Origin of the sequence: Brevundimonas sp. P7753, from assembly GCF_013386595.1 — a bacterium.
In the GTDB taxonomy this organism is placed as follows: domain Bacteria; phylum Pseudomonadota; class Alphaproteobacteria; order Caulobacterales; family Caulobacteraceae; genus Brevundimonas; species Brevundimonas bullata.
The window spans coordinates 1-49,041 of record NZ_JACARP010000002.1; the positions used below are offsets into that span (position 1 = coordinate 1).

The 49,041-nt window shown below is 67.8% G+C and carries 51 protein-coding genes and 1 pseudogene; 20 read left to right on the forward strand and 32 right to left on the reverse strand.

The genetic code is table 11. The annotated features are described in order from the left end of the window. The coding region (locus HX774_RS00255) for a DUF1176 domain-containing protein (RefSeq protein WP_178823203.1) at positions 1–492 on the forward strand (492 nt) is incomplete at its 5' end. A gap of 157 nt (positions 493–649) precedes the next feature. Here HX774_RS00255 and HX774_RS00260 read toward each other — a convergent pair. The 8 genes and pseudogenes from HX774_RS00260 to HX774_RS00295 form a co-directional block, all read right to left on the reverse strand. Beyond that, complete coding sequence (locus tag HX774_RS00260) at positions 650–2,440, reverse strand: DUF885 family protein (RefSeq protein WP_178823205.1); 1,791 nt, start codon at positions 2,438–2,440, stop codon at positions 650–652. Positions 2,441–2,526: 86 nt separating this feature from the next. Further along, a pseudogene (locus HX774_RS00265) lies at positions 2,527–4,127 on the reverse strand (DUF885 family protein). Between the two features lie 344 nt (positions 4,128–4,471). Beyond that, entirely contained in the window at positions 4,472–4,717 is a 246-nt protein-coding gene (locus HX774_RS00270; protein ID WP_178823207.1) for a hypothetical protein, read from the reverse strand. 6 nt (positions 4,718–4,723) lie between these two features. Further along, positions 4,724–5,557 (reverse strand): S-formylglutathione hydrolase, encoded by an 834-nt coding sequence (gene fghA, locus HX774_RS00275; RefSeq protein WP_178823209.1) that lies wholly within the window; start codon positions 5,555–5,557, stop codon positions 4,724–4,726. Between the two features lie 19 nt (positions 5,558–5,576). Next, a complete protein-coding gene (locus tag HX774_RS00280) occupies positions 5,577–6,125 on the reverse strand; it encodes a hypothetical protein (protein ID WP_178823211.1) in 549 nt (182 codons plus the stop codon). An 11-nt stretch (positions 6,126–6,136) separates the two neighbouring features. Continuing rightward, positions 6,137–6,523, reverse strand: a complete 387-nt coding sequence (locus tag HX774_RS00285) for a VOC family protein (RefSeq protein WP_178823213.1) — start codon at positions 6,521–6,523, stop codon at positions 6,137–6,139. Positions 6,524–6,613: 90 nt separating this feature from the next. Beyond that, complete coding sequence (locus HX774_RS00290; protein WP_178823215.1) at positions 6,614–7,078, reverse strand: GFA family protein; 465 nt, start codon at positions 7,076–7,078, stop codon at positions 6,614–6,616. A 17-nt stretch (positions 7,079–7,095) separates the two neighbouring features. Continuing rightward, positions 7,096–8,202: an S-(hydroxymethyl)glutathione dehydrogenase/class III alcohol dehydrogenase gene (locus tag HX774_RS00295; RefSeq protein WP_178823217.1), complete on the reverse strand. Its 1,107-nt coding sequence runs from the start codon at positions 8,200–8,202 to the stop codon at positions 7,096–7,098. Positions 8,203–8,402: 200 nt separating this feature from the next. Here HX774_RS00295 and HX774_RS00300 point away from each other — a divergent pair, with 200 nt between their 5' ends. Continuing rightward, the gene (locus HX774_RS00300) at positions 8,403–9,113 is read left to right on the forward strand and encodes an NAD-dependent deacylase (RefSeq protein WP_178823219.1); all 711 of its coding nucleotides are present in this window, start codon (positions 8,403–8,405) and stop codon (positions 9,111–9,113) included. Here HX774_RS00300 and HX774_RS00305 read toward each other — a convergent pair. From HX774_RS00305 to HX774_RS00315, 3 genes are all read right to left on the reverse strand, one after another. After that, positions 9,110–9,433, reverse strand: coding sequence for a YnfA family protein (locus HX774_RS00305; protein ID WP_178823221.1), 324 nt, complete (start codon positions 9,431–9,433; stop codon positions 9,110–9,112). The genes HX774_RS00300 and HX774_RS00305 overlap by 4 nt on opposite strands. A gap of 135 nt (positions 9,434–9,568) precedes the next feature. Next, the gene (locus HX774_RS00310) at positions 9,569–10,354 is read right to left on the reverse strand and encodes an RNA methyltransferase (protein ID WP_178823223.1); all 786 of its coding nucleotides are present in this window, start codon (positions 10,352–10,354) and stop codon (positions 9,569–9,571) included. A gap of 36 nt (positions 10,355–10,390) precedes the next feature. Continuing rightward, positions 10,391–11,422 carry a S1/P1 Nuclease gene (locus tag HX774_RS00315; RefSeq protein WP_178823225.1) on the reverse strand — a complete coding sequence of 344 codons (1,032 nt, stop codon included), beginning with the start codon at positions 11,420–11,422 and terminating at the stop codon, positions 10,391–10,393. A gap of 402 nt (positions 11,423–11,824) precedes the next feature. Between HX774_RS00315 and HX774_RS00320 the strand changes: the two genes are divergently transcribed. Continuing rightward, a complete protein-coding gene (locus HX774_RS00320; RefSeq protein WP_178823227.1) occupies positions 11,825–12,379 on the forward strand; it encodes a 3D domain-containing protein in 555 nt (184 codons plus the stop codon). Between the two features lie 236 nt (positions 12,380–12,615). Here the strand turns inward: HX774_RS00320 and HX774_RS00325 are convergent, their stop codons facing one another. Further along, positions 12,616–12,954 (reverse strand): Mpo1-like protein, encoded by a 339-nt coding sequence (locus HX774_RS00325; RefSeq protein ID WP_178823229.1) that lies wholly within the window; start codon positions 12,952–12,954, stop codon positions 12,616–12,618. Positions 12,955–13,004: 50 nt separating this feature from the next. Continuing rightward, a complete protein-coding gene (locus tag HX774_RS00330; RefSeq protein WP_178823231.1) occupies positions 13,005–14,957 on the reverse strand; it encodes a DEAD/DEAH box helicase in 1,953 nt (650 codons plus the stop codon). A 221-nt stretch (positions 14,958–15,178) separates the two neighbouring features. Here HX774_RS00330 and HX774_RS00335 point away from each other — a divergent pair, with 221 nt between their 5' ends. After that, positions 15,179–15,394, forward strand: a complete 216-nt coding sequence (locus HX774_RS00335; protein WP_178823233.1) for a flagellar hook protein FlgE — start codon at positions 15,179–15,181, stop codon at positions 15,392–15,394. A 132-nt stretch (positions 15,395–15,526) separates the two neighbouring features. Here HX774_RS00335 and HX774_RS00340 read toward each other — a convergent pair whose 3' ends face one another. Beyond that, positions 15,527–16,216: a helix-turn-helix domain-containing protein gene (locus HX774_RS00340; RefSeq protein WP_178823235.1), complete on the reverse strand. Its 690-nt coding sequence runs from the start codon at positions 16,214–16,216 to the stop codon at positions 15,527–15,529. Between the two features lie 59 nt (positions 16,217–16,275). Between HX774_RS00340 and HX774_RS00345 the strand changes: the two genes are divergently transcribed. The 3 genes from HX774_RS00345 to HX774_RS00355 all read left to right on the forward strand — a co-directional run bounded on the left by HX774_RS00345 (position 16,276) and on the right by HX774_RS00355 (position 17,696). Further along, the gene (locus HX774_RS00345) at positions 16,276–16,719 is read left to right on the forward strand and encodes a VOC family protein (RefSeq protein ID WP_178823237.1); all 444 of its coding nucleotides are present in this window, start codon (positions 16,276–16,278) and stop codon (positions 16,717–16,719) included. 3 nt (positions 16,720–16,722) lie between these two features. After that, the gene (locus HX774_RS00350) at positions 16,723–17,214 is read left to right on the forward strand and encodes a VOC family protein (protein ID WP_178823239.1); all 492 of its coding nucleotides are present in this window, start codon (positions 16,723–16,725) and stop codon (positions 17,212–17,214) included. 134 nt (positions 17,215–17,348) lie between these two features. After that, positions 17,349–17,696, forward strand: coding sequence for a DUF1428 domain-containing protein (locus HX774_RS00355; protein ID WP_178823241.1), 348 nt, complete (start codon positions 17,349–17,351; stop codon positions 17,694–17,696). Between the two features lie 219 nt (positions 17,697–17,915). On the opposite strand, the gene rpoD is transcribed toward HX774_RS00355, so the two are convergent. From rpoD to HX774_RS00370, 3 genes are all read right to left on the reverse strand, one after another. Then, positions 17,916–19,853, reverse strand: a complete 1,938-nt coding sequence (rpoD, locus tag HX774_RS00360) for an RNA polymerase sigma factor RpoD (RefSeq protein WP_178823243.1) — start codon at positions 19,851–19,853, stop codon at positions 17,916–17,918. 75 nt (positions 19,854–19,928) lie between these two features. Further along, positions 19,929–21,830 (reverse strand): DNA primase, encoded by a 1,902-nt coding sequence (gene dnaG, locus HX774_RS00365; protein WP_178823245.1) that lies wholly within the window; start codon positions 21,828–21,830, stop codon positions 19,929–19,931. Between the two features lie 126 nt (positions 21,831–21,956). After that, positions 21,957–23,093: a patatin-like phospholipase family protein gene (locus tag HX774_RS00370; protein ID WP_255499802.1), complete on the reverse strand. Its 1,137-nt coding sequence runs from the start codon at positions 23,091–23,093 to the stop codon at positions 21,957–21,959. Between the two features lie 195 nt (positions 23,094–23,288). On the opposite strand from HX774_RS00370, the gene HX774_RS00375 reads away from it, so the two are divergent. Beyond that, positions 23,289–23,552, forward strand: a complete 264-nt coding sequence (locus tag HX774_RS00375; protein WP_178823247.1) for a hypothetical protein — start codon at positions 23,289–23,291, stop codon at positions 23,550–23,552. A gap of 120 nt (positions 23,553–23,672) precedes the next feature. Then, the gene (locus HX774_RS00380; RefSeq protein ID WP_178823249.1) at positions 23,673–24,137 is read left to right on the forward strand and encodes a PAS domain-containing protein; all 465 of its coding nucleotides are present in this window, start codon (positions 23,673–23,675) and stop codon (positions 24,135–24,137) included. A 3-nt stretch (positions 24,138–24,140) separates the two neighbouring features. Here HX774_RS00380 and HX774_RS00385 read toward each other — a convergent pair whose 3' ends face one another. The 4 genes from HX774_RS00385 to HX774_RS00400 all read right to left on the reverse strand — a co-directional run bounded on the left by HX774_RS00385 (position 24,141) and on the right by HX774_RS00400 (position 28,366). Continuing rightward, positions 24,141–25,097 (reverse strand): hypothetical protein, encoded by a 957-nt coding sequence (locus HX774_RS00385; protein ID WP_178823251.1) that lies wholly within the window; start codon positions 25,095–25,097, stop codon positions 24,141–24,143. A 2-nt stretch (positions 25,098–25,099) separates the two neighbouring features. After that, complete coding sequence (gene carA, locus HX774_RS00390) at positions 25,100–26,260, reverse strand: glutamine-hydrolyzing carbamoyl-phosphate synthase small subunit (RefSeq protein ID WP_178823253.1); 1,161 nt, start codon at positions 26,258–26,260, stop codon at positions 25,100–25,102. 87 nt (positions 26,261–26,347) lie between these two features. After that, positions 26,348–27,643 (reverse strand): amino acid permease, encoded by a 1,296-nt coding sequence (locus HX774_RS00395; RefSeq protein ID WP_178823255.1) that lies wholly within the window; start codon positions 27,641–27,643, stop codon positions 26,348–26,350. 9 nt (positions 27,644–27,652) lie between these two features. Further along, positions 27,653–28,366 carry an SDR family NAD(P)-dependent oxidoreductase gene (locus HX774_RS00400; RefSeq protein WP_178823257.1) on the reverse strand — a complete coding sequence of 238 codons (714 nt, stop codon included), beginning with the start codon at positions 28,364–28,366 and terminating at the stop codon, positions 27,653–27,655. A gap of 125 nt (positions 28,367–28,491) precedes the next feature. Here HX774_RS00400 and HX774_RS00405 point away from each other — a divergent pair, with 125 nt between their 5' ends. The 8 genes from HX774_RS00405 to HX774_RS00440 all read left to right on the forward strand — a co-directional run bounded on the left by HX774_RS00405 (position 28,492) and on the right by HX774_RS00440 (position 36,182). Continuing rightward, positions 28,492–29,196, forward strand: coding sequence for an HAD family hydrolase (locus tag HX774_RS00405; protein ID WP_178823259.1), 705 nt, complete (start codon positions 28,492–28,494; stop codon positions 29,194–29,196). Positions 29,197–29,360: 164 nt separating this feature from the next. Beyond that, positions 29,361–29,636, forward strand: coding sequence for a hypothetical protein (locus tag HX774_RS00410; protein ID WP_178823261.1), 276 nt, complete (start codon positions 29,361–29,363; stop codon positions 29,634–29,636). Between the two features lie 10 nt (positions 29,637–29,646). Continuing rightward, on the forward strand, positions 29,647–32,946 hold the full coding sequence (carB, locus tag HX774_RS00415; RefSeq protein WP_178823263.1) for a carbamoyl-phosphate synthase large subunit: 3,300 nt from the start codon (positions 29,647–29,649) through the stop codon (positions 32,944–32,946). A gap of 201 nt (positions 32,947–33,147) precedes the next feature. Beyond that, the gene (locus HX774_RS00420) at positions 33,148–33,420 is read left to right on the forward strand and encodes a DUF1294 domain-containing protein (RefSeq protein ID WP_218650186.1); all 273 of its coding nucleotides are present in this window, start codon (positions 33,148–33,150) and stop codon (positions 33,418–33,420) included. Between the two features lie 92 nt (positions 33,421–33,512). Then, entirely contained in the window at positions 33,513–34,181 is a 669-nt protein-coding gene (locus HX774_RS00425) for a glutathione S-transferase (protein ID WP_178823267.1), read from the forward strand. 68 nt (positions 34,182–34,249) lie between these two features. After that, entirely contained in the window at positions 34,250–34,429 is a 180-nt protein-coding gene (locus HX774_RS00430; protein WP_178823269.1) for a hypothetical protein, read from the forward strand. 141 nt (positions 34,430–34,570) lie between these two features. Further along, positions 34,571–35,044 carry a transcription elongation factor GreA gene (gene greA, locus HX774_RS00435; RefSeq protein ID WP_114815802.1) on the forward strand — a complete coding sequence of 158 codons (474 nt, stop codon included), beginning with the start codon at positions 34,571–34,573 and terminating at the stop codon, positions 35,042–35,044. A 157-nt stretch (positions 35,045–35,201) separates the two neighbouring features. After that, positions 35,202–36,182: a mitochondrial fission ELM1 family protein gene (locus HX774_RS00440; protein WP_178823271.1), complete on the forward strand. Its 981-nt coding sequence runs from the start codon at positions 35,202–35,204 to the stop codon at positions 36,180–36,182. A 3-nt stretch (positions 36,183–36,185) separates the two neighbouring features. Here the strand turns inward: HX774_RS00440 and HX774_RS00445 are convergent, their stop codons facing one another. Together HX774_RS00445 and HX774_RS00450 are read right to left on the reverse strand one after the other, a co-directional pair. Then, positions 36,186–37,691, reverse strand: a complete 1,506-nt coding sequence (locus HX774_RS00445; RefSeq protein WP_178823273.1) for a TIGR00341 family protein — start codon at positions 37,689–37,691, stop codon at positions 36,186–36,188. A 49-nt stretch (positions 37,692–37,740) separates the two neighbouring features. Further along, entirely contained in the window at positions 37,741–38,037 is a 297-nt protein-coding gene (locus HX774_RS00450; protein ID WP_178823201.1) for a hypothetical protein, read from the reverse strand. Positions 38,038–38,107: 70 nt separating this feature from the next. Here HX774_RS00450 and trxB point away from each other — a divergent pair, with 70 nt between their 5' ends. Further along, entirely contained in the window at positions 38,108–39,115 is a 1,008-nt protein-coding gene (gene trxB / locus HX774_RS00455; RefSeq protein ID WP_178823275.1) for a thioredoxin-disulfide reductase, read from the forward strand. A gap of 37 nt (positions 39,116–39,152) precedes the next feature. Here the strand turns inward: trxB and HX774_RS00460 are convergent, their stop codons facing one another. The 6 genes from HX774_RS00460 to HX774_RS00485 form a co-directional block, all read right to left on the reverse strand. Beyond that, positions 39,153–39,560, reverse strand: a complete 408-nt coding sequence (locus HX774_RS00460; protein WP_178823277.1) for a response regulator — start codon at positions 39,558–39,560, stop codon at positions 39,153–39,155. A gap of 52 nt (positions 39,561–39,612) precedes the next feature. Then, positions 39,613–41,130: a sensor histidine kinase gene (locus HX774_RS00465; protein WP_218650187.1), complete on the reverse strand. Its 1,518-nt coding sequence runs from the start codon at positions 41,128–41,130 to the stop codon at positions 39,613–39,615. Positions 41,131–41,205: 75 nt separating this feature from the next. Continuing rightward, complete coding sequence (locus HX774_RS00470) at positions 41,206–42,387, reverse strand: cell wall hydrolase (RefSeq protein ID WP_178823279.1); 1,182 nt, start codon at positions 42,385–42,387, stop codon at positions 41,206–41,208. A 179-nt stretch (positions 42,388–42,566) separates the two neighbouring features. Continuing rightward, positions 42,567–43,046 (reverse strand): Dps family protein, encoded by a 480-nt coding sequence (locus tag HX774_RS00475; RefSeq protein ID WP_178823281.1) that lies wholly within the window; start codon positions 43,044–43,046, stop codon positions 42,567–42,569. Positions 43,047–43,342: 296 nt separating this feature from the next. After that, the gene (locus tag HX774_RS00480) at positions 43,343–43,705 is read right to left on the reverse strand and encodes a DUF6481 family protein (RefSeq protein ID WP_114815809.1); all 363 of its coding nucleotides are present in this window, start codon (positions 43,703–43,705) and stop codon (positions 43,343–43,345) included. Between the two features lie 235 nt (positions 43,706–43,940). Continuing rightward, positions 43,941–44,138, reverse strand: coding sequence for a hypothetical protein (locus HX774_RS00485; RefSeq protein WP_178823282.1), 198 nt, complete (start codon positions 44,136–44,138; stop codon positions 43,941–43,943). 428 nt (positions 44,139–44,566) lie between these two features. On the opposite strand from HX774_RS00485, the gene HX774_RS00490 reads away from it, so the two are divergent. Then, a complete protein-coding gene (locus HX774_RS00490; RefSeq protein ID WP_255499810.1) occupies positions 44,567–45,526 on the forward strand; it encodes a cell wall hydrolase in 960 nt (319 codons plus the stop codon). 21 nt (positions 45,527–45,547) lie between these two features. Here HX774_RS00490 and HX774_RS00495 read toward each other — a convergent pair whose 3' ends face one another. Continuing rightward, the gene (locus HX774_RS00495; RefSeq protein WP_178823284.1) at positions 45,548–45,757 is read right to left on the reverse strand and encodes a hypothetical protein; all 210 of its coding nucleotides are present in this window, start codon (positions 45,755–45,757) and stop codon (positions 45,548–45,550) included. Positions 45,758–45,865: 108 nt separating this feature from the next. On the opposite strand from HX774_RS00495, the gene HX774_RS00500 reads away from it, so the two are divergent. After that, on the forward strand, positions 45,866–47,014 hold the full coding sequence (locus HX774_RS00500) for an acyltransferase (protein WP_178823286.1): 1,149 nt from the start codon (positions 45,866–45,868) through the stop codon (positions 47,012–47,014). On the opposite strand, the gene nadC is transcribed toward HX774_RS00500, so the two are convergent. Further along, positions 46,968–47,825: a carboxylating nicotinate-nucleotide diphosphorylase gene (gene nadC / locus HX774_RS00505; protein WP_178823288.1), complete on the reverse strand. Its 858-nt coding sequence runs from the start codon at positions 47,823–47,825 to the stop codon at positions 46,968–46,970. The genes HX774_RS00500 and nadC overlap by 47 nt on opposite strands. Before the next feature lie 65 nt (positions 47,826–47,890). Continuing rightward, positions 47,891–49,041: FAD-binding protein (locus HX774_RS00510; RefSeq protein WP_178823290.1), on the reverse strand; the 1,151-nt coding region annotated here is incomplete at its 5' end.

Consider the following 49,041-nt stretch of genomic DNA (forward strand, 5'->3'; position numbering starts at 1 on the left):
GCCCTGCCGGTGGTGCGCCCCGCCCCCGCCGTGGCCCAGACCAACCTGCCCAAGCCCGTCCTGTCCGCCGCCTTCGAGGCGCGGTCCGACGTGAAACAGTGCCGCGCCGACACCGTCCAAAGTCCGACCTTCCAGACCGCCGTCACCGTGGACCGCCTGTCGGCGGATCAGGAGCTGTGGGGCGTGCCCTGCTCCTCAGGGGCCTATAACTACAGCATGCGCTATTTCGTGACCGGCCCGAACGGCGCCGATCCGCAGGCCCTCAGCTTCCCCACATCGCGCACGCCCGACGACGAGGTGGTGGACAGCGAATATGATCCCGGCAGCCGCACCCTGCGCGGCTTCAACAAGGGGCGCGGCATCGGCGACTGCGGCATCGATTCCCTCTGGGTCTGGACCGGCCGCGCCTTCGTCCTCGCGGCGGAGAGCGAGATGCGAGAATGCTGGGGCGTGCCGTCCGACCAGTGGCCGACGACCTGGCGCAGCCGCTAGGTTCTCCCTCCGTCATCCCGGACGAAGTCTCGCTGGCGAGACGAAGATCCGGGACCCAGTCGGCCGATCTTGACAGCGTCTTTGTCTTGCAGCGAACGACTGGGTCCCGGATCGGCCTGACGGCCGTCCGGGATGACGGCAGAATAAACAGACGGAATCAGCCCCGCATCTGGGCTTCCAGCACCGCCAGCGGCAGCGAGCCGTTCATCAGCACCCTGTCATGGAAGGCGCGCAGGTCGAAGCCGGGCCTGGTCTCGGCGTCAGCCCTCAGCCGGGCGATGACGGTGTGGCCGACCTTGTAGGAACAGGCCTGACCCGGCCAGACGGTGTAGCGGTTGATCTCGCTGTTCGACGCGTCCAGCGGCTTGGCGCCCGAGGCCGCCATGTAGTCGACCGCCTGTTCGCGGCTCCAGCGCTCGGAATGCAGGCCGGTATCGACCACCAGCCGCACGGCCCGGAACAGGTAGGACATCAGGAAGCCGACCCGGCCCAGCGGGTTGTCGGCATAGGCGTTCAGGTCGTTGGCCGCGACCGCCTCGGCATACAGAGCCCAGCCCTCGTTGTAGGCCGAGAAGCCGCCCGCGCGGCGCCATTGCGGCAGTTCGCCCGACTCGCGTTGCAGGGCGACCTGCAGATGGTGGCCCGGCGAGGCCTCGTGATAGGTCAGGGTCGGCAGGGCGAACTTCGGCCAGTTCCCGCTGTCGCGCAGGTTGATGTAGTAGGCGCCCGGCCGCGAGCCATCCAGCGGCGGCCCCTGGTAGTATCCGCCCGGCGCGCCCGACTGGATCGACACCGGCACGCGACGAATCTCGACGTGGGATTTCGGCAGGCGGCCGAAGACGGTCGGCAGCTTGGGCTCCAGCGCCGCCACCTGTTCGTTCAGCCAGGCCAGCAGCTCTTCCTTGCCCGCGTCCGTGTTGGGGAAGAGCTGGGCCGGGTCCTTGTTCAGGGCCTGAATCCGCTCGCCGACCGTGCCTTGCTTATAGCCCTGGGATTTCAGGATGGCGTCGATCTCGGCGCTGATCTCGGCGACCTGTTCGCGGCCCATCCTGTGGATCTCGGCGGCGCTCAGGGTCGTGGTCGTGTTGGACTTCAGACCGTTGGCGTAGAAGGCCTCGCCGTCAGGCAGGCGCCAGACCCCGGCGTCGTGCGTCGCCTGAGGGCGGATGGCCTCCAGCGCGGCGACCTGACGAGCCAGGGCGGGCTTGATCTGCTGGTCGACGATGGCGGCGGCGCGGGCGTCATAGCCGGTCAGGTTGAGGGCGGCGGTCTTGCGCACCAGCGACTGGATCATGGCCAGGTCGGCGGCGGGCGTGTCGCGCAGGGTGCGGACCTGCGGCAGCATCCGGTCGATGATGAAGTCGGGCGGGATGACGCCCTGCCCAGCGTCCTCGCGCACCTTGTCCGTCTCGCCGTCCAGCACCCCGGCGAAGGCCGACAGGCGCGACAGGAAGGCGTCGGCGCCCGCCGCATCCTCGATGCGGTGCTGGTTGTCCATGAAGTCCGGCGTTTCGAAATAGGCGCCTGACAGCTGGGTCACGACATAGGGCGACGGACGGCCCGGCCCGGCGCCATAGGCGAAGCGCGCGGTCTCGGCCGAGGTCTCCCGCCCGAAGGCGGCGATGGCGTAGTTCAGGGCGCCCGCCGCTGACAGCCCGGTCTGGTCGAAGGCGCGCAAGGTCGCCCAGCGGCTGATGGCCTTGTCGCGGTCCTTGCTGATGGCGTCGGGACCGGCCTCGCTCAGCTGCGACGACAGACCGGCGCGCGCGCCGCGATCCAGACCCAGGTTGGTGGCGCGCTCGGGCGCGTCGTCGATGTCGGCCTCGAACCAGCCGTCCAGCAGGGCGTTCAGCCGCGCATCCGCGTCGCTGGCGGCGGCATGGGCCAGAGACGGCGCCACCGCCGCCGTGGCGGCGGCGGTCAGCAATAGGCGGCGGCGGTCGATCATGGTCTTACTCCCCGACGAGAAGGGCGCGACGCCGCGCGCCCCCTCACACTCAAACTGTCGTCGGGCCGGCGCGCCCGTGTCGGAGTTCAGGCCGGCGTCCAGGCGTTCATCGTCCGCTCCAGCACCGTCAGCGGCACGCCGCCCAGGTTCAGGCCGGCATCATGGAAGCCCTTGATGTCGAAGCGGTCGCCCAGACGGCGCTTGGCGTCTTCGCGCAGCTTGACCCAGGTGGTGTGGCCGACCTTGTAGCTGGAGGCCTGACCTGGCCAGACGCAGTAGCGCTCGACCTCGGTGGCGACGCTGGATTCCTGATCGCCCAGGGTGTCGACCATGTAGCGGATGCCCTGTTCACGGCTCCAGCGCTTGTGGTGCAGACCGGAATCGACCACCAGACGGGCGGCGCGGAACATCAGCGACTGCAGATAGCCGATCTGGCCGAAGGGATCGTTTTCATAGGCGCCGATCTCGTCCGCCAACTGCTCGGCGTACAGGCCCCAGCCCTCGGAATAGGCCGAGAAGCCCATGACCTTCATCAGCAGCGGCGTATCCGGCTGCTCCTGCTGCAGCGCGATCTGGAAGTGATGCCCCGGCACCGCCTCGTGATAGGTCAGGGTCGGCAGGGTCCACTTGGGCCATTCCGCCGTGTCGCGCAGGTTGATGTAGTAGGCGCCCGGTCGCGAACCATCCAGGGCCGGCGACTGGTAATAGCCGCCCGGCGCCCCGGCCTCGATGGCCTTGGGCACGCGCTTGATGTCGCACGGCGACTTGGGCAGGCGGCCGAAGTAGTCGGGCATCCGCGCCTGCATGGCGACCATCTGGACGTTCAGTTCCTGGATCAGCTCTTCCTTGGCCTCGTCCGTGTTCGGATAGACGAAGCGCGGGTCCTTGCCCAAGGCGGCGATGCGCTCGCCGACGGAGCCCTGCGTCATGCCTTGCGCCTTCAGCAGGGCGTCGGCGCGGGCCGAGATTTCGGCCACCTGCTCCAGCCCCATCTGATGCACCTCGTCCGGGTCATCGACGAGGTGGTGAAGTATTTCAGGCCGAAGCGGTAGTAGTCCTCGCCCTGCGGCAAGCGCCAGACGCCGCCGTCGTGGGTGGCGCCCGGACGCACCGCTTTCAGGGCCTCGGCCTGACGCTGGATGGCCGGATAGACTTCCGCGGTCAGGATGGCCTGGGCGCGCGCGGCCCAGTCGCCGGGGATGGCCTTCTCGGCGGTGCGGCGGGCCAGGGACTGGCTCATCACCGAGTCCGCCGGGGCTGTGCCGGTGATGGCGGCCATCTGGGTCAGGGTGCGGTCAATGACGAAGTCGGGCGGCACCGCCCCCGCGGCGAAGTCGGCCTGCATCCGCGCCCGCTCATCGTCGAGCGCTGTGGCGAAGGCCGACAGGCGCGACAGATAGGCGTCAGCGTCGTCCTTCGCCTCGATGCGGTGCTGGCTGTCGAGGAAATCCGGCACGCCCTGATAGGCGCCGCTCAGTTGGCTGACCGTATAGGGCGACGGGAACATGCCGCCGCCATAGGGGAACCTGTACCCCTCCATCGCCGTGTCGCCGAAGAACTCCAGCGAGTCGTAGTAGGTTTGCTCCTCGGCAGTCAGTCGGGCGCGATCCGTGGCCTTCAACGCCCTCATGTTTTCAATGAACTTGATCTTGTCCGCGTCGATCTTGGCCTGGGAGCGGTCGCCCAACTTGAAGCGCGCATCGGCCTTCGCACCTCGGTCCATACCCAGCATGGTCAAGGATTCGGGGTCGGACAGAAACATGTCCTGCGCGATCTTGTCCAGCAGGGCCAGGAACTGGGCCGAGACGGGGCCGGCGGCGGGCGCCCCTGCGGCCTGGGCCAGGGCGCGTGCGGCGCCGGAGGTCGCGAATGCGCCTCCAAGCGCAGCAGTCATCAACAGGCGGCGACGGTCCATCATCGGGGCTTCCTCCCAAAAGCAATGGGAGGGGATGCTAGCGAAGCGACGCCGCCCGGCAAGGCGTCACCGTCGTGGGCGGATGAAGTTTCGTCCATCCGCCGCCTTGGCCGTAATCAGCCCGGCTGGATGTGGGCCTTGAGGCAGTCGCGCACGGCCTTCTTCAGATCGCCCGGCGCATTGGGTTCGTCCACGCCGTCGGCGGCCAGCACGGCCTTGACCGCCGCGTCCAGACCCTTGGGCAGGGCCTCGACCACCTTCTTCTGACCCTTGTCATGCAGGCAGAAGCCAACCTCGCTGCACAGGGCGGCGAACATCTCGTCGAAGTCCACGTGGTCGAAGTTGGGGGCGGCGTCAGTCATGAAGTCTCAGGCTTTCAGGCGGGTCGCATGGAAGGCCACGTGGTCATCCACGAAGCTGGCCATGAAGAAGTAGGAGTGATCATAGCCCGGCTGCATCCGCAGGGTAAGCCGCTGTCCCGCCGCCTTGGCCGCCGCGACCAGCAACTCCGGCTTCAACTGCTCGACCAGGAAGGGGTCGGCGGCGCCCTGATCCACCAGGATGTCGTCGAACACGCCCGCCGCCGCGCCGTTCTCGATCAGCAAGGCCGCGTCATGTCTGGCCCATTCGGCGCGATCCTCGCCCAGATAGGCCGAAAACGCCTTCTCGCCCCAGGCGCAGCGGGTCGGCGAGGAAATCGGCGCAAAGGCCGAGACCGATTGGAACAGCTCGGGATGGCGCAGAGCCAGGGTCAGCGCCCCGTGCCCGCCCATGGAGTGACCGAAGATCGAGCGGGTCTTCGTCGTGGGGAATTCGGCGTCGATCAGGGCGATCAGTTCGTCCGTGACGTAGCTCTCCATGCGGAAGTGCGGCGCCCAGGGAGCCTGGGTCGCATCGACGTAGAAGCCCGCGCCCTGCCCCAGGTCATAGGCCGCGTCGTCCGCCACCCCTTCGCCGCGCGGCGATGTGTCGGGCGCGACGATGATGACGCCGTGCTGTGCGGCGGCCTTGTAGGCCCCGGCCTTGGTGGTGAAGTTGTCCTCGGTGCAGGTAAGGCCCGACAGCCAGATCAGGACCGGGAACGGCCCCTCGCCCGCCGGGACGAAGACCGACAGGGTCATCGGCGTGCCGGTGGTCGCGCTGTCGTGCTTCAGATAGCGCAGGGTCCCGCCGTGAACGACGTGGGTCTTGGTGGTTTCCATCAACTCGGACTCCTGAAGATCAGTCGGGCCAGACGCGGGCCATGAAGGCGTCGTCCAGTTGGCCGCCGTCCTTCGAGAAATAGCTGTACCAGTCGCGCGGAATCGGCGGGCTGGCCCCGGCGGGCGGCGCGCCGCCGCCCCAGGCCTCAAAGCCGACGCCGACCAGGATCGGCCCCTCGCGCACGGCGGGCGCGGGCACGGCCTCGACCGCCTTGATCATCGCTGAGATCGTCTCCGCACTGGGGGCCGGGTCGCCGGTCACGACCCAGGCCTTGGCCTGCCCGCCCGGCTTGACCATCAGCAGCAGCATGCCCGAGGCGCCCGGTTGGACCGGCGCGGCCCGCACAGCCCCCTCCGCCGCAATCGCCGCCGCGTTGACATAGGGCGACAGGGCCGAGACCTCGACCCGCGCCTTCATGACCGGGTCGGGCAGATAGAGGACCACGTCCTTGCCCACCCAGGCCTCGGCGGGGGCCTCCGCCGCCACGGGCGAAGGCTCGCGATTGCAGGCGGCGAGGCCCATGACGGCCAGACCGGCCATGATCGACGCTATCGCCGCCGTCTTCATCGTCTCAGTCCTCAGCCGGGCCGGTGAACGGCGCAGATCTTGTTGCCCGACGGATCGCGCAGATAGGCCAGGTGCATCTTGCCGAAGGGGGTTTCGCGGGGACCCGCCGGGTCCTCGATGGCCATGCCGCCCGCCGCTACGCCGGCCTCGGCGAAGGCGACGACCGCCTCGGGGCTGGCCGCCGCGAAACCGATGGTGCCGCCGTTGGCGTGACAGGCCGCCTGACCGTCGCGCGGCGTGACCACGCCCAGCATGCCGCGCGGCGTCCTGTACCAGACGCCGGGCCGGGGCTGATCGCTGAAGGCGCCCGGCTGATGGCCCAGGGCCCCGAGCACAGCGTCATAGAATTTCTGCGACGCCTCGATGTCGTTGGCGCCCAGGGTGACGTGCGTGAACATGATCTTCCTCCGATGGTGCGCCCGGCCGGTTCGCCGGGCGCCGCAAGCTAAGCGAATATAGTTTCTTTTGACAACTGACTACGTGACCGCTCAGGCCGGCCTGGCCCCGTCGCGCGCATAGCCTTCCATCAATCCGGCATAGTCTTCGACCGGCGGGAACGCGGGATAGCCCACGCGAGCGCCGGACTGGACGCCCGGAAGACGGTCGGCGACGCCCGTGTCGGCATAGGGAACGACCCAGGACGCATCCTCCAACAGACTGGGTCGCAGGTTGACGAACGCCCCGCCCGCAATGCCGCGCGTGAACAGCCAGGTCTTGCACGACGGACAGAAGTGATGCTCGGGCACAGGATTGTGCAGGCCGCCGATCTCGGTCTCGCCCTCCACTTCCAGCCCCGAGGCCGGTAGCATAAGGCTGAGCGAATAGGCTCCGCCCGTCAGCTTCTGGCAGGCTCGGCAATGACAGGCCGAGGCGAAGACCGGCGCCTCGGTGACTCGCACGCGCACCTGGCCGCACAGGCAGGCGCCCGTCCACGGCAGGTTCCAGTCACTCATAGGCCAGCCCTTCCTTGTTAAAACACGATCACCGAGCGGATGCTCTTGCCTTCATGCATCAGGTCAAACGCCTCGTTGATGCGTTCCAGCGGCAGGGTGTGGGTGATCATGGGGTCGATCTCGATCTTGCCGTCCATGTACCAGTCGACGATCTTGGGCGTGTCGGTGCGGCCGCGCGCGCCGCCGAAGGCCGAGCCCTTCCAGACGCGGCCCGTGACCAGCTGGAACGGACGGGTCGAGATCTCCTTGCCCGCCTCGGCCACGCCGATGACGATGCTTTCGCCCCAGCCCCGGTGGCAGGCTTCCAGCGCCTGACGCATGACCACGGTGTTGCCGGTGCAGTCGAAGGTGTAGTCGGCGCCGCCGTCGGTCAGCTCGACCAGATGGGCCACCACGTCGGACACTTCCTTCGGGTTGACGAAGTGGGTCATGCCGAAGCGACGGCCCCACTCTTCCTTGTCCGGGTTAATGTCCACGCCGACGATCATGTCGGCCCCGACCAGCTTCAGCCCCTGGATGACGTTCAGGCCGATGCCGCCCAGGCCGAAGACTACGGCCTTGGCGCCCGGCTCGACCTTGGCCGTGTTGACCACGGCGCCCACGCCCGTCGTCACGCCGCAGCCGATGTAGCAGGCCTTGTCGAAGGGGGCGTCCTTGCGGATCTTGGCCAGGGCGATCTCGGGCAGGACCGTGTAGTTCGAGAAGGTCGAGCAGCCCATGTAGTGGGCGATGGCCTGACCCTTATAGCTGAAACGGCTGGTGCCGTCGGGCATCAGGCCCTTGCCCTGGGTCCCGCGGATCGAGGTGCACAGGTTGGTCTTGCGGCTCAGGCACGACTTACACTGGCGGCATTCCGGCGTGTAGAGCGGGATGACGTGGTCGCCGACGGCCAAAGAAGTCACGCCCGGTCCCACCTCGACCACCACGCCCGCGCCTTCATGGCCCAGAATGCTGGGGAAGATGCCCTCCGAATCCAGACCGTCCAGCGTATAGGCGTCGGTGTGGCAGACGCCCGTCGCCTTGATCTCGATCAGCACCTCGCCCGCGCGCGGGCCTTCCAGATCGACCTCGATGATTTCGAGCGGACGTTTGGCTTCGAAGGCGACGGCGGCGCGGGTTTTCATGGGAATAGTCCTTGGTCTCTTCAGTCTCTTCCCTTCTCCCCTTGCGGGAGAAGGTGGCGGCCGCAGGCCGACGGATGAGGGGTCGCACCAGCGGCGACCAGTTTCAACCCCGCAAACAGCCACGGTCAACGAGACCCCTCATCCGACCCGCTGCGCGAGCCACCTTCTCCCGCAAGGGGAGAAGGACGTAGGGTGACGCCATGACCCACAAGAACCTCGTCATCCTGACCGGCGCCGGCGTCTCGGCGGAATCCGGCGTGCCGACCTTTCGCGCCTCCGACGGGCTGTGGGAGGGGCATTGCATCGAAGCGGTGGCCACGCCCGAGGGGTTTGCGGCGAACCCCGCCCTGGTGCAGGACTTCTACAATCAGCGGCGACGACACCTGGCGACGGTCCAGCCTAACGCCGCGCACCGCGCGCTGGCTGATCTGGCGGCGCGCTGGGACGGCGATTTCCTGCTGGTGACGCAGAACGTCGATGATCTGCACGACCGGGCGCACGCCGAGACGCCGCCCGCCTCGGGCTTTGAGCTGATCCACATGCACGGCGAACTGCTGAAGGCGCGCTGCACCGCGTCCGGCGCTGTCTGCGACTGGACCGGCGATCTGGAGGCCGAGCACGCCTCGCCGCATCATCCGCGGGGACGAATGCGCCCGCACATCGTCTGGTTCGGGGAGATGCCGCTGGCGATGGAACGGATCGAGGCGGCGTTGGAACGCTGCGACCTGTTCGTTTCCATCGGCACCTCGGGCGCTGTCTATCCGGCGGCGGGCTTTGTGCAACTGGCGCGGATGGCCGGGGCACGGACGGTGGAGATCAATCTGGAACCGACGCAGGGCGCCCGCCTGTTCGACGAGGGCGTCTATGGCCCCGCCACCGAGGCCGTGCCCGCCTTCTTCGAGGCGCTTTAGCCTCGCGGCCCGAACAGGATGACCCCGGCCCCGATCAGGCAAACCGTTCCGCCGATCAGGTCCCAGCGGTCCGGCGCCGTCTTCTCGACCAGCGCCATCCAGACCAGCGAAGCGACGATATAGACCCCGCCGTAGGCCGCGAACGCCCGCCCCGCCGCCTCGGCCGGCGCCAGGGTCAGCAGCCAGGCGAAGGCGATCAGGCTGAACACGCCCGGAACCAGCCAGACCGGCGACCGATCCAGCTTCAGCCAGGCCCAGAAGGCGAAGCAGCCGCCGATCTCCGCCAGGGCGGCGAGGGGGTAGATGAGGGCGAGTTTCATGCGATCCCCAATAGCGCCGTCATCCTCGGGCTTGACCCGAGGATCGAGCGGAGCGGCGCGCGCATCCTTGCCGACCTTGAGCGGGCGGACAACCTGATCCTCGGGTCAAGCCCGAGGATGACGGAGGTGGTTGCCCTACTCGCTTTTCTTCGCTTCCGCCGCGCGCTTTTCGGCCAGCTTGGCCAGGACGCGGCCGCGGCCCTTGGCGAGGGCGTGGATGGCGCCGCGCATGGTGGCGACTTCCTGTTCGGTGAAGGCGGCGCGGCCCAGCATGACGCGCAGGTTCTGGCTCATGGACGGCTTCTTCTCGGGCGGGTGGAAGAAGCCGCCGGCGTCCAGCTCGGCCTCGAAGTGTTCGTACATGCCGACCAGCAGCTCGTTCGAGGCGGGCGGGTCGCCTTCCCTGAATCTCGGCGGGGGAGCGTCGAGGATCAGGGTGCGCCACTCATAGGCGTTGATGGCCACGGCCTGGGCCAGGTTCAGCGAATGGTGCCTGGGGTCGATCGGGATGGTGGTGATCCCGGCGCACAGGGCGATGTCGGTGGTCTCCAGACCCGCGCGCTCGCCGCCGAACAGCAGGCCGGTCTTCAGCCCCGAAGCCGTGTCGTCATAGAGGATGCGGGCGCTTTCGCGCGGGGTGCGCACCGGCTGGCGCGTCTCGCGCGGGCGGGCGGTGGTGGCGAAGACGGTGTTCAGGTCATGAACGGCCTCGGCCACGCTGTCGAAGACGCGCACGCCCTCCAGCACCCAGTCGGCGCCGGAGGCGGTGGCCCAGGCCCGCTCCTGGGGCCAGCCGTCGCGCGGCGTAACCAGCCGCAGTTCCGACAGGCCGAAATTGGCCATGACGCGAGCGACCGCGCCGATGTTCTCGGCCATCTGGGACTTGTCGAGGATGACGACGGGGGGCGTGAGTTCAGTCATGACCGTCCCCTACCCCTCCGTGCCATCCAGCGAAAGTCAGTCCTCGCCGATCATCGAGGTCCAGGGGTCGACCGTGCCGGCTTCGACCTCGGCCACCTTGACGGCGGGCCAGCCGATGGAGGCCGTGCCGCTCTCGCGCCAGCTGAGGATGATCAGGTCGCGCAGTTCCGAGGCGCCCGCCGCCAGACGCTCGGTGACGAAGGCCGCGCCGCGCGGGTCGGCGTCGCGGAAGCCGCCCGCCTTCTCCAGACGGTAGAAGGGAATGACCGTGCCCAGCGTCGTCTTCAGATAGCCGGCGGTGCGAGCGCGCAGGTCCAGACCCGAGACCTGAGGCTGGCTCATCGCCGCCTCGACAGTGTCCAGACGGGCGACGCGGGAGGTGAACTCGCCCTCGAAAATCGCATGGGTGCGGCGCGAGTTGGTGAAACCTTCGGGGTTGGGGTGGTCGCCCCAGCCGTTGAAGTGGATCGACATATGGTGCGGCTGCGAGCCGTCCCCGACATAGTGGGCCAGGACGCCGATGTCGCGCAGGATGAGGGCCTCGCGGCGCTCACGGTCGGCGCGGTACCAGGCCTTCTTGCCGGGGTCCGTCTCGCGCCCCTCGGCGGCGGTCAGCACGCGCCAGTAGGCGAAGTCGCGGCCCAGGTTCTGATAGGCGTCCATCATGGCGTAGGGCAGATAGCCGGCGTCGTCGACGCTGAGGCCCGCCTTGGTCAGGGCCGCGTCATAGTCGGACTTCAGCCGCGGCAGGGCGTCGATGGACGGGCCGTTGGCGTTCATGGCGAAGCCGTTGTCGTCGAAGTCGATGAAGTGGGCCGTGTCGCGCTCGCGATCATGCGGCTGGCCGGCGCCCTTCCAGCGATCCGGCTCGCGCGCCAGTTCGCCGACGTCAGCGATCGAGGCCGGGGTCCGCAGGAAGGCCGGCAGATCGTCGCTCAAGGCCCGCATGGCCGCGACGCCGATCAGGCGGTGGCCGGTATTGCCCCAGGCGTCGACCTGAACGGCGGGGGCCGCGACCAGCATCAGGGCGGCGGCGGAGATCATCAGGCGTTTGACTTGACGCTTCATCGGAGGACACCGGCGGAAAATTTCGAAGGGAAACGACCGCTTATCCCATTCCCGGCCCCGCCTCCACCCATGCGGCCCACGACGTGGCCGCGCGATCACGCCGCCGTTATCTTAGACCCGTGCGCAGTCTTTCTTCGCAATAAAGTGTTACATGGCCAGACATAGGTGTTAACCGGACAGCTGATCCACACAGTATAGAAGCCATAAGCATCGAATACTGATTTCGTTACTGCCACATATGCTGTGACATTTGAGAGATATGCTCTCTGACCTGTGGACTAATCGAACGATGATCGTGACGCAGGACCACGCCTGATCTCATTCGCCGTGTTTTAGCCACAATTGACGGTCAAAAACCCGGCGCCGGATCGTGTCGGGGCCGGTGCTTCCTGAGTTTGTTCGATGCTGAACACAGCCGCTGCGCTTGCCATGTTCTGGACGATGGCCTTCTCCGGTTCCGGAGAGCCTCAACCCTATGACGCCGTTGTCGCTATCGAGACGGCTGCCATGGAAACCGCCGCGGCGGCTGAAAGTTCCCTCGATGCGTCCGCCCTCTCCGCCGAACAGGCCGAGCTGATGGCGGGCGATCCCGACTGGCGCGCCTCGGCCCGCCTCTATCATGCAGGCGGCGGCGGGGCGACGGGCAATGATTCGCTCGGTTGCCGTCCGATCGCCATGCGCACGGTCGCCGTCGACCCCCGCGTCATCCCGCGCCGCACCAAGCTGTTCATCCGCGAAACCGTGGGTCTGCGCCTGAGCGACGGCACCGTCCACGACGGCTACTGGTACGCCTCGGACACCGGCGGCGCGATCAAGGGCGCCAAGATCGACCTCTATACCGGCCACGGCCGCGGCTCGATGCGCCAGGCCATGACCCTGAACATGAAGACCCTGACCATCGCTGACGCCGGCGACTTCGACGGCTGCCCCCCGGCCTGGGAAACGGCCTCGAACTAACAGGCGCACAGCCCTACCGACAAAAAAGGCGACCGGAGCGATCCGGTCGCCTTTTTGCTTGGGCGAAACCTTTCCTCCCTGTTCGCAGAGCGAATGGGGAGGTGGCGCGTCGACGAAGGCGACGTGACGGAGGGGGCGGCGCGACGGCAGAAATTGCGAGGCATCGGCCAACGGCGCCGCCGCCCCCTCCACCACTTCGTGGTCCCCCTCCCCATGAAATGGGGAGGAAAGAGGCGTTAGAACTTGCGCTTGCCGCTTACCGTCTCGAAGAAGAGACGGAAGTCGCCCATCAGGCTCCACAGCGGATATTGAAAGGTCGCCGGCCGGTTCTTCTCGAAGAAGAAATGCCCGACCCAGGCGAAGCCGTAGCCGACCAGCGGCATGGCCAGCAGCCACCAGACGTTCAGCGTGACGCAGAAGGCCGCAAAGGCGGCGATCACCAGCCCTGTGCCGACCACATGGATGCGACGGCAGGTCCGGTTGGAATGTTCGTGGATGTAATAGGGATAGAAGGCCGCAAAGGAGGCGTATCGCTCTCCAGGGTCGCGGCCAGTCTGGGGATCGCCTGCGGTCATGGCCGCAGCCTGCCCCCGGATCGAACCGGGGGCAAGTCAGCGATCATGGATCAGTCGAAGCGCTTGCCGGGCTTGCCGGCCTTGTTGAACGGCTTGGCGCCCGCCGGTTTGCCGCCCGGCTTGAATCCGCCCGGCTTCGCGCCGAAGGGCTTCTTGGCGTAAGGCTTGTCGCCGTCGGCGCGCGGGGCGCTGCGCTCGGCGTCGGTGCGCGGGGCGTAGGGCTTCTTCTTGAAGTCCGGGCGCGGGCCGTCGCCGGTGCGCTCGTCGCGGTTGAACGGCTTCTTGGCGAAGGGCGGACGGTCGCCGCCGCGGTCGTCATCGCGCTTCTTGAAGGGCTTCTTGAAGCCGCCGCCGCCGCCCGGCGTCGGGGCTTCCGACGGGGTGATGGTGACGTCGTCGCGCGGGCTGTTCTTCAGGGCGTCGCGGAACAGGCCTTCGTGGGTCTTGGCGATCTCGAAGCGGGTCTCATCCGGGAAGGTCCGGATCGCGCCGATTTCCTTCTTGGTGATGTGACCGACGCGGCAGATCAGCGGGATCAGCCATTTCGGGTCGGCGTTCTTGTTGCGGCCCACATCCATGCGGAACCAGACGACTTCGTCGGCCTGCAGGCGGTCGCCCGGCCACGGGGTCGGCGAGAAGTCCTCACCGCCGCCGGCGGCGGCGTTGCGGTCGCGTCCGCGCGGCTGATGGATCGCGCCGGGATCGAGCAGGTCTTCCGGCGCCGGCAGGTCCTTCTTGATCACGCGGATCAGGGCGGCGGCGATTTCGTCGGCGGTGCGTTCGCTCATCAGGCGACGCGCCAGGACCATGTCCTCTTCGGTCACGGCCTGTTCAAAGATGTCGCCGCCCAGCAGGCGGGTTTCGTCCTTGGCCAGGATTTCTTCAGCCGTAGGGGCGCCCGCCCAGGTGGCGTCGACGCCGGCCGAGTTCAGCAGCATCTCGGCCTTGCGGCGGCGCGTGTGCGGCACCAGCAGGATTGAGACGCCCTTCTTGCCCGCGCGGCCGGTACGGCCCGAACGGTGCAGCATGGTCGCCTTGTTGATCGGCAGTTCGGCGTGGATCACCAGGCCCAGGTCGGGCAGGTCCAGACCGCGCGCAGCCACGTCGGTGGCGACGCAGACGCGGGCGCGGCCGTCGCGCAGGGCTTGCAGGGCGTCGGTGCGCTCGCGCTGGCCCATCTCGCCGGACAGGGAGACGGTCGAGAAGCCGCGCTCCAGCAGCGACGACTGCAGGTGACGCACGCTGTCGCGGGTCGAGCAGAAGACCAGGGCGCCGGGCGCTTCATAGAAGCGCAGCACGTTGACGACAGCGTGCTCGATCTCGTTGGGAGCGATGCGCAGGGCGCGGTATTCGATGTCGCTGTGCGGGGCGCTGCGGTCGACGGTGTCGATGCGCACGGCGTCGCGCTGATAGCGCTTGGCCAGCAAGGCGATGTCCCGGGCGATGGTGGCCGAGAACAGCAGGGTGCGGCGCTCAGGCGGCGACTGCTCGAGGATGTATTCCAGGTCCTCGCGGAAGCCCATGTCGAGCATCTCGTCGGCCTCGTCGAGCACCAGCACTCTCAGCGCCGACAGGTCGAGGTTGCCGCGGTCGATGTGGTCCTTCAGGCGGCCGGGGGTGCCGACCACGATGTGGATGCCGAAGTTCAGCGCGCGGGCTTCCTTGCGGGCGTCCATGCCGCCGACGCAGGTGGTGATCTTGGCGCCCGACTGGCCGTACAGCCATTCCAGCTCGGCCGAGACTTGCAAGGCCAGTTCGCGCGTCGGGGCGATCGCCAGCATCAGCGGCGCGTCGGCAGGTCCGAAGCTTTCATTGTCGCCCAGCAGGGTCGAGGCCGCCGCCAAGCCAAAGGCCACCGTCTTGCCCGATCCGGTCTGGGCCGAGACCAGCATGTCGGCCTCGCCGTGGCCGTCCAGAACCGCCGCCTGGACCGGCGTGGGCTCAGCATAGCCCTTGTTGACGAGAGCGCGGTCTAGCGCGGGGTGGATCGCGGGAAAGGGCATATACGACCTGAAAAAGAGCAATGCGGCCGCCGAAACGACCGCGCCCGGCCAAGGCAAACAGCCGGCCGGGCGAGGAGAAGACCGCCTCTATACACCAATATTGGCCCCGATGCGGCGCGTTTCCGGAAAAAGACCGCCGTTCACCACGCTTGTTCAGGCGACATTGACCGCAAAGCCACGATCCTGACCGCTCGCAGACCTTCCTCGCGCCGGAGACCGCCATGACGATTCCGCCCCTGAGCATCGCCGCCGCCGGAATGCAGAGCGGCGCCAACCGCTTCGAGGCCAGCGCGCGTCGCACGGCCTCGGGCTCGCTGGATGATCTGGCGGTCGAGTCCGTCGAGCAGATCCGCGCCAAGACAGACTTCGCGGCCAACGCTGCCGTGGCGCGGACGGCTGACGACATGATGGGCACGTTGTTGGACGTACTGGCCTAACCCTATTCCGCTCATCCCCGCGGAGGCGGGGACCCAGGCTTTGGCTTCGAGCGCGGGGTTAAACATTTGAGCGTGGCGCGCGTGGCTCTCACTGGGTCCCCGCCTCCGCGGGGATGAGCGGGTGGTTGCGGCTCACCCCGCCTTTTCGGGCAGATGGAAGAAGTCGATGAAGCGGGCGAAGACCTCGCGGTCGCCCTCGATGGTCATCGCCCCCTCGCCTTCCAGCGCCGCCAGAGGAACCTTGCCGTAGACGGCGGCGGCTACGACCGGCGGGGCGGCGCGCACCACCACGTCGCCATCCTCGACCGCGCCGCGTCGGGTGGCGATGACGCCGTCCGCCACGGTCACGACCATCCGATCCTCGTCCATCGCAAAGCCCAGGCGCATGGCCGCCTCGCCCGCCCTCGACGGATCGAACATGGTCTCGAACGACTGCATGACCGAGACCGCACTGATCGGCAGGGTCGGGTCGTGGTGCGGCGAGCGCGCGGCCCAGCGGCCCAGCACCATGAAGACCGGCTTGATCTCATAGCCCCAGTCGGTCAGCTCATAGACCTGAACCGAGGCGGGCGGCGGCAGCTTGCGGCGCTGGACAATGCCCGAAGCCTCCAGCCCCTCCAGCCGCTGGGTCAGGACGTTGGCCGACAGGCCGCACAGGTCTTTGCGCAGGTCGCTGAAACGACGCGGCCCCATCATGAGTTCTCGTATCACCAGCAGCGCCCAGCGCTCGCCGATCAGGTCGAGCCCGTGCGCCGCGCCGCAGGCGTCGTGATAGCGGCGCGACCGACCGACAGGCTCTTTAGTTACTTTTTCTAACTTCATGGTTGACTAACATAACATCGAGACGCAAGACTTGCATCATCAGAGAGAGGGAGAACGCCATGTCAAAGATGATTTTCGTCAACCTGCCGGTCGCCGACCTGCCCCGCTCGGTCGCCTTCTACGAGGCCGTGGGCGCGACCAAGAACCCGATGTTCTCGGACGACACCGCCGCCTGCCTGGTGTTTTCGGACACCATCCACGCCATGCTGCTGACCCACGAGAAGTTCTCCAGCTTCACCGACCGCGCCATTCCTGATGCGCACAAGACGGCCCAGGTGCTGATCTGCGTCTCGGAAGACAGCCGCGACGCCGTGGACGCCGTGCACGACCGCGCCGTCCAGGCAGGCGGGCGGGCCGACGCCATCGCGGTCCAGGACTACGGCTTCATGTACAGCCGCGCCTACGCCGACCCGGACGGCCATATCTGGGAAGTCATGTGGATGGACCCCGAAGCCGCCGCCCAGGGCCCTGAAGCCTTCGCCGCCCAGATGGGCGGAGGCTGAGCCATGGCCGACAAGATCATTCCCTGCCTCTGGTATGATCTGGGCCAGGCGAAGAAGGCGGCGGAATTCTATGTCTCGCTGGGTCTGCCCGACAGCCACGTCGATCGGGTCGTGACCAGCCCGGCCGACAATCCGTCCAACCCCGAAGGCGCCGAACTGGTGGTCGAGTTCACCCTGGCCGGGCGGCGCTACATGGGCCTGAACGGCGGGCCGATCTTCCCCCAGACCGAGGCCGTCTCCTTCATGATCATGACGGACGACCAGGCCGAAACCGACCGCCTGTGGGACGCCATCGTCAGCAACGGCGGTCAGGAAAGCCAGTGCGGCTGGTGCAAGGACCGTTGGGGCGTGAACTGGCAGATCACCCCGCGCCGCCTGATGGCCTTCTACGACGACCCTGATCCCGCCCGCGCCAAGGCCGCCTTCGAGGCCATGATGACCATGAAGAAGATCGACATCGCAGCCCTGGAGGCCGCTGCTGACAAGGCTGGGTGAACAGCCAAGCTAAGTCGCCCGACCAACACCAAACTGTCGCTTTCCACCAAGCCTACGCCTGCACCTTCAACGACCATCCGCCCCCGCCCCTCAATCAGCGAGCGAGAGGGGCCAACCACACAGAGGAGACGACCATGAGCTATGTCACTGGCTTCCTGACCCCGGTGAAGGCCGAGAACAAGGAGCGCTATATCGAGTCCGCCCGCGTCGCCTGGCCGCTGTTCAAGGGCTATGGCGCCCTGGCCCATGTCGAGAACTGGGGCGTGGACGTGCCGGACGGCAAGGTCACCAGCTTCCCCATGGCCGTGAAGCTGGAAGACGGCGAGGTCGTGGTCTTCTCCTGGCTGATCTGGCCCGACAAGAAGACCGCCGACGACGCCTGGGCCAAGATGGAGAAGGACCCCGCCATGGCCGACATGGACATGCCCTTCGACGGGAAGCGCATGATGTGGGGCGGCTTCGAGACGGTGTTCCAGAACTGAGCGAAACGCTTTCCTCCCCACCCTGTGGGGAGGGGGACCGCGTAGCGGTGGAGGGGGCGGCGCGACGTTAGACGGCTCAAACGCCCGAGACGGACAGGTCTGCGCCGCCCCCTCCGTCACGGCGCCATGCGCCGCGCCACCTCCCCATGAATGGGGAGGAAAGTCAGGCCCGAACAAAAAAAGGGCGGCTCTTGCGAGCCGCCCTTTGTTTTTCGTGGATCAGCTGTCCAGGAAGGACCGCAGTTTCCGCGACCGGCTGGGGTGCTTCAGCTTGCGCAGGGCCTTGGCCTCGATCTGACGGATACGTTCGCGGGTCACGCTGAACTGCTGGCCGACTTCTTCCAGGGTGTGGTCGGTGTTCATGCCGATGCCGAAGCGCATCCGCAGAACCCGCTCTTCACGCGGGGTCAGCGAAGCCAGGACGCGGGTCGTGGTTTCGCGCAGGTTCGACTGGATGGCGGCGTCGATCGGCAGGACGGCGTTCTTGTCCTCGATGAAGTCGCCCAGGTGGCTGTCTTCCTCGTCGCCGATCGGCGTTTCGAGGCTGATCGGCTCCTTGGCGATCTTCAGGACCTTGCGGACCTTCTCCAGCGGCATGGCCAGCTTCTCGGCCAGTTCTTCCGGGGTCGGCTCGCGGCCGATCTCGTGCAGCATCTGGCGGCTGGTGCGGACGATCTTGTTGATCGTCTCGATCATGTGGACCGGGATACGGATGGTCCGCGCCTGGTCGGCGATGGAGCGGGTGATCGCCTGACGAATCCACCAGGTGGCGTAGGTCGAGAACTTGTAGCCGCGACGGTACTCGAACTTGTCGACCGCCTTCATCAGACCGATGTTGCCTTCCTGGATCAGGTCCAGGAACTGCAGGCCGCGGTTAGTGTATTTCTTGGCGATAGAGATGACGAGGCGCAGGTTGGCCTCGACCATTTCCTTCTTGGCCTGGCGGGCTTCGCGTTCGCCCTTCTGGACCGTCTGGACGATGCGGCGATAGTCGTCGATCGGCAGACCGGCCTCGGTCGCCACGGCGGCGATGTCGGTGCGGATCTTGGCGATCTGGGCGGCTTCATTGTCGCTGAACTTGGTCCAGCGCACGCCCATTTCCTTGACGCGCTCGGCCCAGTTGGGGTCCAGCTCCGAACCGAAATAGGCCTTGAGGAACTCCGGCCGCGAGATGCCGTAGCTGTCGGCCAGACGCAGCAGACGCCCTTCCAGACCGATCAGACGCTTGTTGATGGCGTAAAGCTGCTCAACCAGGGCCTCGATGCGGTTGTTGTTCAGCTTCATCGTCTTCAGACGATCCGAGATCGTCTTGGTCAGCGTCTCATAGGCCTTGTGGTCCTTGGCGCTGAGCACCTCGCCCTTCAGGCGGGCCTCGACCAGCTTGTCCTGCAGCTTGCGGAAGGCGCCGAAGTCGGCGGCGATGGCGTCCAGCACCTCCATGACGCCGTCGCGCAGCTCGGCTTCCAGGGCCGAGATCGACATGCCGCCGCCGTCGTCGAAGTCGTCTTCGTCGTCGTCTTCGCCCTCAGGCTTGTCCTCGCTCGGAGCGGGGGCGGCGCCCGGCAAGGCGGCGGGCGGCTGATTGTGCGGCAGCGACGACGGGTTCAGGATGCCGTAGGTGGCGTCCAGGTCGATCACTTCGCGCAGCAGGATGCGGTTGTTGGCCAGCTCTTCGCGCCAGACCATGATGGCCTCGAAGGTCAGGGCGCTTTCGCACAGACCCGAGATCATGGCGTCGCGGCCGGCTTCGATCCGCTTGGCGATGGCGATTTCGCCCTCGCGGCTCAGCAGTTCGACCGAACCCATTTCGCGCAGATACATGCGCACGGGGTCGTCGGTGCGGTCATAGGCGGCCTTGGCCGGGGCTTCGGCCACCGAGGTCTCGGCGGCGGCGGCGACGTCGGTGCCGGTCGATTCCGCGGCGTCTTCCTCGGCTTCAACGACGTTGACGCCCATCTCCGACAGCATGGCCAGCGTGTCTTCGATGGCGTCGGGGGTGACTTCTTCGCTGGGGAGGACCTTGTTCAGTTCCTCCATCGTGACATAGCCGCGCGCCTTGGCCTGCTTGATGAATTTCTTGACGCCGGCGTCCGTCAGATCGAGCAGCGGCCCGTCGGTGTTGGCTTCTGCATCCTGCGTCTCGGTCTGCGCGCTCATTCAGTCAGTCTCCACGACCGCTCGGGGGTGATCAGTCCCCTGCGGCGAAAATACAACGCCCGACGACTTCGTTGGTTACGAAGAAGCCGCGTCTTCCCAAATCGTTCCGGTCTTGATGGCCCGCCGCAAAGCATCGCGCTCGGCTTTCACCAGGGTGAAGGCCGAGTTATCGAACGCCTGATGGGCGCCCGACTTTGCTGACGCCAGCGCCTGCTCCAACGCCGCTACGCGGGTCAGAGCGTCAAACGCCTGCGACCACCGGGTCCTCGCCTCGCCGAGGGGCTTGTCTGCAGCCAGGAATGGCGCGCCGGACTTTGCCGCCGCCTTCTCGACCTCGTGCATCAAGGCATCATGACCCGAGTGGGCCAGATGGCGTCGGATCGCGGCAGAGTCAAGGCTCTGACCGCCAAACCGCAACCGAACCAGTTCCTGCGCCAGCCCATCCAGCGCCGGATCGCCGAAACCATGGCGGGCGATGGCCTCCAGATGGTCGTCCATTCGCTCAGGGTCATCGACCGCGCCGTGGGCCAGGGCCGCCGCCACCGGCTCGATGGAGCGCGACAGGGCGTGCATGGCCTGGGCGCCCTCGGCCGTCTGGCCCAGCTTGGGCGGCGGGCCGCGCCAGCGTCCGCCCATCCCGCCACCTGGGCCCGGTCGCCCCCCGCCCTGCTGATAGGGCTGACCCTGCTGTTGCTGCTGGCGCGGGAACAGGGCGTCGAAACGCTCGAACAGGTCGCGGCGGTATTGCTCGGCCAGGTCCTTGTCCTGAATGGCCGAGGCCGCCTGACGCAGCCGCCCCTTCAGCCCCGCCTTGCGCTCGGGCGTGTCCAGAGGCTCGGCCTCGGCCTCGCGGCGGAACAGGACCTCGACGAAGGGCCGTGTCTCGCTGACGGCGTGGCGCAGGGCGGGCGCCCCCTTGTCGCGCAGGATGTCGTCCGGGTCCTGCCCCGCCTCCAGCAGGGCGAAGCGGAAGGACCGCCCCGACTTCAGCAGGGGCAGCGACCGCTCGATCGAACGATAGGCGGCCCGCAGCCCCGCCGCGTCGCCGTCAAAGCAGAGCACCGGCTCGGCCGAGACCCGCCAAAGGCGCTCCATCTGCTCTTCGGTCAGGGCCGTGCCCATAGGCGCCACAGCCGGCAGGCCAGCGCGCTGGCAGGCGATGACGTCCATATAGCCTTCGACGACGATGATCCCCTGCTCGCCCCGGCTCTCGGCCCCCAGGATGCGGCGCGCCTCGGGCAGGCCGTAGAGGGTGGCGCCCTTGTGAAACAGCAGACTTTCCGGCCCGTTCAGATACTTGGCCCGGTCGTCGGGGTTCATGGCCCGCCCGCCGAAGCTGACGATCCGCCCGCGCGCGTCCAGAATGGGGAACATCAGCCGGTCGCGGAACCGATCATAGGGCTGACCGCCGCTTTCCGGCGAGATCAGCATCCCGGCCTCGACCAGATCGCCGGGCCGCGCCCCGCGCTGGATCAGGGCGTTCTTCAGGCCCTCGCGGTCGTTAGGCGCATAGCCCAGGCCAAAACGCTCCCACTGGTCCTCGGGCAGGCCGCGCTTTTCCAGATATTCGCGCGCCGCCTTGCCGACCGAGCGGCGCAGATTGGCGGCGAACCACTTCTGGGCCAGGTCCATCCAGTCGGTCAGGCCCTGCTTCTTGGCCTCGCGCTCGGCCGACTGCGGGTCCTCCGCGGGCAGTTGCATCCCCGCCTCGCCCGCCAACCGCTGCACCGCCTCGACAAAGCTGAGACGCTCGGTTTCCTGCAGGAAGCTGATGATGTCGCCGTGCTTGCCGGAGCTGAAATCGTGGAAGAAGCCCTTGTCGTCATTGACGAAGAAGCTGGGCGACCGCTCCTTGGAGAAGGGGCTGAGCCCCACATACTCGCGCCCCTGACGCTTGAGTTTCACCGTCCGTCCGATGACATCGGACGGGCGAAGGCGGGCCTTCAGTTCTTCAAGAAAACGATCGTCGAAACGCACGATCCCAGACACTCCGGCGCGACGGCGAGGGGAAGGGCCGCCGCACCCTCAGACATGGGCATCCCCGGTTCTGTTTTCCACAGCCTGTGAAGATCGAGGAGAAGTCCGTCGCTTGCGGGCGCAGATCTATTTCCACACCTCGCCCGTCCGCCCCAGGGCCTCGCCCAGGTCATAGACGGCCTGCATCGACTCTTGGCTGAAATCGAGGCTGTCGGCGCCGTCGAAATCCTCGGGGATGGCGGCGACGTGGAATTCCAGTCCGTTGCGGCTGGCGAAGGCGCGGTTAGCGGCGAGGGTGGCGCGCAGCTGGCCGCCCAGCACCGCGTCCAGGCTGCGGGTCAGCACCGGAATGGCGGCGTCGCGGGTGACGGCGAAGCGCGGCGCGTCCTTGCCGTTGACCACGACGTGCAGACGCGCGCCCTGAAACACCCCGGCCACGTCGTCCCAGTTCCACATGATCTGCGGCAGGGCCACGAAGGGGTTCATCACCCCGCCGTCGACGTGCATCTCCTCGAACACCGCGCCGCGCCCCTGGGAGCGGATCATGACCGGCGGAAAGGCGCCGGGAATGCTGGCCGAGGCGATCAGGACGTCGCGGAACAGGGCCAGGGCCTCCGGCCCGCCGCGCTCGGCGATGGCGCCCATGTTCCAGATGACGCCGCGCTGGGCGTCCAGATCGGTGGTGGCGACCAGCAGCAGCCGCCCCTTGGCGTGTTCGGCGGCGACCTCGGTCAACATCGCCTGGTCCACATTGCTCTCGACCAGTTCACGCAGGGGTTCGCCGCTGAACACGCCCGATCCGATCAGGGCGCGCACGCCCCGGCTTTTCAGCAACCCGGTCGCCTGCCCGCCGGTATAGGCCTCCTTCAGCCGCCCATCCCAGCGTGGGCCGAGGAAGACGAAGGGCGCGGCCAGGGCGCCGGTCGAGACCCCGGTCACGACCTCGAAATCCGGGCGCTTGCCGCTGGCGGTCCAGCCGTTGATCAGACCGGCGGTGAAGGCCCCGTTGGCGCCGCCGCCGGACAGGGCGATCAGGTCGAAATGACCGTCCGGTCCCTTGGGCACGCCCTCGCCCAGCTGCTGTTCGATCTTCTGCGCCGCCGCCTCGTCCTCGACGGAGAAGCGGACGTTGGGAAAGCCCACGGGCGAGGCCGCGTCGCGTTCGGTCAGGCCGAAGTCGCTGCGCGCCCCGCTGGCGCAGGCCGACAACAGCAGACCGGCGCTCAGGACGGCGGCGACCGTCCGCATCAGGCTGAAACTCATAAGCGTTCTCCAGGGCGCGCCACCTTAGCCGCTTTCCGTGACAACAGGAAAAGCCCCGCCTCGACAAAACCCCGTTAGGCTTTGGTTAACCAAGAAGGCCGCTTCGGACGCGCCATCGTCCGAATGCGGACCCAATCCCGCGCGACAACACCATTATCCACAGCCTGTGGATGAATATACTTTCAAGGACCGTCCATGTTCATCGCCATCGCCCGCCCGGCGGTGGAGCCCCAAGGCCCCGACGCCGTCGCCGTCCCCGGCTCCCCCGCTGTTCCGTTCCTGACGCCCCGCGCCCTGCATGCGCGCCTGCTGGACAACGCCGCCGCGCGCCGTCGCCGCGGACTGGAGCGAAAGCAGGCCCGCCGCGCCGACGACGCCGCCTACTGGATCTCGGCGGCGCCCATGGCGGTGCAAAAGGCCTGCGCCCTGCGCCAGGCTGATTTCGTCGCCCTGCCCTGAGGTCTGACGTCTGGGTGTTCGACCTTGGTCTAAGGCCCCGGACCATCCGCAACTGGCGGCTTTACAGAAATATTCAGAGATCGGGCGCAGACCCAAAGAACGTCCTTCTCCGAGTTTTCCATGCCTGACGCCGCCGCCCCGCACACCGCCTTCCTTCGCCCCATGCTGGAACTGATGGCCGAGCATCTGGGCGGCGCCGTCATCCTGCACAGCGCGCCCACGGGAGAGATCCTGATGGCGGCCGGCGGCGTGCCGGGCCTGGCCTTTGACAACGCCGTCGGCGCTACGGCCGAGGACTATGTCGGACGGTTCGAGGTTTACGCCCAGGACGGGTCCGTCGCGAAACTGGAGGCCCTGCCCGTCGTTCGAGCCATGGCCACGGGACAGGCCGTCGTGGACGAAGTGTGGCTGTTGGGGGCAGGTGCGGACCCTGTGCCGGTCTTCGTCGATTCCTATCCGCTGAAGGACGACAACGGCGCCGTGATCGGCGTGATCGCCACCGCCACCGACCCCAAACGGTGGGCCATGCGCGCAGAGCGGCTGAAGCAGTCGATCTCGCTGCGCGATCGGTTCGTCAGAGACTGAGCCTCAGCGCAGTTCCGGCAGACGACGCATGACGGAGTCGCGCAGCTTGCGCCGCCGCTCAGCCGAGGATTTCGGGCGAATCCGTTCGCGATGCTCCATGCCGCCGCCCCAGCGCTCGTGCACGGCGGCGGCCAGCACCGGATGCCGGTCGTGCTGGTGGACGATGGGGCTGATGCTGTTGTCCGGGTTGACGATGCGGCCGTCGATGACCCGCAGGTCCTGGCTCGGCGTCAGACCCAAGGTCGCCACGCGGCCATAGTTGGGAACGATCTCGCCTTCGATCAGGCCCAGATGAACCGCCATGTTGCAGGCCGCCTGATCGGCCCCGAACGCCCCGCCGATCTCGGAACGCGGCACGGAGGCCAGCATCAGCAGGGTCCGGCAGAAACGCATCATGGCCTCGCGCGGCCCCATCACCGTGCCTACGCACAGGCAGGGCTTGTCGGCCAGGACGCGCGCCACCGCATCGCCGCCGACGCCGCGCAGATACTTCATGTTGAAGGCGTGGTCGGCCAGCACGCCGTCGGCGTATTCGTTGAAGAACTGCAGACCCTGCGGCTGAGGCTCGAACGGCGCGGCCTGGAAGACCACGTCACGCACATCGGTCAACAGGACGTTGCGCGACTGGGGCCGTTCGCTCATCAGCCGGTCAAAGGCGGCGAAGCGCGCCACGACCGGATGCGGCGCCCAACCCTCGACCGTCGCCGGCGCCACGGCCTCGATCCGGTTGTCGGCCAGGAAGGCCAGCAGGTCAGGGTCCTGATCCACGACCAGAACCACCGGACCGTCGAACACCGCCCGCAGCGAGCGCACGAAGATCGCCACGTCGGCGGCGTCATAGCCCGTGGCGTAGCCCAGGATCAGATCATCCGCCGCCCCGGAGACAGCAGCTTCACGGTCGCCCAGCATCGCCACGGCGAGCCAGTCCAGATAGGCCGACTTCGCCACGGGCGCCGTCATCCTCAGGCGCTCATCGAGGCGGTGAAGCGATCAAACAGATAGAGGCTGTCGATCGGGCCCGACGAGGCTTCCGGGTGATGCTGGACGCTGAACACCGGCTGGCCCTTCAGGGCGATGCCGCAGTTGGTGCCGTCGAACAGGCTGACGTGGGTTTCCTCGACGGCGTCCGGCAGGCTGTCGCGGTCGACCGAGAACTCGTGGTTCATCGACACGATCTCGACCTTGCCCGTGGTCAGGTCCTTGACCGGGTGGTTGGCGCCGTGGTGGCCCTGATCCATCTTGATGGTCTTGGCGCCCAGGGCGATGGCCAGCATCTGATGGCCCAGGCAAATGCCCAGGATCGGCTTGCCGCTGGCGACCAGCTTCTGGATTTCCGGCACGGCGTAGGCGCCGGTCGCGGCCGGGTCGCCCGGACCGTTGGACAGGACCACGCCGTCAGGATTGCGGGCCAGGATGTCCTCAGCCGAGGTCGTCGCTGGCACCACGGTGATCTTGACGCCGGTCGAGGCCAGGGCGCGCAGGATGTTGCGCTTCACGCCGTAGTCGATGACCACCACCGACTTGGCGCCGGCTTCAGGCTTGGCGTAGCCGGTCGGCCAGTCCCAGACGCCCTCGGTCCAGTCGAAGGCCTGGGTCGTCGAGGCGTCCTTGGCCAGGTCCAGACCGACCAGGCCCTTCCAGTCGCGCGCCTGGGCCACCAAGGCGTCCAGGTCGAACTGGCCCTCGGGGTTGTGGGCGATGACAGCGTGCGGGGCGCCCTTGTCGCGGATGATCTTGGTCAGGGCGCGGGTGTCCACACCGGCCAGGCCGACCACGCCGCGCGTCTTCATCCAGCTGTCCAGGCTGCCGGTGGCGCGCCAGTTGGCGGGTTCGGTCGGAAAGTCGCGGAAGACGGCGCCGCGGGCCGCGCGCTCGGGCGAAGCGCCGATCTGCTCGACGTCTTCGTGGTTCACGCCGACGTTGCCGACGTGGGGGAAGGTGAAGGCCAGGATCTGGCTCATGTAGGAGGGGTCGGTCAGGATTTCCTGATAGCCCGTCATCGAGGTGTTGAAGACCACCTCGCCGAGGACCGAGCCGACGGCGCCGACGCCGATGCCTTGCAGGACGGTGCCGTCAGCGAGCGCGAGGACGCCAGTGGCGCCGGACAGAATCTGGGTCGTCATGGCGCAGGCTCCTAGCAATGAATACGGGCAGACAAACGGCGGCGTCACTAAAGAGATGCCGGGGCGGGGTCAACCGCCCTTGGGTCTTTAGGCCTTCTGGGTTTTACGCACCCAGATCCAGGCCAGGCTGGTCAGGGCGAAGAATCCGACGCTGGGCAGGATATAGCCGCCTGCCGCCGCCGCCACTGCAAAGGCCGAGAAGACCACGCCGACCACGGCCAGGGCGCGCCAACCGGCCTTCCGGGTCAGCTTCCACAGTGTCATCGAGCACAGGGCGTAAAGGCACAGCGTCAGCACCGAAGTCACGCCGATCAGGACGCCGAACTGCTGACCCAGGGTCGGCTGGGCGCTGGCGATGACCATGACGCTCATGATGACGCAGTTAAGGATGGGGTTGCTCAGGGGCGCCTTGCCCTTGTCGGCGCCGCCGAACCAGCGCGGCATCCAGCCCGCCTCGGCCGAGCCGCGCGCGGTTTCGCCCGCCAGCATGGTCCAGCCCGCAATGGTGCCCAGCACCTTGATCACGGCGCAGGCGGCGACCAGACCGGCCACGGACGACCCCATGACCCGCGCCACCAGATCGGCGTAGGGGCTGGTCGAATGGACCAGAACATCGGCGGGAATGACGCCGAAGACGGCGATGCTGGCGGCCACATAGACGATGAAGGCCAGAGCCACGCCGCCCAGCGAGGCGCGTCCCACGTCGACGGCGGGGTTCTTGACCAGGCTGGACAGGGCCGCGGCGCTCTCGACGCCCAGGAAGGCCCAGAAGATGATGGCCAGCGAGGCCGGCACCGTCTTCAACAGGGGTTGGTCGCCGGGGCTCCACGAGGCCGCGAAGGTGTCGCCGCTGAAGGCCATGGCCCCGGCGATGATGGCCAGGACGATAGGGATCAGACCGAGGCCCAGGGTGATGGCGCCGAACCGCGCCGCGGTCCGCGCTCCGCTCGCGTAGGCCGCCGTCGTCAGCCAGATCAGGGCCAGATTGCTGAGCGCCGCCCACAGGGGCTCTTTCAGCGCGGGAATGAAGAAGGCCAGATAGCCGGTACCCGCCACCGCCAGCGCCACGTTCCCGGCCAGGCAGGCGGCCCAGTAGGCCAGCCCCGTCTGATAGCCGATGAAGCGGCCCATGCCGCGCCGGGTGAAGTCCGACAGACCGTCGGCGTCCGGCTGCATCCGGCCCAGACCGCCGAACACCAGGGCCAGGGTCACGGCGCCCAGGCCGCAGATCAGCCAGCCGATAATGCTGGAACTGCCCGTCGGCGCCAGGGTCGCAGGCAGCAGATAGACGCCCGAACCGATCATATTGCCGGCCACCACCAGGGCGGCGAGCGCCCAGCCAATGCGGTGCGGCGGGTCGGGCAGGATTTCCGTCTGGGTCATGCCCGCCCTTTACGCGGGAATTCTCGCCCCGTCCCATGCGAATACGCCGCCGCTGTCAGCGGGCGTCAGACCCTCGATCACCGTCAGCAGGCTGGCCGCGGAAAAGGCCGGGGAGAACAGCTTCTCCGGCTTGACCCCGCGCTGGAAGGGCGCGCTCAGGGGCGTGTCCACCGTCCCCGGATGCAGGCCCGCGACCACCGCCTGCGGATGGGTGCGCGCCAGTTCCACCGACAGGGTCTTCAGGATCATGTTCAGCGCCGCCTTGGACGCGCGATAGCTGTGCCAGCCGCCCAGCCGGTTGTCGCTGATGGAGCCGACCCGCGCCGACAGGGCCGCGAACACCGCCCGCTGATCGCGCGGCAGCAGAGGCAGGAAGTGGCGGGCCGCCAGCGCCGGGCCTACGGCGTTGATCCGGTAGTCGCGCATCAGATGCTCCGCCGACAGCTCGCGCCAGCTGCGTTCGGGCGTCTGACCGGAGTGCAGCACCCCGGTCGCCAGCACGATCAGGCTCGGCGTCGGACCTTCGGCGATGCGCGCGGCGGCGGCGGCCATGCCGGCCTCGTCCTCCAGATCGAGAAGACCGTGCGTCACGCCGTCGATGGGCGCGACCGGCGTGCGCGACAGGCCATGCACCACGCGGTCGCCCGCCTGCCCCAGTTGCTGCGCCAGCGCCCGTCCAACGCCGCCCGACACGCCGATGATGATCGCCGAACCCTGCGTCATGGCTTTTGCTCTCCCTTGTCGTGCGGAAATACGTGGCTGAAGCGTCTCTGGACCGATCACGCCCTACCCTCGCCATCAGCGCGGGTTTAGGAAGCGGCTAGCCCCCGCCTCACCCTGGACGCCCCATGACCATCACCACGGTCGGCCTCGATGCCGACGACACCCTCTGGCACAACGAGACCATCTTCCGCCTGAGCCAGAAGCGGTTCGTGGACCTGCTGGCCGATCACGCCGACGAGCCGGTGATGATGGAGCGCCTGTCGGTGGTCGAGCGGCGCAACCTGCGTCTCTATGGCTATGGGGTGAAGGGCTTCACCCTGTCGATGCTGGAGACGGCGATGGAGCTGTGCGACGGCGCCGCGCCGCCCCACATCATCCGCGAGATCCTGGCCGCCGGTCGCGAAATGCTGACCCACCCGGTCGAGACCCTGCCGGGCGTCGACGAAGCCCTGGCCGAGCTGTCGGAGAAGTATCGCCTGGTCCTGATCACCAAGGGCGACCTGATGGATCAGGAACGCAAGCTGGCGGCGTCCGGCCTGGGCGAGTTGTTCGCCGCGGTCGAGATCGTGTCCGAGAAGGAACGCTCGACCTATGACCGCATCTTCGCCCGCCACGGCACCGGCGCGGCCGAGGCCGTCATGGCCGGCAACTCGATGAAGTCCGACGTCCTGCCCGCGCTGGAAGCCGGCGCCTTCGCCTGCCACATCCCCTACGAGATCACCTGGGCCCACGAACTGGCCGACGCCCCGGAAAACCACCCCCGCTACGTCTCGCTCAGCCGCATCGCCGAACTTCCCGACTGGATCGCGGCGATCGACCGGGCGGAGTAAAATCCCCAGCCGCCTCATTCCGGCCCTTGCCGCCCCGCCCCCGCATCTCTAAACGGGCCGCTTAACCGACAACCTGAACGGATCGGTCGCGGGGGCTCGCCCTGCGTCCGGTTTCTTCGCGCGCGTGGAGCCCGCCGCTGACCAGTCATGAGGAAAAGGATGCTATGGTGCGCGCTGCTCTGGCCGAGCAGGGCGACAGCGGGATCACCCCGCGCCATACGCTGTTCTATTTCTATGGCGACGGTGACCACGGCGACCTCAACGAGGTGGCTCGCCGCGCCGGGTTTCTGACGCGGGGCCAGGACGACATGACCGTCCTGGAGACCACCATAGCGGTCGACGAGGCGTCGTTTTCGCCTGTGTCGGCCATGATGCAATCCTGGGCCGCGGCCTTCCAGCTCGACTACGACGGCTGGGAGTGCGCGGTCGTGACGAACTGAGTAGCAGCCGATGCCCAAGCGCACAGACATCCAGTCCATCCTGATCATCGGCGCCGGCCCGATCGTCATCGGCCAGGCGTGTGAGTTCGACTATTCTGGGGTTCAGGCCTGCAAGGCGTTGAAGGCCGAGGGCTACCGGGTCATCCTGGTCAACTCGAACCCCGCCACCATCATGACCGACCCGGAGGTGGCTGACGCCACCTACATCGAGCCGATCACGCCCGAGATCGTCGAGAAGATCATCGCCAAGGAGCGCCCCGACGCCCTGCTGCCGACCATGGGCGGCCAGACCGCGCTGAACACGGCCCTGGCCCTGAACGCCTCGGGCGCCCTGGCCAAGTACGGCGTCGAGATGATCGGGGCCAAGGCCGAGGTCATCGACAAGGCCGAGGACCGTCAGAAATTCCGCGACGCCATGGACAAGCTGGGTCTGGAAAGCCCCCGCAGCCGCGCTGTCCACCACATTGAAGAAGCCGACGACGCCCTGGCCTTCGTGGGCCTGCCCGCCATCATCCGCCCGTCCTTCACCCTGGCCGGCACCGGCGGCGGCATCGCCTATAATATCGAAGAGTTCCACGAGATCGTGGAGCGCGGTCTGGACCTGTCGCCGACCACCGAGGTCCTGATCGAAGAGTCGGTGCTGGGCTGGAAGGAATACGAGATGGAGGTGGTCCGCGACACGGCGGACAACTGCATCATCATCTGCTCGATCGAGAACATCGACCCGATGGGCGTCCACACCGGCGACAGCATCACCGTCGCCCCGGCCCTGACGCTGACCGACAAAGAATATCAGCTGATGCGGACGGGTTCGATCAACGTCCTGCGCGAGATCGGCGTCGAGACGGGCGGATCGAACGTCCAGTGGGCGATCAACCCGGCCGACGGCCGCATGGTCGTGATCGAGATGAACCCGCGCGTGTCGCGTTCCTCGGCCCTGGCGTCCAAGGCCACCGGCTTCCCCATCGCCAAGGTCGCCGCTCGTCTGGCCGTCGGCTACACCCTGGACGAGCTTCAGAACGACATCACCATGGTGACGCCGGCCAGCTTCGAGCCGAGCATCGACTATGTCGTCACCAAGATCCCGCGCTTCGCGTTTGAAAAATATCCGGGCTCGGAGCCGCACCTGACCACGGCCATGAAGTCGGTCGGCGAGGTCATGGCCATCGGCCGCACCTTCCAGGAATCGATGCAGAAGGCCCTGCGCGGTCTGGAAACCGGCCTGAACGGCTTTGACGAGATCGAGATCGAAGGCGTGGCCGACGCCGAGGACGACGCCAGCGCCCGCGCCGCCGTCATCCGCGCCCTGGGCCAGCCGACGCCCGACCGCATCCGCGTCATCGCCCAGGCCTTCCGTCACGGCCTGACGGTCGAGGAGGTCAACGCCGCCTGTTCCTACGAGCCCTGGTTCCTGCGTCAGATCGCCGACCTGATCCGCACCGAGGGCCACGTCCGCGTCCAGGGCCTGCCCGCGACCGACGCTGATTTCCGCAAGCTGAAGGCCAAGGGCTTCTCCGACGCCCGTCTGGCGACCCTGACCGGCAAGACCGAGGTCCAGGTCCGCAAGGCCCGCCGCGCCCTGAACGTCCGCCCGGTGTTCAAGCGCATCGACACCTGCGCCGCCGAGTTCGCCTCGGCCACGGCCTATATGTATTCGACCTATGAGAGCGGCGCCCTGGGCCAGGTCCCCGAGTGCGAGGCCGCGCCGTCGGACAAGAAGAAAGCCATCATCCTCGGCGGCGGTCCCAACCGCATCGGTCAGGGCATCGAGTTCGACTACTGCTGCTGCCACGCGGCCTTCGCCTTTGCCGACATCGGCGTCGAGTCGATCATGGTCAACTGCAACCCCGAGACCGTCTCGACCGACTACGACACCTCGGACCGCCTCTATTTCGAGCCTCTGACCGAAGAGGACGTGCTGGAGTTGATCGACGTCGAGCGCTCGAACGGCGATCTGATCGGCGTCGTGGTGCAGTTCGGCGGTCAGACCCCGCTGAAGCTGGCCCACGCCCTGCAAGAGGACGGCGTGCCGATCCTGGGCACATCCGTCGACAGCATCGACCTGGCCGAGGACCGCGAGCGCTTCCAGCAGATGCTGGAGGCCATCGGCCTGAAGCAGCCCCCGAACGGCCTGGCCCGCTCGGCCGAGGAAGCCGCGCAGAAGGCTGAGGAGGTCGGCTATCCCGTCGTGCTGCGCCCCTCCTATGTCCTGGGCGGCCGCGGCATGATGATCGTCCACGACCGCGAGCAGCTGGACCGCTATGTCGGCGAGGCCATGCGCGTGTCGGGCAGCGATCCGGTCCTGATCGACCACTATCTGAACCGCGCCACCGAGGTGGACGTCGACGCCCTGTGCGACGACGAGACCGTCTTCGTCGCCGGCGTGCTGGAGCATATCGAGGAAGCCGGCGTCCACTCGGGCGACAGCGCCTGCTCCATGCCGCCCTTCTCGCTGCGTCCCGAGATCGTGGCCGAGCTGAAGCGCCAGACCGCCGCCATGGCCAAGGCCCTGAAGGTTCGCGGCCTGATGAACGTGCAGTTCGCCATCGAAGAGCCGCATAGCGAGAACCCGCGCATCTTCGTGCTGGAAGTGAACCCGCGCGCCAGCCGCACGGCGCCTTTCGTGGCCAAGACCATCGGCCAGCCCATCGCCTCCATCGCCGCCAAGGTCATGGCCGGCGTGCCGCTGGCCTCCTTCGGTCTGGTCGATCACGAGCTGGACCACATCGCGGTCAAGGAAGCCGTCTTCCCGTTCGCGCGCTTCGCCGGGGTCGACACGATCCTGGGCCCGGAAATGCGTTCGACCGGCGAGGTCATGGGCCTGGACTGGAAGCGTGAAGGCGAGGCCGACCTGGCCCCCGCCTTCGCACGCGCCTTCGCCAAGTCGCAGATCGGCGGCGGGACCGTCCTGCCGACCGAGGGCTGCGCCTTCGTCTCGGTCAAGGAAGCCGACAAGCCCTTCATCGTCGAGGCCGTCCGCTCGCTGCTGGAACAGGGCTTCTCGGTGATCGCCACCTCGGGCACCCACGACTACCTGAAGGCCCAGGGCCTGGAGGTCGGTCTGGTCAAGAAGGTGCTGGAAGGCCGTCCGAACATCGTCGACGCGATGAAGAACGGCGAGGTCCAGCTGGTCTTCAACACCACCGACGGCAAGCAGGCCCTGGCCGACAGCTTCTCCATCCGCCGCACGGCCCTGATGATGAAGATCCCCTACTACACCACCGCCGCCGGCTCGCTGGCCGCAGCGCAAGGGATCGCCGCCATCCGCGCCGGCGAACTGGATGTCCGCCCGGTGCAGTCCTACAACTGAGCCTCGGTCCGGTTCTGAAACGGCCCCCGGCGAGCGATCGTCGGGGGCTTTTTTCATGCCCCATATCTCCCGCTCATCCCGGCGGACGCCGGGATCCAGTAAGAGCCCCGCACACAACCCCGCCCTCTGAGCCCAAAGCCAAAGGACTGGATCCCGGCGTCCGCCGGGATGAGCGGGATTAGAGAGATATCCGAAAACATCATGCTTCCCGCGCTCATCCTCCTCTCCCTCGCCAACCTCGTCGCCTTCAGCCTGTTCGCCGTCGACAAGGCGCGAGCGCGGGCGGGCGGGCGGCGCATCCCCGAACGCACCCTGCTGCTCGCCGCCCTGTTCGGCGCCCTCGGCGCCGGGCTGGGCCAGCGGCTGTTGCGCCACAAGACGCGCAAACAGCCCTTCGCCGCCTGGCTGGGTCTGATCCTGACGCTCCACGCCTTCGCCCTGCTGGCGGTCGCCATCCTCATCTGGCGGGCCTAGCTCCTAAGCTCGGCGCTTGCCGCAGAGGCCCGGATGTCCAAACATGGCGGGGCTGACATCCACAGGCCGATCCTGTGCGTAAGGGGTGCGTCATGATCATCGTCCATCACCTGAACAACTCCCGCTCGCAGCGCGTGCTCTGGCTGCTGGAGGAACTGGGCCTGCCCTATGAGGTCAAGCGCTATGAGCGCAATCCGGCCACCATGCTGGCCCCGCCCGAGCTGAGAGCCGTCCATCCCCTGGGCAAGTCCCCGGTGCTGGACGACGGCGACGTGCGCGTGGCCGAAACCGGGGCCATCGTCGAATACTTGCTGGACGCGCACGATCCCGAGGGACGGCTGCGTCCGGCGCGCGGCACGGCGGACGGGCGGCGCTTCAGCTATTGGATGCACTATGCAGAGGGCTCGGCCATGCCGCCGCTGCTGCTTAAGCTGGTCTTCGCCCAGATGCCCAGGCGCGCGCCGGGTCTGGCCCGCCCCCTCGTCAAGGGCATCGCCGCCAAGGCGCAGGCCAGCTTCATCGACCCGCAGCTCAAGGCCCACGCCGACTGGCAGGAGGCTGAACTGGCCGCCACCGGCTGGTTCGCCGGGCCGTCGTTCAGCGCCGCCGACATCATGATGAGCTTCCCGCTGGAGGCCGCCGCCAGCCGGGCCGTCGACCTGTCCGCCTATCCCAACATCGCCCGCTTCCTGCAGGCCATCCACGCCCGCCCGGCGTGGAAACGCGCGCTGGAGCGGGGCGGTGAATACGCCTATGCCTGATCGTCAGGTTCCGCGATCACGGCTTCGCGAGCCCGCAACCCCCGTCAGACGACGACGTTTACGAGCCCATGCGCCTTTCAGTTATTCAAGTCATCGCGGCCCTGTCCGCCGCCATCTGCGTCATCATCGCCTTCATCGCCGCAGGGGCGGGACTGATCTCGGGCTTCTTCATGCTGCTGGCGATGGCGGCGCTGGGCTTTATCGCCTGGACCGCGATCCGCCGAGCCATGGGCCAGACCAAGCCCTGATCCGTCCTGCCGATCATGCTCTTGAGTTTGGCGAAAGGGCGCCCTACCCTCTTTGGCCGATCACGCGCGCCCCGTGATCGTGACTGTGCTGATTATACGTCTCTCCTTAGTCTCCGGGCGAAACAAGAAACTCACGACACAATGGAAAAAGTGCCGATGACGGCCGAGGGCTACCGTGTCCTCGACGAGCAACTGAAGCAATTGAAGCAGGTCGAACGACCCAGCGTCATCGCCGCCATCTCTGAGGCGCGCGAGCACGGCGACCTGTCTGAAAACGCCGAGTATCACGCCGCCAAAGAACGTCAGGGCTGGATCGAAGGCTCGATCGCCGACATCGAGGACAAGCTGTCGCGCGCCCAGGTGATCGACGTGTCCAAGCTGTCGGGCGACCAGGTCAAGTTCGGCGCCACCGTCACCTTCGTGGACGAGGACACCGAGGAAGAGGGCGTCTATCAGATCGTCGGCGAACACGAAGCCGACGTGAAGCTGGGCAAGATCTCCATCGCCTCGCCGATCGCCCGCGCCCTGATTTCCAAGGAAATCGGCGACGTGGTCGAGGTCAACACGCCCGGCGGCGTGAAGGCCTATGAGATCCTCAAGGTCGAGTGGAAGTAACATCGACCTTCTCCCTCCCCTTCATGGGGAGGGTGGCTGAGCCGAAGGCGAGGCCGGGTGGGGGCGGCGCGGCAAATCAGCCGCCACACCTATATCGCCCGGCCCTCCCCACCCGGTCGCTGCGCGACCACCCTCCCCATGAAGGGGAGGGAGATCAATGATCTCGCCTCTGTCCATCTGGGTCGTCTCCGACGGCCGCGCCGGCATCCAGAACCAGGCCCTGGGCCTGGCCGAGGCCGTGGCCCGGCTGACCCCCGCCGACATCGCCATCAAGGCCGTCCGCTGGCGGCCGATGTTCGACCGCTGGCCGTCGGGTCTGAAGACACCGGCCATGCTAGCGCCGGGCTCCTTCGATCCCCGCGCTGTCGCCGAATGGCCTGACCTGTGGATCGCCACCGGGCGCGCCAGCCTGCCCCTGTCGGCCAGGGTGCGCGACTGGAGCGGCGGCAAGACCTTTACCGTCCAGACCCAAGACCCGCGCTGGAAGAACAGCGCCTACGACCTGATCGTCGCCCCGGCCCATGACGGCCTGGCGGGCGACAATGTCGTCGAGATCATCGGCTCTCCGCACCGCATCACGCCCTCGAAGCTGGCCGAGGCCGCGCTGGCCTTTGCCGACCGCATCGCCCCCCTGCCCCGTCCCCGCGTCGCCGTCATGATCGGCGGCAGGTCCAAGGCCTTCGACCTGACGCCCGCCCACGCCGCCGATCTGGCCGAGAAGATCAAGGCGGCGGTTCAGGCGGCTAAGGGATCGCTGCTGCTGACCTTTTCACGCCGCACGCCGGACGCCGCCCAGGCGGTGATGACCGAGCGGCTGTCGGCCCTGCCGGGGTGGATCTGGGACGGGAGCGGCGCCAACCCCCTGTTCGCCATGCTGGACGCCGCCGACCACATCCTCGTCACCGAGGACAGCGCCAATATGGCGACCGAAGCCGCCTCGACCGGCAAGCCGGTCCATGTGCTGCCCATGATCCCGCTGAAGCCTGCGGGCAAGTTCGCCCGCCTGCACGCCGATCTGGCCGCCCATGGCGCAGCGCGGCCCTTTGACGGGACGCTGGAAGGCTGGGCCTATGCCCCACTCAACGAGACCGAGCGCGCGGCGCGCGCCGTGCTGGAGGCCATGGCCGCGCGCGGCTGATCCTCACCCCAGCGACAGGCGCACCAGGTTCTCGTCGCCGCGCAGACATTCCGGTCCCGGCTCATCGCGGATCGACACGCCCGCCGCAACCAACTGGGCGCGGAAGGTCTCGCCCGCGTTTGGCGGCGGCTCCTGCCCTTCGGCCACGGCGGCGCCCGGCGCAGGGCGGCAGTCGCGCACCGCCGGACTGGCCCGCCAGCGCGCCAGGGCCCAGACAGCCCGCGCTCTTGCGCCCGCGTCGCCCAGATCGACCACGGACAGCGCCTGCACCGGCGGCGTGACCCAGACGTCCACGCCTTGAAAGCGTCCCCGCAGCCCCGCCTCCAGGGCATAGGCGCTGGCCAGATCGAGCCCGGCGTCGGGCCGCAGGAGGACGATGGCGCGACGCCCCTCGGCATCGACCATGACCGCGTCGGTGGCGAAGGGGACGGCGTCGGACAGGCGGGTGCGCAGGGTCGCGGTCGGATCGGGGCTCGAGCCTGTGCTGGCCTGGACCGCGCGCGAGGCCGCCTGGGGATCGGCTACGACGATCTGATCCAGGGTCGCCGTCACCGGCGTATGCAGGGCCGCCGACAGCCGGTCCTGAAGCTGCTTTTGAGCATCCGGGACCAGCTTGCGCGTGCTGACCAGGGTCGAGACGGTGACGCCCTTGCCCTCGCTGCGCGCGTCCAGAAGGGTGACGCGCGAATCCGCCCCGGCGAAGATGTCGGCGACCGCCGTCCGGGTCTCAGCCGTGGCCTGGCTCTCCAGCCCAATCGCGCGCAACGAGATCACCAGCGGGATCGACAGCAGGACAAAGACCGCCAGCACGGCGAGACCCCGCCACGGCGAGGGCCGCTCCCTCAACCGGGGGCGGAAGCCATAGAAGCCCGCCGTCAGCGTCGCCGACAGGGCGATGGCCACCAGGTTGGTCATGAACAGGTAGAAGGCCCCCACCGAGATCGACAGGTCCCCCGTGCCGATGCCGAACCCCACCGTGGCCACCGGCGGCATCAGGGCCGTGGCGATGGCCACCCCGATAATGGTCTCGCCGCGCTGGCGGATCACGGCATAGGCCCCGGCTACGCCTGAGAAGACGGCGATCAGCAGGTCGAAGAAGTTGGGCCGGGTCCGCGCCAGAATCTCGCTGGTCGGCTCCTTCAGCGGCGACAGCAGGGTCAGCAGGATGGCCACCGTCAGGGCCACCGCCATGCCGACCGCCAGACAGGTCAGCGACTGCTTCAGCCGACGCCAGTCCAGCAGGGCCAGCGAAAAGCCCAGAGCCACGATCGGCCCCATCATCGGCGACACCAGCATGGCCCCGATGACCACGGCCGGCGACGACAGCATCAGCCCCAGGGCCGCGATGGCCGCCGAGATCACCGTCATCATCAGATAACGACCGCTCAAGCCCCCGTTGTCGTAGACCGAGGCCTCGACCGCCTCCCGGTCGACCCCCCGCCGGGCCGCGGCCAGCAAACGGCGCAGATAGCTGCGCGTTTCACGGACCGGATCGGCGGCTGCAGTCATGGCGACACCCTGTTCCTTGAAACAGAATGGGCCGCCGCGACGAAGTCCGTCAATCGCCGCCGCCGCCCCCGTCGGACCCGCCGCAATCGGCGCCCGGCGCGCAGTGGCTGCTGCTCGATGTCGAAGCGCCGCCGTCCGACACGATTGGGGAACCGTCAGCCGTCTTCTTGTCGTTCTGCGCCTTCCGATGGCCGACCCCCATCAGGGCCACGCCCAGCCCCGCCCCGACGGCCACGCCCAGCGACAGGCCCAGCGCCAGGTTGTCGACGGCCTTGCCGAAAACGACCCCGATCGCCAGTCCGACGCCGATCCCGATCGGCAGAAAGGCCGCGCTCTTGTTGCTCATGATCAAATCCCCTCGCTTGAAATGACACGCTAGCATCGCGCTCCGGGGAATCAGGCCTTAAATAGGCGTCATGAGCACGCCCCGTACTGTCCGCCTCGCCGTCATCGGTTCCGGTCCCGCCGGCTGGACCGCCGCCATCTATGCCGCCCGCGCCTCGCTGAACCCGGTGGTCATCGCCGGTCTGCAGCCCGGCGGCCAGCTGACCATCACCACGGATGTCGAGAACTATCCCGGCTTCGCCGAGACCATCCAGGGTCCCTGGCTGATGGAGCAGATGCAGGCCCAGGCCGAGCACGTCGGCACCGAGGTCATCCACGACATCGTGGTCAAGGCCGACCTGTCGCAGCGCCCCTTCCGCCTGACGCTCGACAGCGGCACGGAGCTTCTGGCAGAAACCGTCATCATCTCGACCGGCGCCCAGGCCAAGTGGCTGGGTCTGGAAAGCGAGCAGAAGTATCAGGGCTTCGGCGTCTCGGCCTGCGCCACCTGCGACGGCTTCTTCTATCGCGGCAAGCAGGTCGTGGTGGTCGGCGGCGGCAACACCGCGGTCGAAGAGGCCCTGTTCCTGACCAACTTCGCCGAGAAGGTCACGGTCATCCACCGCAAGGCCGAGTTCCGCGCCGAGAAGATTTTGCAGGACCGCCTGTTCGCCCACCCCAAGATCGAGGTGATCTGGGACGTGGCCGTCGATGAAATCCTCGGCGTCGTCGACGGCGTGGCGCGCAACGTCACCGGCGTGCGCCTGAAGAACGTCAAGACCGGCGATCTGTCGGAAATCCCCGCTGACGGCGTCTTCATCGCCATCGGCCACGCCCCGTCTTCGGAGCTGTTCGCCGGCCAGCTGGAGATCAACTCCGGCGGCTATCTGCGGGTCAAGCCGGGCACGGCCTCGACCGCCATCGAGGGGGTCTATGCGGCGGGCGACGTGACCGACGACGTCTATCGCCAGGCCGTCACCGCCGCCGGCATGGGCTGCATGGCCGCGCTGGAAGCCTCGCGTTTCCTAGCCGAGGAAGACCACAAGGCCGCCCACAACCCCATCAGCCACGCCGAAGCCGAGAAGATCGGCGCCTGGTAGGTCTAAAGGCGAGGGCTACGGCCCTCGCCGCAAGCCTCTAGTTGAAAACCTGCAACTCGGGCGGCGCGTAAAGCGTGGGCTCGCCTTTGCGACGCTGCAGGGCGTATTCGACCGCGCTTTGAATCGCATAGTCGTCCGTCGGCTTGGGCAGAACGCCGACCGCGCCGGCCACGCCGTGGCGCACCATGCCGGGATTGGCGGTCATGAACAGCACGGTGATGCCCCGCTCCTGTCCCAGTTCGCGACCCAGCTCAATCCCCGTCGGTCCGTCCGACAGATGGATGTCCACCAGCGCCAGATCCACCTCGGATTCACGCACAAGATCGAGCGCCGTAGGCGCATCCGCAGCCAGCCCCACGACCTGGTACCCCAGGTCCAGCAGGGCGAACTTCAGCTCCATCGCCACAAGCGCCTCGTCCTCGATGATCAGAATACGCGCGGACATACTACCTTCCTGACTACTCCAGTTCGGCTCGGACTGCAGGGGAGCGCAGACCTCATGCCGTTTTCAACGCCGCCCTGCGACGCGACAAGGCCGTCGCGGGCAGGTCAGCCTTCACCACCAAACCCTCTGCCAGCCACAGACGTTCCAACCGGCCGCCCAACTGGCCTTCGACCGACAGCGTCGACAGGGTCGTGCCAAAGCCGGCGCGCGTCGGCGCGCCCGTCACCGGCGGGCCGCCATGCTCGCGCCAGACCAGGATGAATCGATCATCCGCCTTGCGCGTCTCCAGCGTCACCCAGCCGTCAGGGTCGGACAGGGCGCCGTACTTGGCGGCGTTGGTCGCCATCTCATGGAACAAAAGGGCCACCGAGGTCGCCGCCTGGTCGTCGAACACGGCATCGTCGCCGCTCAGCAGCACGCGGGGCGCGCCCTGAACCCCGGTGTAGGGCCGGAACATCGCCTCGAGAAAGGCATGCAAGGTCATGGTGCCGACGCTCGGCGCCGAGATTTCCGTGTGCGGGCGCACGAACTCATGCGCCCGGGCCAGGGCGTTGATGCGCGTCCGCAACGACTGCGAAAACGCCTTGGCTTCCGGATGCTGCCGCGCCGACAGGGCGACCAGGGCGGACACCACGGCGAAGATGTTCTTGATCCGGTGGCTCAGCTCCTGGCTGACCAGTTCCTTGCCGCGCTCGATCTGCTTCAGGTCGTCGATGTCGGTGCAGGTGCCGAACCAGCGCACGATCTCGCCCTCGTCGTCCCGCACCGCCGTCGCCCGTCCCAGGGTCCAGCGATAGAGGCCGTCGTGGCGACGCAGCCTGTATTCGATCTCATAAGGCTCGCCGGTGGCGAGGGACTCGCGCCAGACCTCCCAGGCGCGTTCCCGATCCTCAGGATGAAACAGGTCGCTCCAACCTGCGCCGTCGGTCGATCCCGGTCTCGTCCCGGTGAACTCGTGCCAGCGCGCGTTGAAGTAGTCGTGGAAGCCGTCGGCGCGCGTGGACCAGACCATCTGCGGCATAGAATCCGCCAGGGCGTCGAACCGCGCATTGCCCGCCCGCTCGCGCGCCAGACCGCGCCGCAGATCCAGCAGGGTCATGACCTGACTGGCCATCACCTCCAGGGCCCGCAACTGTACGGGCGTCAGGCCCTCGGGACGCGGGACCACATCCAGAACGCACAGCGTGCCCAGGGGCGCGCCGTCCTCGCTCTTCAACAGCACCCCTGCATAGAAGCGAAAGCCCCCCTCGGCCGTGACCAGGGGATTGCAGGCGAACCGCGCATCCTTGCGCGCGTCGGGCACCACCAGACGGTCGGCTTCCAGTAGGGCGTGGCGACAGAAGGAGGTTTCCAGCGGCGTCTCGCGCACGCCCAGCCCGACCTCGGCCTTGAACCACTGCCGCTCAGCGTCGATAAGATTGACGACGGCCACCGGGGTTTCGCACAGGCTGGCGGCCAGCTCGACGATGTCGTCAAAGGCCGGCTCGCGATCCGTGTCGAGAATGCCCGTCGCCCGCAACGCCTTCAGGCGGTCCGCTTCGGTCCATGTAGACGAGCTGGCGTCAATCAAGCGTTCAATCCGGATAACCTTTCAGCGGGCCAACAGAAATGCGTGAAGCGATAAGTCGTTGCAGTAACCCACGCCTCAGGCCGCCGGCTTGCCGACTTCCTCCACCGCCATGGCGGTGACGCCGGGGGGCGGCGGCGCGACCGCGACGGCGGGCGCCGCCTCATAGGCTTTCAGCCGCTCGTTGATGGCGGCGATCTCTTCCTTACTGGCCTGACGACGGCCGCCCAGGCTGGCGATGCCGACGACGCGGGTCTGGCCGTCGATCTCGACGGTGCGCAGCTGGTTCGGCGTGGCGCCGGCCAGGGCCTCCTCGACGCTGTCGGCGGCCAGCAGGATGCGGGGTCGGGCGAAGCGAGCCTCGTCGATGACCGGCTCGCGGCCCGCCGACCTCTGGACGAAGGCTTTGCTTTCGCCCGGCGCGCCCTTCCAGCGATAGAAGATGTGCGCCCCGACCTGGGTGATCTTGGCCAGGGTCGGCGACCACCAGGGGTGGACGTAGTCGGCGTGATAGTGGGTCGCGGTGCCCACGCGCGTCGCCACATGGCCGGCCAGGGCGCGCTCGGCCACGCGGGCGGCGCGGGACCATGCCCAGGGGATGGGGGCGCGGCTCAGCGCGCCGTCGCAGGTGAAGCTGAACTGGCAGCCGGTGGTCCGCTCGGCGCCCTGATAGACGACGCCGCAGACCGTGTTGGGATAGTTGGGATCGCGCACCCGGTTCAGCACGACCTGAGCCACGCCCTCCTGACCCTCGCTCGGCTCCAGCGCCGCCTCGTAATAGACGGCCTGGGTCAGGCAGCGCAGGGCGCGCCTGCGGTCGGCCTCGGTGGCGGGGCGAAGGTCGAAGGGCTTGGCGGGTTGCAGGGCGCCGAAGGCGGCGGGCATGGCCGCATTCAGCTGCTGGGCCGCGACGCCCGAGACGCCGGCGTCCAGCGACGGCTTGCCGCCCAGGCTCAGGCTCTCCCAACCCGGCGTGAGGCCATAGAGCTCGGGCTGGTTCAACCCCGGATCAAAGCGCCGGGCGATCGCAAGCTGACCGGGGTCCAGCCGCGCCATGATCAGTTTCAGGCCGTTCGGGGTCAGGTCGCCGCCCGTGGCGCGGGCCACGGCCTCGGCGGTGCGATCCAGATCAGGGCGCACGCTGGAGCTGGCCGACATGGCCAGGCCCATGACCGCCAGACTGACAGCAGCGACCATGGGCGCCGCGGCCAGGGCCTGACGTCCGGTCGTCTTCAGCTGCGGCAGTCGGCCTTTCAGCATCCAGCGTCCCAATCCAGCGTCTCATGTGCGGCGCTGGCGAGCGCCGGAGGGTGATCCTGTGACCGCCCAATCCGGCGCTTTTCAGGCCCGAAGATTACCGTTCCGTGAGGGGCAGGCCGGGAGCCTGATTCACGGCGTCAAAGGAACCGCCAGGCGATCCCTCCTCAGCAGACCAGGCTCTAACGCTCGCCGAGGCTGGAACGCAGCATCCACGCGGCCTTTTCGTGCGCCGCCAGACGCTGGGTCATCAGATCGACGCTGGCCTCGTCGCCCACCTTGTCGGCGGCGTCCAGGGCCGCGCGGGCCGTGGCGATCAGCACGCCGTGGTCCTTGATCAGCTCCTTGAGCATGGCGCCGGCGTCTTTTTCAGGATCGCCGTCCTTGATCGAGGTCAGGTTGGCGAAGGCCGAGGCGCTCTGCGGGGCCAACTCGCCCAGGGCGCGGATGCGCTCGGCGATGTCGTCCAGCGAGGTCCAGATCTCGGTATACTGCTGCTCCAGCAGCTTGTGCAGGCTGAAGAACTCCGGCCCCCGGACGTTCCAGTGATAGCCGTGCGTCTTCTGATAGACGGCGAAGCTGTCAGCCAGGACCTTGGACAGCTCCTGCGCGACGTCGCCGCGTTCCTTGGGTTTCAGGCCGGTGTCGATGGAGGCGGTCATGTCTGCTCCTGATGCGTGACGAACGAAATATCCAGCTCTGCAGTTAGGTCTTTTCGCGCCGCAGCCAAGGGGCGGCGACGACCTGGGCAGATGAATCTTCGCTGTGCCTAACGCTGAGGATGCCGGAGCGTTGCAACAGGATGCCTTCTCCCCTTGCGGGAGAAGGCGGTCGGTCAGGGCCGAATGAGGGGTTTCGCCACGGCGGACGTGGGCTGCGGTTTCAACATCGCGCACCCCCTCATCCGTTCGCCTTCGCCGTCCTCCTTCTCCCGCAAGGGAGAAGGATTTTGGAGGTCTTAGCGCTGACGCGCCTTGCGGGCGGCGTAGCGGGCGTCGCGTGCGGCCTTCTGCTCTTCCTTGGTCAGCTGCTTGCGCTCCTTGCGGGCGGCGCGCTTGGCGGCGTCGACTTCTTCCTGGGCTTCCATTTCAGCAGCCAGACGGGCGGCTTCCTTCTCGGCCTTCTCGCGGCGCTGTTCAGCCTTCTCCAGCTCGAACTGCTGGCGCAGGGCTTCCTTCTCGGCGGCGCGCTTGAGGGCCAGCTTCTCGAACTCAGGATCCTGGACCGTCGGCTTGGGCTTGAACTTGGCCAGCAGCGCCTTCTTGGCCTCTTGCTGGGCGGTGATGCGGTCGTTGAAGCCGGTTTGTTTGAGGTCTCGCATGCGTAGAGGCGGTCTTCCTTGAAACTCTGATGAGGGGCGACGCCGATCCATGGCGGCCCGGCGGGCGTGCAGATGCGCGAACGGCCCGGCGCGCTGCCAAAGCGGAATCCAGCGCAGAAATCAAGCTCTGCAGCCGTTTCAGGCCCTCAAACACGCAAATTAGGGCCAAGATCGCATCCAGAGCGCCAAATGGGCGCTTGCGGCGCCGCCGGCAAGCGACGCCGCAGGCCGTCGATCAGTTCGGCTTGTCGATGTGGCCGACGGCGGCGCCGGCCGCGCCGCCGACCGCTGCTCCGACCGGCCCGGCCACCACGGCGCCGGCGATGGCGCCGGTAGCCGCCTTCTGCTCGACCGTATGTCCGCAGGCGGAAAGCGCCAGGGCCGACACCCCCAGGGCGAGAAGGGCGGCGACGCGGATCGAAGAACGGGTCATCAGGCGGAGAACTCCTTGAAATGGTTGAGCTTGCAACGCCCTCACGACCAAAGAGTTCCCTTCTCAGGCGAGACTCATCGGACCAAGTAAAGCCGACCCTTCGAATAGCGTTTAGGCCGCAAACGGCCGCGGTTCGAAATCATCGACGCGTATCCGAATACAGATTCGGTGAGATGTGCTGAAGCAATGACACAAGCTCCTCATAGATCGCCGAACCGCCTGCTGTAGAGGCGCGACGGATTGCTGCATCGCAGCGATAACTAGCGAATCAAACACATTGAGGTCATAAACAGATGGCTTAAGGCCCGCCTTCCGGAGGTCGGCCGTTCGTCGATCTCTGGTCCGGAGCCAGTTCGCGACGCGTCATGTCGCCTGGGTTCGTTGAGTACAGGGGCGGCATCCTCGCCCTGCTGAACAGGACTACGCCTTTGAGTTTCTCCTCGCAGACGCGTGCGCTGATGCACGCCGCCCAATCTGTTCGCCTGCGCCCCAAGACGGCGGCTGCGGCGTTCGGCGGCGTTGTCAGTCTTGCCGTCGGTGGAGCCTATCTGGGCGGCGTCGCCGCCCAGGCTTCAACCGTTCGCGCCCAAGCTGAACGCCTCCACGGCGCCGGCTCCGAGGGCTATACCCAGGAAGCCATGGCCGCCGCGGCCGGCGGCCTGGACGCCAGCGCCCTGGCCATCGCCGATCGTCACGATCCCTATTCAGTCGCCGGCGCCGCCCAGCGCGACCGCCAGGCGGAGCTGCTGACCGCCCGCCTGGAAGAGTCCCAGAACGGCCTGCGTCGCGCCGACCTGACCAACCCCGCCGCCAAGCCTTTCCGCATGGGCAGCGCCCTGGACCAATCGCGCGACCTCGATTGCCTGACCAAGGCCGCCTATTACGAAGCGCGCGGCGAAGGCTCGGACGGCATGAAGGCCGTGGCCCAGGTGGTGCTGAACCGCGCCCGCCATCCCTCCTTCCCCAACACGGTCTGCGCCGTGGTCTACCAAGGCTCGAACCGCAGCACCGGCTGCCAGTTCAGCTTCACCTGCAACGGCGCCATGCGCGGGGCGGTCAACCGCGCCGCCTGGAACCGCGCCCACGACGTGGCCTCCAAGGCCCTGTCGGGTCAAGTCTATGCGCCCGTCGGCAACGCCACCCATTTCCACACCACCGGCGTGTCGCCCCGCTGGCGTCACAGCCTGGTCAAGGTGAACCAGGTCGGCAACCACCTGTTCTACCGCTTCGGCGGACGGTCGGGTTCCAGCGACGCCTTCCGCTATACGCCGCGTCCCTCGACCGGCGCCGAAACGCCGCGCATGATCCAGGCCAGCCTCAAGACCGAGACCTCCACCGGCCCCGTGCCCTACAACCAGATCGCGTCGGAAACCGCCGTCGCCGGCTGATCGCCCGGCGACGGACCGCGCTTAGCGGCCCTGCGTCTTCCACTGCGGCGTCAGGTTCTGCTTCAGGTTGCCGTAGCGGCCCTGTTGACCCGTGTTGACGTCCGCGTCGCCCGGCTGACCCGACTGGACGCCGGTGGCGAGATCGCGGCGATCCGCCATATCCTGAACCGAGCGCGCGCCGTGATCGGCGAAGCTGCGCTGTTCCTTGGGCACGGACGGGGACTTGGTCATGGCGGGCTCCTTTCACCCAAATGAAACGAGCCTCGGCGCAAGGGTGTTCCCGGCCCGCTTCTTGCTGCGAGCCGGACCGAACGCCCCAGACGTCCCGGAAGCCGCCGCATGACCCTGACCTCCGCCGCCTCCCCCCTTGCCTCCAAGACCCGCGGCGGCGCGCTGGACGCCCTGCGCTTCGTCGCCGCCCTGTTCGTGGTGGTGTTCCATTTCGGGGACACGGCGCCGATCCCGCTGCAATCGATGCACGGCTTTCTGGGGCGCGGCTATCTGGCCACCGACTTCTTCCTGATCCTGTCAGGCTTCGTCCTGGCCAAGGCCTATGGGGCGGGCGTCGCCAGCGGCAAGGTGTCCCTGGCGCGGTTCTGGCTGAAACGGCTGGCGCGCTGCTACCCCACCCACATCATCACCCTGGCCATGCTGGTCGTCATGGTGCTGGTCGCAGGGGCGGTGGGAATTCAGGCGACCAACGAGGGCCGCTTCGACCTGGCCGGCCTGCCCGCCCAGATCCTGCTGCTGCACGCCTTCGGCCTCGGCGGCGGTCACTGGAACATTCCCAGCTGGACCATCTCGACCCTGCTGATCTGCTACGCCTTCTTCCCCATGCTGTGGCGCGCCATGCTGAGGATCAACAGCGTCTGGATCAGCCTGGGGCTGGCCGTCGCCATCATCATCGGCTCCAACGCCCTCAGCCTAGCCCTGCTGGGTCAGCAGCAGTTCAGCCTACCCTATCAGTGGTGCATGTTCCGCGCCGCCCCTCTGTTCCTGGCCGGCCTGGCTCTGGCCCGGGCGGTTCAGACTGGGCGCTGGACCGGCGGCGCGGCGCGCATCGTGGGCTTTGGCGGCGGCGCGGTCCTGCTGGTCAACGCCTGGATGGTCGGACCCGACCTGGTCAACGTCCTGGCCATCTGCGCCATCATCATCGGCTGCGGCGCCTCGCCAGTGACCAAGCCCATCCCCGGCGCCGAATGGGGCGCCAAGGTCAGCTTCTGCCTGTTCATGGTCCACACCATCACTGGGGGCGTCTGGTTCGACGTGGTCGAGCCCCTGGCCGCCCGCCTGCACCCCGCGATCGAGAGCGTGGCCTGGGAGGCCTGGGCCATGTGGTTCGGCGCCCTGGTCTTCACCGTGATCGCCTCGGACCTCTACAACCGCGTCATCGACGAGCCGATCCAGCAATGGATCGGCCGCAAGTGGTTCGCCCGCCCGGCTATTTCGCGTCCAGACCCACGTCCAGCTGCGGAACAGAATGCGTAAGGGCGCCGACCGAGATCACGTCCACCCCGGTCGCGGCGATGCCCGCCACCGTCGTCAGGTTGACCCCGCCTGAGGCCTCCAGCGTCACCGGACCGAAGGCGCTGGCCTTCACCCGACGCACGGCCTCCTCCAGATCGGCCAGGCTGAAGTTGTCCAGCATGATGACGTCCGGGCGCTCGGCCAGGACCTCGTCCAGCTGATCCAGACCGTCGACCTCGACCTCGACCTTCATCAGGTGCGGGGCGAAGGCCTTGGCGCGGCGCACCGCCTCGCCCGCCCCGCCGCAGACGGCGACGTGATTGTCCTTGATCAGGATGGCGTCATCCAGACCGAAGCGATGGTTCAGCCCGCCGCCGCAAGCCACCGCGTGCTTCTCCAGCGCGCGCAGGCCCGGCGTGGTCTTGCGGGTGTCGGCGATACGGGCGCTGGTCCCCGCCACGGCCTGGACATAGGTCCGCGTCAGGGTCGCGATGCCGCACATCCGGCCCAGCAGGTTCAGCGCCGTCCGCTCCGCCGCCAGGAGGGCGCGGGCGTTGGCCTCGACCGCGACCAGGACGGTCCCGGCCTCAAAGGCCTCGCCGTCCGCGACCTTGATCGTCACCGTCGCGGACGGGTCCATCGCATGGACCGCGATCCGCACCACGGCGCCGCACGCCATCACGCCCGCCTGACGCGCGGCGAAGACGGCGCTGAAGCGCGCGCCCTCGGGGATGCAGGCCTGAGCGGTCACGTCGCCGACGCGGCCCAGATCCTCGGCCAGGGCCATCCGCACGACGGGTTCGATCAGCAGGTCCGGCAGGGTTCGGGTCATGATCTCAACGTCTCTCATTATTCGCCGTCATCCCGGGACGCGCAGCGGACCCGGGACCCAGACGGTCAGACTATCTCAACCGCCTGGGTTCCGGCTCGCGCCTGCGGCGCGTCCGGAATGACGGAAGAATGGGTCATGCGGGTGTGCAGGGCCGTCGGCAGGCTGTCGGGATGGTCGGCGCGGAAATGCCCGCCCCGGCTCTCGCGCCGGTTCAGCGCGCCCTCGGCGATCAGCCGGGCGGCGGTCAGGACCACAGCCTCGGGATGCGCCTTCGCCAGCCGGTCGATCACCGCCATCAGGGCGCTCAGCCCTTCTTCGTCGCGCACCACGCCCGCGAGTCGGGTCATGGCGGCGCGCAGTTCGGCCATGGCGTCCGGCGGCAAGTCTTGTGAGGCCCGCGTCGGCTTCAGCGTCGCCTTCGGCGGCTGCACCTCCTGCGCCGCCGCCCGCCCGGCGCGCCGCCCAAAGGCGCCCGCTTCCAGCAGGGAGTTGGAGGCCAGACGGTTGGCGCCGTGCACCCCCGTCGCCGCGCATTCCCCGATGGCGTAGAGGCCCGGAACCGTGGTCCGTCCCTCGTCGTCGGCGACGATGCCACCCATGTGATAGTGGGCCGCCGCCGCCACCGGAATGGGGCTGACGCGCGGGTCCAGCCCGGCGCGCATACAGGCGGCGAACACCGCCGGAAACTCGTGCGGGAAAGCCTCGCCGACCGCCTGGGTCGCGTCCAGAAACGCCCCGCGCCCATCGGCCCTTGCGGCGTGCACCGCCCGCGCCACGATGTCGCGCGGGGCCAGATCGGCGTCGGGGTGGTCGCCCAGCAGATAGGCGCCGCTCCCGTCGACCAGCCGCGCCCCCTCCCCGCGCAGGGCCTCGGTCGCCAGCGGCGCCGGGTCGAGACCTACATCGATGGCGGTGGGATGGAACTGCACGAACTCCGGGTCGAGGATTTCAGCCCCCGCCATATAGGCCAGGGCCAGTCCCTCGCCGCGCAGGGCCGAGGGGTTGGTCGTCACCTCATACAGGCCGCCGACGCCCCCGGTGGCCAGGACCACGGCGGGGGCAAAGACCTCGTCCACCCGCCCGGCGGAGCGTTCGATCAAGGCCCCGCGCACCCGACCGTCCGCGTCCTGGATCAGGCCGCGCAGCCGTCCGTCTTCCCAGATCTCGATATGTTTGGAGGCCCTCGCGGCGGCCACCACCGCCGACAGAATGGCCC

Excerpts from the sequence above, each read along its gene's own strand:
- HX774_RS00290 (WP_178823215.1), bottom strand. The coding sequence starts at position 7,078 with ATGAGTGACTGGAACCTGCCGTGGACGGGCGCCTGCCTGTGCGGCCAG.
- HX774_RS00280 (WP_178823211.1), bottom strand. The coding sequence starts at position 6,125 with ATGAAGACGGCGGCGATAGCGTCGATCATGGCCGGTCTGGCCGTCATG.
- HX774_RS00495 (WP_178823284.1), bottom strand. The coding sequence starts at position 45,757 with ATGACCAAGTCCCCGTCCGTGCCCAAGGAACAGCGCAGCTTCGCCGAT.
- HX774_RS00330 (WP_178823231.1), bottom strand. The coding sequence starts at position 14,957 with ATGCCCTTTCCCGCGATCCACCCCGCGCTAGACCGCGCTCTCGTCAAC.
- HX774_RS00355 (WP_178823241.1), top strand. The coding sequence starts at position 17,349 with ATGAGCTATGTCACTGGCTTCCTGACCCCGGTGAAGGCCGAGAACAAG.
- HX774_RS00395 (WP_178823255.1), bottom strand. The coding sequence starts at position 27,643 with ATGACCCAGACGGAAATCCTGCCCGACCCGCCGCACCGCATTGGCTGG.
- HX774_RS00370 (WP_255499802.1), bottom strand. The coding sequence starts at position 23,093 with ATGAGTTTCAGCCTGATGCGGACGGTCGCCGCCGTCCTGAGCGCCGGT.
- HX774_RS00420 (WP_218650186.1), top strand. The coding sequence starts at position 33,148 with ATGCTTCCCGCGCTCATCCTCCTCTCCCTCGCCAACCTCGTCGCCTTC.
- HX774_RS00445 (WP_178823273.1), bottom strand. The coding sequence starts at position 37,691 with ATGACTGCAGCCGCCGATCCGGTCCGTGAAACGCGCAGCTATCTGCGC.
- HX774_RS00475 (WP_178823281.1), bottom strand. The coding sequence starts at position 43,046 with ATGACCGCCTCCATCGACACCGGCCTGAAACCCAAGGAACGCGGCGAC.
- HX774_RS00295 (WP_178823217.1), bottom strand. The coding sequence starts at position 8,202 with ATGAAAACCCGCGCCGCCGTCGCCTTCGAAGCCAAACGTCCGCTCGAA.
- HX774_RS00400 (WP_178823257.1), bottom strand. The coding sequence starts at position 28,366 with ATGACGCAGGGTTCGGCGATCATCATCGGCGTGTCGGGCGGCGTTGGA.
- HX774_RS00380 (WP_178823249.1), top strand. The coding sequence starts at position 23,673 with ATGCCTGACGCCGCCGCCCCGCACACCGCCTTCCTTCGCCCCATGCTG.
- HX774_RS00260 (WP_178823205.1), bottom strand. The coding sequence starts at position 2,440 with ATGATCGACCGCCGCCGCCTATTGCTGACCGCCGCCGCCACGGCGGCG.
- HX774_RS00425 (WP_178823267.1), top strand. The coding sequence starts at position 33,513 with ATGATCATCGTCCATCACCTGAACAACTCCCGCTCGCAGCGCGTGCTC.
- HX774_RS00270 (WP_178823207.1), bottom strand. The coding sequence starts at position 4,717 with ATGACTGACGCCGCCCCCAACTTCGACCACGTGGACTTCGACGAGATG.
- HX774_RS00375 (WP_178823247.1), top strand. The coding sequence starts at position 23,289 with ATGTTCATCGCCATCGCCCGCCCGGCGGTGGAGCCCCAAGGCCCCGAC.
- HX774_RS00350 (WP_178823239.1), top strand. The coding sequence starts at position 16,723 with ATGGCCGACAAGATCATTCCCTGCCTCTGGTATGATCTGGGCCAGGCG.
- HX774_RS00300 (WP_178823219.1), top strand. The coding sequence starts at position 8,403 with ATGACCCACAAGAACCTCGTCATCCTGACCGGCGCCGGCGTCTCGGCG.
- HX774_RS00320 (WP_178823227.1), top strand. The coding sequence starts at position 11,825 with ATGCTGAACACAGCCGCTGCGCTTGCCATGTTCTGGACGATGGCCTTC.
- HX774_RS00385 (WP_178823251.1), bottom strand. The coding sequence starts at position 25,097 with ATGACGGCGCCCGTGGCGAAGTCGGCCTATCTGGACTGGCTCGCCGTG.
- HX774_RS00485 (WP_178823282.1), bottom strand. The coding sequence starts at position 44,138 with ATGACCCGTTCTTCGATCCGCGTCGCCGCCCTTCTCGCCCTGGGGGTG.
- carA (WP_178823253.1), bottom strand. The coding sequence starts at position 26,260 with ATGACGACCCAGATTCTGTCCGGCGCCACTGGCGTCCTCGCGCTCGCT.
- HX774_RS00410 (WP_178823261.1), top strand. The coding sequence starts at position 29,361 with ATGGTGCGCGCTGCTCTGGCCGAGCAGGGCGACAGCGGGATCACCCCG.
- HX774_RS00460 (WP_178823277.1), bottom strand. The coding sequence starts at position 39,560 with ATGTCCGCGCGTATTCTGATCATCGAGGACGAGGCGCTTGTGGCGATG.
- HX774_RS00500 (WP_178823286.1), top strand. The coding sequence starts at position 45,866 with ATGACCCTGACCTCCGCCGCCTCCCCCCTTGCCTCCAAGACCCGCGGC.
- HX774_RS00285 (WP_178823213.1), bottom strand. The coding sequence starts at position 6,523 with ATGTTCACGCACGTCACCCTGGGCGCCAACGACATCGAGGCGTCGCAG.
- HX774_RS00310 (WP_178823223.1), bottom strand. The coding sequence starts at position 10,354 with ATGACTGAACTCACGCCCCCCGTCGTCATCCTCGACAAGTCCCAGATG.
- HX774_RS00405 (WP_178823259.1), top strand. The coding sequence starts at position 28,492 with ATGACCATCACCACGGTCGGCCTCGATGCCGACGACACCCTCTGGCAC.
- HX774_RS00480 (WP_114815809.1), bottom strand. The coding sequence starts at position 43,705 with ATGCGAGACCTCAAACAAACCGGCTTCAACGACCGCATCACCGCCCAG.
- HX774_RS00335 (WP_178823233.1), top strand. The coding sequence starts at position 15,179 with ATGACGATTCCGCCCCTGAGCATCGCCGCCGCCGGAATGCAGAGCGGC.
- nadC (WP_178823288.1), bottom strand. The coding sequence starts at position 47,825 with ATGACCCGAACCCTGCCGGACCTGCTGATCGAACCCGTCGTGCGGATG.
- HX774_RS00345 (WP_178823237.1), top strand. The coding sequence starts at position 16,276 with ATGTCAAAGATGATTTTCGTCAACCTGCCGGTCGCCGACCTGCCCCGC.
- carB (WP_178823263.1), top strand. The coding sequence starts at position 29,647 with ATGCCCAAGCGCACAGACATCCAGTCCATCCTGATCATCGGCGCCGGC.
- HX774_RS00340 (WP_178823235.1), bottom strand. The coding sequence starts at position 16,216 with ATGAAGTTAGAAAAAGTAACTAAAGAGCCTGTCGGTCGGTCGCGCCGC.
- greA (WP_114815802.1), top strand. The coding sequence starts at position 34,571 with ATGGAAAAAGTGCCGATGACGGCCGAGGGCTACCGTGTCCTCGACGAG.
- HX774_RS00305 (WP_178823221.1), bottom strand. The coding sequence starts at position 9,433 with ATGAAACTCGCCCTCATCTACCCCCTCGCCGCCCTGGCGGAGATCGGC.
- HX774_RS00450 (WP_178823201.1), bottom strand. The coding sequence starts at position 38,037 with ATGAGCAACAAGAGCGCGGCCTTTCTGCCGATCGGGATCGGCGTCGGA.
- HX774_RS00470 (WP_178823279.1), bottom strand. The coding sequence starts at position 42,387 with ATGCTGAAAGGCCGACTGCCGCAGCTGAAGACGACCGGACGTCAGGCC.
- HX774_RS00440 (WP_178823271.1), top strand. The coding sequence starts at position 35,202 with ATGATCTCGCCTCTGTCCATCTGGGTCGTCTCCGACGGCCGCGCCGGC.
- trxB (WP_178823275.1), top strand. The coding sequence starts at position 38,108 with ATGAGCACGCCCCGTACTGTCCGCCTCGCCGTCATCGGTTCCGGTCCC.
- HX774_RS00315 (WP_178823225.1), bottom strand. The coding sequence starts at position 11,422 with ATGAAGCGTCAAGTCAAACGCCTGATGATCTCCGCCGCCGCCCTGATG.
- fghA (WP_178823209.1), bottom strand. The coding sequence starts at position 5,557 with ATGGAAACCACCAAGACCCACGTCGTTCACGGCGGGACCCTGCGCTAT.
- HX774_RS00325 (WP_178823229.1), bottom strand. The coding sequence starts at position 12,954 with ATGACCGCAGGCGATCCCCAGACTGGCCGCGACCCTGGAGAGCGATAC.
- rpoD (WP_178823243.1), bottom strand. The coding sequence starts at position 19,853 with ATGAGCGCGCAGACCGAGACGCAGGATGCAGAAGCCAACACCGACGGG.
- HX774_RS00430 (WP_178823269.1), top strand. The coding sequence starts at position 34,250 with ATGCGCCTTTCAGTTATTCAAGTCATCGCGGCCCTGTCCGCCGCCATC.